Source organism: Streptomyces sp. NPDC002734 (genome assembly GCF_040295685.1).
Classification (GTDB): Bacteria; Actinomycetota; Actinomycetes; order Streptomycetales; family Streptomycetaceae; genus Streptomyces.
The window spans coordinates 1-55,136 of record NZ_JBEOVU010000002.1; the positions used below are offsets into that span (position 1 = coordinate 1).

The following is a 55,136-nucleotide window of genomic DNA, read 5'->3' on the forward strand; positions in this document are numbered from 1 at the left end:
TCTCCCGGGCGCCCCGGGGGGCCCGGGCGCGCCCGGTCACCGCCGTGGGGGGGGGGGGGGGGGTGGTTTGGGGGGGGTGTGGGGGGGGGGGGGGGGGGGGGGCGCCCCCCCGCCCCGGGACCCGTGCGCACACGGAAGGCCTTGGACAGGGGGCGCCGGCAAGAGCTTTCGAACGCAAGGGGTGCTAAGGGACGATGACAGCCACCGACGATCTCGCAACACCACTCCCCTACCGGGAGGTCACGGACGCCAACGGTCGTGTCTACCGGCTGGGCGAGTCCGACATCGACATCATGGGCCGCAAGCGGATCTGGATGGTCGTCCTGCCCTGGGTGGGCATGATGGGCATCTCCTCCGCCGAGTACGCGTTCGCGTCGGCCGAGGACGCGCTGCACGCGGCGCACCACTGGGACAGCGGGGCCATCTACTGGATGATGACCGTGTGGGTCTTCTTCCAGGCCGCGGTGGCGTTTCCCGCGGGAAGGCTCCGGGAGAGCGGCCGCCTGCCGGCCCGTTCGGCGATGATGCTCGGCGCGGTCGGCACGCTGCTGGGCTACCTGTCGCTGGCGTTCTCGCCGCACGTCCTCCTCGCCTTCATCGGCTTCGGGATGTTCAGCGGCATGGGCGCGGGCATGGTGTACGCCACCTGCGTCAACATGGTGGGCAAGTGGTACCCCGAGCGCCGGGGCGGCAAGACCGGCTTCGTGAACGGCGGTTTCGCCTACGGCTCGGTGCCGTTCGTCTTCATCTTCACCGGCTTCATGGACGTCGGGAACTTCCGGTGGGTGCTGACGCTGGTCGGCTTCTTCCTCGCCGCCGTGGTGGGCTTCGCCGGCTCCTTCTTCAAGGACCCGCCGAAGAACTGGTGGCCGGCGGAGGTGGATCCGCTCAACCCGCCGGACGACCCGCGCGCCCGGCGCTCGCTGGCGAAGAACCCGCCGGCCGTCAAGCAGTACAGCCCCATGGAGGCCTGGAGGACCGGGCGGGTGGCGCTGATGTGGTTCTGTCTGGCCTGCACCTCCGGGGTGAACATCTTCGGCATCGCGTTCCAGGTCGACATCGGCCAGGAGGCGGGGTTCGCGGCCGGGATCGTGGCCACCGCCATGTCCCTCAAGGCGGTCGTCAACGGCACCGGCCGGGGCGTCATCGGCTGGCTGTCGGACCGGATGGGCCGCAAGCAGTGTCTGCTCGCCGTGTGTGTCGTCCTGGGTCTCGCTCAGTTCGGGATCATCTGGTCGGCGGGCATCGGGTCGCTGCCGCTGTTCCTCGTCTTCTCGGCCATCTCCGGCTTCGGCGGTGGTGCCATCTTCCCGATGTTCGCCGCGATGACGGCCGACTACTTCGGGGAGAACAACAACGCCACCAACTATGGCATGGTCTACAGCTCCAAGCTGGTGTCCGGTCTGGGCGCGGGCATGGGGATCATGGTCGTCGACGCGTGGGGGCTCGACGGCGCCTTCACCCTGGCGGGCTGCATCTCGTTCTTCGCCTGCTTCGTCGCGCTCTTCCTCTCCCCGCCGGGCCGCGAACGGCGCGGTCTGATCAGCATCCGCTGACCCCGCGGAAGAGCCCTGCCGGACCCCGGCGGGGCTCTTCCGCTGCCCGGCAGGGTTCGCGAGCCTGCCGGGCGCGACCAGGCGGCTCCACGCTCAGGCCTCCACGTCAAGGCTCCGCGCTCAAGTGCTCCGCGCTCAAGTGCTCCGCGCTCAGGCCTTCGCGCTCGAGTGCTCCACGCTCAGGGCTCCACGCTCAGGGCTCCGCGGTCACCGGCGAGGACGGTGCGGCCGCGGCGCCCGCCACGGCCGGCCCCGTGCTGCCGCGCGGCAGCAGCCGCGCGGGCTCGTCCTCGAGGCCCTCGGCCCAGCCCTCCTCGACCAGGGTGAGGAGGGTGCGGACGGCGTGCCTGCCGTAGGCGGGGATGTCCCGGTTGAGGGCGGTGATGCCCGGGCGGACGACCCTGGTGAGCTGGGAGTCGTCCCAGGCGACCAGGGACAGTTCCCCGGGGACGCTCAGCCCCAGTTCGTCGGCGACGGACAGCCCGGCGACGGCCATGATGTCGTTGTCGAAGACGATGGCGGTCGGGCGGTCGGGCCGGATGAGCAGGCCGCGGGCCGCCCGGGCGCCCGCCTCCCCGGAGTAGTCGGTGTGCACGATGGCCGGCTCCCCCATGCCCAGTTCGGCGCAGACCGCCCGGTGGGCGCGGTCGCGGCGTGCCGTGTGGTCGAGGTCGCGCAGTCCGGCCACCCGGGCGACCGAACGGTGGCCGAGGGTGTGCAGGTAGCGCAGGGTCTGGCCGAGCGCGGCGGCGTCGTCGGACCACACCGAGGGCAGCCCGCCCGCCGCCTCCGGGTGGCCGATCGCCACGGCGGGCAGGCCGAGTTCGCGGATCAGCGCGATCCTCGGGTCGTCGGTGCGCAGGTCGGTCAGGAGCACGCCGTCGATCCGGCCCTCGCCCCACCAGCGGCGGTGGACCTCCATCTCCTGCCCGGCGTCGGCGACGAACTGGAGCGTCAACGCCTTGCCCTGGGCGGCGAGTTCGTCCTGCATGCCGCTGATCAGGCCCATGAAGAACGGTTCCGCGCCGAGGAGCTGGGCGGGCCGGGAGGAGACCAGTCCGACGGCGTCGGCCCTGGCCCGGGTGAGGGCGCGGGCCGCGCTGTTGGGACGCCACCCGATCTCCCGGGCGATCCGCTTGATCTCGGCCCGGGTCCCCGGCGAGACGCCGGGCCGGTCGTTGAGCGCGTACGAGACCGCGACCTTGGAGACGCCCGCTCGTCGCGCGATGTCCTCCATGGTGGGGCGACGCCTGGACATGTGACCTCGCTTAACCGCTTCATGTGGGTGCCGTCATCGTAGCGGCAGCGCCGCACGTCCAGACCTGCCCGGTGCGGACCTCGGCGTAAACAACTTCCGTGTAACGAAGCCACGGGAGCGCTCCCGTCCCCCCTTGACACCGCCGCCCGCCGGGCCGAGACTTCCGCCACTTACCCGGTTCAGTTGCTCCGCCCGAGGACGGGCGGGGAGGGAGTTGACCGATGCGCACTCGAGCGCGGCTCATCGCTCTGGCGGCCGTGGGCGGCATGGTCGTCACGGCGTGTACGGGCGGGGGTTCCTCCACGACCCCGGACGGAAAGGGAGTTCAGGGGGGACTTCCGAGGAACGAGACCCTCTACACCAGCGGCACCCAGTGGGGTCCGCCGGCCAACTACAACCCCCTGCACAACTGGGACCACGCCACCGGCACCAAGGGGCTGGCGTACGAGACGCTGTTCCACTTCGACCCGAAGGCCGGCGAGCTCAAGCCGTGGCTGGCCGAGGGCGGGGAGTGGAAGGACGACAAGACCTACGAGGTGAAGCTGCGCTCGGGCATCACCTGGTCGGACGGCAAGCCGATGACCGCCAAGGACGTCGTCTTCTCCTACGAGATCGGCAAGCTGGAGGCCGCCTCGTTCCACACGCTGTGGGACTGGCTGTCCAAGGCGGAGGCCGTCGACGAGCAGACCGTGCGCTTCACCTTCAAGGAGGCGCGCTACCAGGAGTGGGACTTCACCCTCTACGGGCAGCCGATCGTGCCGGAGCACCTGTGGAGCAAGCTCTCCGAGGAGGACGTCCTCAACGGCGTCAACGACAAGCCGGTGGTCTCCGGCGCCTACAAGCTCAAGAGCCACTCCCAGGACCGCGTGGTGTGGGAGCGCCGTGACGACTGGTGGGGCGTGAAGGCGCTCGGTATGAAGCCGGCGCCCAAGTACATCGTCGACATCTCCAACCCGAGCAACGAGGTCGTCATCGGCCAGATCGGGCAGGGGCAGCTGGACCTGAGCAACAACTTCCTCCCCGGCGCGGCCCAGATGATCAAGGGCGGCAAGGCCGTCTCGTACTACGACAAGCCGCCCTACATGCTGTCCGCCAACACCGCCTGGCTGGTGCCCAACACCAAGCGCAAGCCGATGGACGACGCGGCGTTCCGCAAGGCGCTGGCGTACTCGATCGACATCGACAAGATCGTCACGGGCGTCTACGGCGAGCTGGTGCGGCCGGCCGACCCGACCGGTCTGCTGCCGCAGTGGGACGCCTACATCGACAAGGGCCTGACCGCGAAGAGCGGCTTCTCCTACGACACCGCCAAGGCCAAGGACCTGCTGAAGGGCGCGGGTTACAAGGACACCGACGGCGACGGGCTGGTGGAGAACAGAGACGGCAAGAAGCTGAAGCTGAAGCTGATCGTGCCGTCCGGCTGGACCGACTGGATGGAGGCGGCGAAGGTCATCGCGGAGAGCGCCAAGGCCGCCGGCATCGACGTGAGCACCGACTTCCCGGACCAGAACGCGCTGACCGACATGCGTGGCAAGGGCGAGTTCGACCTGGTGATCAACAACGAGCGCCAGCTGTCCAACACCCCCTGGACGTACTACGAGTACATGTTCCAGCTGCCGGTCCGCGAGCAGCAGAACACGGTCAACTTCGGCCGCTACGAGAACAAGGAGGCGTGGAAGCTCGTCAACGAGCTCGGCGGCGTGAAGACCGACGACGAGGCCGGCATGAAGGAGGCGGTCTCCAAGATCCAGGAGATCCAGCTCGAGGAGATGCCCGTCATCCCGCTCTGGTACAACGGCCTGTGGTCCCAGTCGACGACCGGCACCTGGACCAACTGGCCCTCGGAGAAGGGCGACAACCCGCACGCGCCCACTCTGTGGCGCAACTGGCTGGAGCTGGGCGGCTTCGAGGCGCTGACCGGCCTGAAGCCCGCGAAGAAGTAGTCCCGCGGAAGCAGTTCCCGCGGCGGCCGCCGGACGCCACCCTCCCGCCGGACGCACCGGCGGGGGCGGGGCGCCTCCCGGCGGCCGCCCGGCGCCGACCTCCCCGCCTCCCCCGGCTCTCCTGCCTCTCCTGATCCTGGAGTTCACCCTTGCGCCGCTACTTCGCCCGCAAGCTCCTCGTCTACGTCCTCACCTTCGTCTTCGCCGTCACGGTGAACTGGCTGATCCCCCGGTTCATGCCCGGTGATCCCGTCTCCGCGATGATCTCCCGGGCCCGGGTCTCGCAGCCGGAGGCCGTGGAGCACATGCGGGCCTACTACAACGAGCTGTTCGGCTTCGACCGGCCCGTCTGGGAGCAGTACCTGCACTTCTGGTCGTCGCTCCTCCAGGGCGACTTCGGCATCTCGATCTGGGTGTTCCCGCAGCCGGTGAGCGAGATCATCCTGGGTGCGCTGCCCTACACGCTCGCGCTGATGATCCCGGCCATCCTGCTCAGCTGGTTCGCCGGCAACTGGCTCGGCGCGCTGGCCGCCCGGCGCAAGCTGCTGGACAACACCGTGCTGCCGGCCGGTTATCTGCTGACGGCCATGCCGTACATGTGGATCGCCGTCCTGCTGGCCTGGGTGTTCGGCGCGCGGGCGGGCTGGTTCCCGGTCTCGGGCGGCTACAGCCTGGACATCGAGCCGTCGTGGAGCTGGCTCTTCTTCACCGACGCGCTGCACCACTGGGTGCTGCCCTTCCTGTCCATGTTCCTGGTGGCGCTGGGCGGCTGGGCCATCGGCATGCGCAACATGATCATCTACGAGCTGGAGGCGGACCACTCGTCCTACCTGGCCGCGCTGGGCGCCCCGCAGCGGCTGATCCGCCGGTATGCCTTCCGCAACGCCGTCCTGCCGCAGATCACCGGGCTGGCGCTGCAGTTGGGCGTCCTGGTGGCCGGCGCGCTGGTCACGGAGATCGTCTTCAACTATCCGGGCCTGGGCAGCCTGATCCTCGCGGCGATCCAGAACCGCGACTTCTTCCTGCTGCAGGGCACCTTCCTCTTCATCGTGATCGGTGTGCTCATCGCCAACTTCGTCATCGACCTCGTCTATGTGATCGTCGACCCCCGGACCCGGACCGGCATGGCGGGAGGCCAGTCATGAACGCGATGCCCCCACTCGGCGAACCGGCCTCCGAGCCGGTCGCGACCACGCAGCCCGCTCCCGACGGGGTTCCCGGCCTCGCCGCCGGGGCGGCCGAGCCGTCGGCTCCGCTCAGTCCCACCCGCGAGACCCTGCACTACGCGGTCCGTAATCCCAAGCTGCTGATCGGCCTGGCCGTCGTCCTGGTGCTGCTGCTGACCGGTCTGCTCGGCCCGCTGCTGCTGGAGGGCAAGGACCCCAATGCCTACTCGGGCGCGCAGGGGGTGGGGCCGAGCGGCGAGCACTGGTTCGGCACCACGACCTTCGGGCAGGACGTGTTCGCGCAGTTCGTGCACGGCCTGCGCGCCACCTTCCTGGTCGGCGTGATCGGCGGTGGCATCGCGGCCGTCGTGGCCATGCTGGTCGGCTTCTTCGCCGGCTACCGGGGCGGCGTGCTCGACGAGGTGCTCACGATGGTGACGAACATCGTGCTCGTGATCCCGTCGCTGGCGGTGCTGCTGATCGTCAACGCCTACCTCGGTGTGCGCAGCGTGCCGGTGCAGGGCCTGTTCATCGGCCTGACGTCGTGGCCGTGGGCGGCGCGGGCGATCCGCGCCCAGACGTTCAGTCTGCGCACCCGTGACTTCGTCGATCTGGCCCGGCTCAGCGGCAGCCGCACCTGGAAGATCATTTTCCGGGAGATCGCGCCGAACATGAGCTCCTACCTGTTCATGACGTTCATCCTGCTGTTCGGCGGTTCCATCCTCATCGCCTCCTCGCTCGACTTCATCGGCCTCGGCCCCACCGACAGCGTGTCGCTGGGCCTGATGCTCCAGAGCGCGCAGCAGTGGAGCGCGCTCCAGCTCGGCATGTGGTGGTGGTTCGTGCCGCCGGGGGTGGGCATCACCGCGGTCGTCGGCGCGCTGTACGTCGCCAACGTGGGTCTGGACGAGGTGTTCAACCCCAAGCTGAGGGAGTCGTAAGCACATGACCCTGACCGTCGACGACCTCCGGGTCCACTACCGCACGCTGCGGGGCGACGTTCGCGCCCTGGACGGCGTCAGCTTCTCCGTCGACGACGGCGAGATCCTCGGCCTGGTCGGTGAGTCGGGCTGCGGCAAGACCACGCTCGGCAAGTCGCTGATCCGTATGGACGGCCGGATGCGCCACGTGGGCGGCACCGTCACCCTCGACGGGGACGACGTCCCGGTCGGTGACGACCGCGCCATGAACGCGTTCCGTTTCCGCCGCATCTCGCTGGTCCCGCAGTACTCGATGAGCGCGATGAACCCCACGCGCCGCATCGGCCGGATGATCCGCGAACTCCTCGCCTCGCGCGGGGCGTCGGTGGACACCGAGGAGCTGCACCGGCGTCTGGCCCTGGTGGGTCTGAAGCCGGAGGTGCTGGACCGCTACCCCATCGAGCTGTCCGGCGGCATGAAGCAGCGCACGGTGATGGTCATCTCCACGCTGCTCGATCCCTCGCTGCTGATCGCTGACGAGGTGACCAGCGCCCTGGACGTCTCCAACCAGAAGGCGGTCGCCCACGCACTGGTGGGCCTGCGTGACCAGGGCCTGGTCACCAGCATGGTGTTCATCACCCACGACCTCGCGCTGACCTCGCACATCGCCGACACGATCATGGTGATGTACGCGGGTCTGCTCGCCGAGAAGGCGCCGTCGAAGGTCCTCACCAGCGCGCCGCGTCACCCGTACACCCGCCGGCTGCTGGCCGCGCTGCCGGAGGCGGGCGTGCGCCGCTCCGGGGGCCGCCTGTCGGGCATCGAGGGCAGTCCGCCCTCGCTGCTGTCCCCGCCCACCGGGTGCCGGTTCCGTGCCCGGTGCCCGCTGGCCGACGACCGGTGCGCCGAGCAGCCGCCGGTCGTCGAGGTCGCCCCCCGTCACCACGTAGCGTGCTGGAAGGTCTGATGCTGACACTCGACCGCGTCACCAAGACGTTCCGGACCGGGACCTTCTCCGGCAGTTCGGTCACCGCCGTCGACCGGGTCTCCTTCACCGTCGGGCGGGGGGAGGTCGTCACCCTGCTCGGGGAGAGCGGCAGCGGCAAGTCGACCCTGGGGCGCATGATCCTGGGCCTGACCCCGGTGACCGAGGGCTCCCTGACGCTGGGCGGCGAGCCGGTGCGCTCGGGCCGGGAGTACTACCGCCGGGTGCAGGGGATCTTCCAGGACCCGTTCAGCTGCTTCAATCCCGTCTTCAAGGCGGACCGGGTGTTCGCGCTGGTGAAGGAGGCCTACTACCCGAAGCTGTCCGCCGCCGACTGGCGCGGCCGGGTGGAGCGGGCCGTGCGCGACGTGCGGCTCGATCCGGGGCAGGTGCTGAACAAGTACCCGCACCAGCTCAGCGGCGGCCAGCTGCAGCGCCTGCTGATCGCCCGGGCGCTGCTGCTCGACGGACTGGAGTTCCTGGTCGCCGACGAGATCACCAGCATGCTGGACGCCTCGACCCGCGTCGACGTCCTCAACCTGCTGGGCGACCTGCGCGAGCGGGGCCTGGGCGTCCTGTACATCACGCACGACCTCGCCCTGGGCACCTACCTGGCGGAGCAGACGGTGGTGCTGCGGAGCGGGCGGATCACCGAGCGGGGGGCGACCGAGAAGGTCTTCGGCAACCCGATGCACCCCTACACCCGGCACCTGCTGGCCGCCGTCCCGCGGCTGGGGGTGGAATGGGTGGACGCCGAGCCGGTGGAGAGCTGCGTCTTCCACGACGCGGGCGCCGAGGGTGAGTTGTACGAGGCCGAGCCGGACCACTTCGTGGCCTGCGCGCAGCTTCCGGGGTGCCCCGGGCACTGAGCACTCCCCCGTACCGTACGGCCTGCGGCGGGCGTCCTCCACGGACGTCCCGCCGCGGCCGTACGGCTTCACCGGCAGCGGTCAGGCGAGCCCTGCCAGGCGCAGCAGCAGGTTCTTCACCTCGGTGGCCTCGACGCGTTCGCCCAGCGCCTGCGGGGCGGAGCAGAGCAGCAGCGGGCCGTCCTCGTCCCGCTCGGGCAGCCGGCCGTGGCTGCCGCGCACGGGTGAGGGGTCGAGCGGGACGACGGCCATCCGGTACCGCAGGCCGAGCTTCTTGCGGGCCAGGGCGCCGGCCGCCTTGACCTTCACGTACGGGTCGAGGGGGTCCATGAAGAGCTCGGCGGGGTCGTAGCCGGGCTTGCGGTGGATCTCCACCAGCTGGGCGAAGTCGGGGGCGCGGGCGTCGTCGAGCCAGTAGTAGTAGGTGAACCAGCTGTCCGCCTCGGCGACCAGGACCAGTTCGCCGGCGCGGGGATGGTCGAGGCCGTTCGCCTTCTTCCCCGCGTCGTCGAGGATGTCCGCGACGCCCGGCACCTCGGCCAGCAGGGCGCGGACCGTCTCCCGGTCCTCCTGCCGGCGCACGTAGACGTGGGCGATCTGGTGGTCGGCGACGGCGAAGGCGCGGGAGGTCGTCGGGTCGAGGTACTCCATGCCGTCCTGGGTGTGCACCTCCAGCAGTCCGGCGCGGCGCAGCACGCGGTTGACGTCGACGGGGCGGGACACCGGGGTGATGCCGTACTCGGAGAGCGCGACGACGGTGCGGCCCTCGGCGCGGGCCTCGTCCAGGAGCGGGGCGACGGCGGCGTCGATTTCGGTGGCGGCCCGCAGCGAGCGCGGGTCGTCGGGGCCGTAGCGCTGCAGGTCGTAGTCGAGGTGGGGCAGGTAGCACAGGGCGAGGTCGGGTCGCCGGGTGCGCAGGACGTGGCGGGTGGCGTCGATGATCCAGCGGCTGGAGACCAGGTCGGCGCCGGGTCCCCAGAAGTTGAAGAGGGGGAACGTGCCCAGTGCGCCGGTGAGTTCGTCGTGCAGGTCCGGCGGCCGGGTGTAGCAGTCGGGTTCCTTGCGGCCGTCGGCGTGATAGACGGGGCGCGGGGTGACGGTGACGTCGGTGTCGGCGCCCATCGCGTACCACCAGCAGATGTTGGCCACCGTGTAGCCGGGGGCGACCCGGCGGGCGGCGTCCCACAGCTTGTCGCCGCCGACCAGCCCGTTGTGCTGCCGCCACAGCAGGACGTCGCCGAGCTCGCGGAAGTACCAGCCGTTGCCGACGACTCCGTGCTCGGAGGGAAGTGTGCCGGTCAGGAAGGTCGACTGCGCGGCGCAGGTGACGGCGGGCAGCACGGTGCCCAGCGGTGCCCGGGAGCCGTCGCGCGCCAGGGCCTTCAGGTGGGGCATGTGGTCCAGGAGGCGTGGGGTGAGTCCGACGACGTCGAGGACCAGCAGGGGGTTCACCGAGGGGTTCACGGCAGCTCCTTGAGGCCGAGGTCGGTCAGCAGGTCGCGTGCGAGGGCGAGTTCGGCGGCGATGCCGTCGGCGAGTCCGCCGGCGTCACGGGGGCGCAGCGCGGGCGGCAGGGCCTGCCAGGTGTAGGTCTCGACCTCGAGGTGGCGGGTGCGGGGGACGGGTCCGCCGACCAGGTGGGCGAGGGCGTCCCGCAGCACGGGCAGGGTGGAGGTCAGCGGCGGGGCGGGGGCGGCGTGCAGCGGGACGTGGAAGTGGGAGCGCCACGGCGCCTGCCGCGGCAGTGTTCCGCTCGCGAGGGCCTCGGGCAGGTCGTCGACGGCGTGCAGGGCGCCGTCGGGGGTGCGGGCGCGGGTCTGGTGGAGGAAGCGGGGTTCGGCGAAGGCGGCCAGCGCCTCGCGTCCGGCCGGGTCGCCGGGGTCCTCGGCGTGCAGGGCGGCGGAGAGCTGCGACTTCACGACGGGGACGCCGGCCGCCGCCAGGGCGTCGAGGGCGGGGCCGGGGTCCTCGAAGGAGGTGGCCAGGTGGCAGGTGTCCACGCAGACGCCGATGCGCGGGTGGCCGGTCTCGGTGAGCGGGGCGACGGCGTCGGCGGTCGTCTCGACCACGCAGCCGGGCTCCGGTTCCAGTCCGACGCGGACGGAGCGGCCGGTCTCCTCGTGGAGCCGGTCGAGCCCGCGCCCCAGGGTGCGCAGGGCGGTCAGCGCCGCTGCGGCGCGTTCGCCGTCGTACGCGGTGCGCCAGGCCAGGGGCAGGGTGGAGACGGTGCCCTCGGCGGCGTCCTCGGGGAGCAGCCGGGTGAGGACGCGGGCCAGGGCGGTGGTGTGCTCCAGGCGTTCGGGGTCGGCCCAGTCGGGCCGGTAGACGCGGTACTTGACCTCCTCGGCGCCGAAGCCCTGGTAGGGGAAGCCGTTGAGGGTGACCACCTCCAGGCCGCGGCGGTCGAGTTCACCGCGCAGCCGGCGCAGGGCTGCGGGGTCGGTGTCCAGGGCGCGGGCCGCGTCGTGGGCCAGCCACAGGCCGATGCCGAGCCGGTCGCGTCCCAGCCGCCGGCGGACGGCCTCGCAGTGGTCGCGGAGCTGGGCGAGGACGCCGTCGAGGGTCTCGGCGGGGTGGACGTTGGTGCAGTAGGCGAGGTGGACGACGGAGCCGTCCGGGTGCCGGAAGCGCATCGTCATTCGCCCCCGCGCAGGATGGAGTTGCCCTCGTGGGTGGCCGCGGCGGCGTCGGCGGGGGTCAGGTCGAGGCGGCCGCTCAGTCCGTAGAAGGCGACCGGGTTGCGCCACAGCACCAGGTCGACGTCGTCCTCGCCGAAGCCCGCCGCGAGCATCGCGTCGCCGACCTTGCGGGTCTTCAGCGGGTCGCTCCTGCCCCAGTCGGCGGCGGAGTTGACCAGGACGCGCTCGGGGCCGTAGGTCCGCAGCACGGCGACCATGCGGTCCTCGTCCATCTTGGTGTCGGGGTAGACGGAGAACCCCAGCCAGGCGCCGCTGTCCTTGGCCTCGGCGACGGTGGTCTCGTTGAGGTGGTCGACCAGCACCCGGTCGACGGGCAGCTTCGACTCGCGCACCACGTCGAGGGTGCGCCGCAGTCCGGTGAGCTTGTCGCGGTGCGGGGTGTGGACCAGGGCGGGCAGGCCGTGGTCAGCGGCCAGTTGCAGCTGGGCGGCCAGCGCGTGGTCCTCGGCCGGGGTCATGGAGTCGTAGCCGATCTCGCCCACCGCGACCACGCCGTCCTTGGCCAGGTAGCGGGGCAGTTCGCCGAGGACGGGAGTGCAGCGCGGGTCGTTGGCCTCCTTGGGGTTGAGCGCGAGGGTGCAGTGGTGGGCGATGCCGTACTGGGCGGCCCGGTAGGGCTCCCAGCCGAGCAGGGAGTCGAAGTAGTCGACGAAGCTGGCCGGCGAGGTGCGGGGCTGGCCGAGCCAGAAGGCGGGCTCGACGACGGCCCGCACTCCGGCGGCGCGCATCGCCTCGTAGTCGTCGGTGGTGCGGGAGGTCATGTGGATGTGGGGGTCGAAGATACGCATCAGTGCGTCTCCTGTGGGGCGGAGGCGGGGACGGGAACGGAAGTGGGCTCGGGAGTGGCTTCGGTGAGGGCCAGGACGCGGTACAGGTCGGCGGGCACGGTGCGTCCTGCGGCGCCGCGTTCGGCGGCGAAGTCGTTCAGCATGCGGGCGAGTTCGGCGTCGCCGTGGGCGCGTTCGGCGAGCCGGCCGACGGTGTCGAGGGGGACGCCGGTGAAGAGGCACTTGAGGACGGCGTGCCGCCACTGGTGGGCGGGCAGGTGGCGGGCGCCGTAGGGGCCGAGGGCGGCGGCGACCAGCCGGGTGTCGTTGGTGCGCAGGGCGTCCTCGACGAGGTCCAGAGCCTCGTCGCCGGGGACCAGTGCGGGCAGGGCGTGGAGCACGGCCCGGCGTTCGGCGGCGGTGCCCTGTCGGTAGAGGCGGGCCAGCGTGCCGGGGCCGGCCCCGGCGGCGTGCAGCAGCAGGATCCGGGCATCGTCGGCTGCGTCGGGGCCGACGCGGCGGCCTGCCTCGGCGAAACGGAGCTCCAGGACGGAGACCCCGGCCGCGGGGGTGCGGGACTCCTCGGCCACGGCGGTGCCGGACTCCCCGGCCACGGTGCCGGAGGGCTCCCGGGCCACGGCGGTGCCGGACTCGTCGGCCACGGTGGTGAGGGCGTCCTCCAGCCAGTCCCGGGCGGGGGCCGGGAGCCGGGCGGCGAGACGGGCGCGGCGCTCGGCCGTCGGAACAGGCGCCGGGGGTGCGGCGTGGAGCGTGCCCTGGGGGGCGGGGTCGGGGGCAGGGTCGGCGGTCATGCGGTGCTCCCTTCGGTGGCCGTGGCCGTGGCGGAGGGCGACGTGGCGGGGGCGTCGGTCGTGGCGGGGAGCGAGGTCTCGACGAGAGGTCTGGTCGCAGCGGAGGGCCGGGACTCGGCAAGGGGTCGGGTCGTGGCGGGCGGCGAGGTCTCGGTGGGCGCTGCCGCCGTGGGGGCCGAGGGCGGAGGCGCCGCGGAGGCCGCGGTCGCCGTGGTGATACGTGCCCCCGCCGTGGCCCGTGCCGTCGTCGCCACCCCGGCCGTGTGCGCGGCCCGGTGGAGGAAGGAGAGCGAGTGCTCGGCGTACCGGGGTCCCGCGTGGGAGTGGCGGGGCAGTTCCACGACGGTCAGCCCGCGGTAGTCCGCCGCGGCGAGCGCGGCCAGCACGGACGGGAAGTCGATCTCGCCCTCGCCGAACGGGAGGTGCTCGTGGACGCCGCGGCGCATGTCCTCGATCTGCACGTGCCGCAGCCAGGGCGCGGCCTCACGGACGCAGTCGGCGGGCGGCAGGGGTTCCAGGCACTGGCAGTGGCCGATGTCCAGGGTCAGACCCAGCGGTCGCGGGTCGCCGAGGAGGCGGCGCAGCCGGTGGAAGCCGGCCAGGTCGGCGAGCAGGTGCCCGGGCTCCGGTTCGATCGCCAGGGCGACCCGGGACGCCTCGGCGGCGGCCAGCACGGGGTTCAGCGCCTCCGCGAGCCGCATCCAGGCGGCGTCCTCGTCGGTGCCGGGCGGGATGACCCCGCTGAAGCAGTGCACGGCGTGGGCGCCGAGGTCGGCGGCCACCCGGACGGCCCGCAGCAGCAGGGCGACGCGGCGACCGCGGTCCTCCGGCTCGGGGTCGAGCAGGGAGGGACCGTGCTTGCGGCGCGGGTCCAGGACGTAGCGTGCGCCGGTCTCGACGGTGACCGCCAGGCCGAGTTCGGCCAGCCGCGCGGCGAGCTTGGCGGTACGGGCGGCGAGGTCGGGGGCGAGCGGGTCGAGGTGCATGTGGTCGAGGGTGAGTCCGACGCCGTCGTAGCCGAGGTCGGCGAGCAGGGCGAGGGCGTCGTCGAGCCGGAGGTCGGCGAGGCCGTTGGTGCCGTAGCCGAGGCGTAAGGGAAGGGGGTCGCTCGTGCTCGTTCTCATGTGAGGCTCACTTTCCGGCCGAGGCGGCGGGCGACGGGCGCGAGGGCCGCGGTGAGGAGGGCGGTCGCGGGGGCGCCGGCCCGGGCCGCGAGAGCGGCCTGGAGGGGGACGAGGGCGCGGATCCCGCCGCCGACGGCGCGCTGGGTCAGCTGGGGGGACGGGTTGAGCACGGCGTGCAGCAGGGGGCGGGCGGAGGTGACCGCGAACGCCGCGGCGGCGAGCGAGGTCGGACGGCCTCGACCACGCCGTGACGGACCGCCCTCGTCGCCCGCACGCGTGCGAGCGGCGCTCCGCACGAGCCCCGCGGTGACCGCGGCGGTCACCGCCAGGGCCGCCACGGACGGCCGCACCGCGCCGCCGCGGGTCTCGTGGCGGGAGACCACCGTGACGGCGCAGGTGTGCGCGCCGACGGCCAGGGCGGACGGCAGCGCGCGGACGGGCGCCCCGGTGGAGGCCGCGCCCATCAGCAGGTCCAGGGCGCGGGCGGCGCCCATGGCGGGCGGTCCCAGCGGCGTGTGCTTGAGGTGCAGGTCGTAGGCCCACACGGTGGCCGCCAGGGGGACCGCGACGGCCGCGGTGCGCCGGCCGGCCAGGGCCGCGCAGCCGAGGCCCGCCGCGGTGAGTCCTGCGGCGGCGGCCAGCGCGGCCCCCGGCCGGATACGCCCGGACGGCAGCGGCCGCCCCGGCCTCTCCCTCGCGTCCTCCTCGCGGTCGGCCCAGTCGTTGAGGGCCATGCCCGCCGCGTACAGGCACAGCGAGGCGGCGACGGCGCCGAGGGTGCGGGTCCGGGGCCGTCCGCCGCCCGCGACGGCGCCGGCCAGCGCGTCGCCGGGCACCGTGAACAGCGCGGGGACGCGCAGCAGTTCGGCCCAGTCCCGGGCCGCGCTCATCGGCCGGCCGCCAGCCGTCGCGCCAACTCCAGGAGGCGGCCGTACTGTTCGCCGAGCGCGACCGGCCCCTCCCCCACCGGGTCCTTGAAGTAGAACCCCAGCTCGCCGACGGGCCCCGTGAGGCCCAGTTCCCCGGCCCGGGCCATGATGCGGGCGAGGTCCAGCACCAGCGGCGCCGCCAGCGCGGAGTCGCAGCCCTGCCAGGTGGTCTGGAGCACCATCCGGGTGCCGAGGAAGCCGTCGAAGGCGATGTGGTCCCAGGCCGTCTTCCAGTCGCCCAGCGCGGGGACGTCGTCGATGTGCGTGCCGCCCTGCGGCAGGGTGCCGAGCGCGTCGGCGAGGACCCGCGCCTTGCCGGCGTTCTTGGCGGCGGCGGCCGCCGGGTCGGCCAGCGCCGCGCCGTCTCCGCCGCCCAGCAGGTTGGTGCCCGACCAGGCCCGCACGTCCAGGGCGCGCTGGGCGAACATCGGCGCCAGCACGGCCCGCAGCAGGGTCTGCCCGGTCTTGCCGTCCCGTCCCGCGTAGGGCAGTCGGCTCTCCTCGACGAGCGGGGCGAGCCCGGGGTGCTGGATGCCCGCGGAGGGGGTGAAGTTCACGTACGGGCAGCCGGCCCGCACCGCGGCCGCCGCGTACAGCGCGCTGGGCGGAAGTCCGGGGCCGTCGGTGCGCGGCTCGGTGGAGGCGACGTTGACCACCACGACCCGCCGCAGTCCGCGCCGCCGCGCGAACTCCCGTATGTCGTCGGCCAGTCGCTCGGTGACGCCGTCGGCGTCGTCGGTCGCTCCCGCCCTGATCCCGCGGTCGGCGTCGTCGAGTTCGGCCCGGACGGCGTCCGGCAGACCGTGGGGCAGGACGCCCGCCCCGGCGAGTGCCTCGGCGCGCTTGGCGAGCGGGCCTTCGGCGGTGTCGTGACCGCCGAAGACGAGGGCGGTGAGCGGGGGAAGCCCGCTGCGGGCGAAGGGTGGTGTCTCGGTGAGCATGCCGGTCGGCGGGCGCAGTCCGGCGGTCAGGGCCGCGCAGCCGGCGACGGCGGTGGTGGCGACGGAGCCCCGGGCCCCGATCAGCCAGACGCCCACCCGGGGCGGTAAGTCGGACGGTAAGTCGGACGGGGACATGACGCGGCCTCCTCGATTCGCACGGAATACGCAACGGGGAAACTAGCAGCCGCGGGCGGGTCTTGATCAGTGGCAGGACGCACGGACTGTGCCCCGCGGAACTCCGCGAAGCACCGGAATCCTGCGAAGGCCGCGGGCCCTCCACCTGGCCGGGCACCGTGTAACCGGTTAAAGTGGTTACATGGTCTCCGCCGCGCCCCCAGGGCTGACATTGCGCTCCCACACGGGTGTCGCCTACCGGTTCGACCCCGGCGCGCTCTGCCTGGAACTGCTGACCACCGGCGGCCCCGGCCCCTACCGCCGCTACGAGGTCCTGCACGAGCCCGCCGACCTGGCCGCCTGGGCGGAACGGTCGCGGCTTACCCCGACGCCCGCGCTGGACGTGTCCGCGGCGGAGGTGGCCGACGCCCGAGCGGTGCGTGACGCGCTGTTCCGGGTGGTCCTCGCCCGCACGCGCGGCGAGCACCCCCCGTCCGGCGACCTGAAGACCCTGAACGCGGCGGCCGCCCGTCCGGCCATGGCGCCCGCCGTCGCCCCCGACGGGACGCGGCAGTGGGCCGGCACGCCCACCGGCACGCAACTGACGGCCACCGTCGCCCGGGACGCCGTCGAGCTGCTGACCGGGCCCTTCGCGCACCGCGTCCGCACCTGCGCGGCCGAGGACTGCCACCTGGTCTACGTCGACACCTCGCGGCCCGGCCGCCGCCGCTGGTGCTCCATGGAGCACTGCGGCAACCGCCACAAGGTCAGGGCGCTGCGCGCCCGCCACTCCGAGGAAGGATGACCGTCATGCCCACAGGTCTCACCCGGGACGCCGGCTGGCAGATCGGCGTGTCCCGCACCCTGCCCCACCCGGTGGACGCCGTGTGGGAGTTCGTGAGCGGCCCCGACGGCGTCGCCCTCTGGCTCGGCTCCGGTGCGGTCCTCACCCCGGAGAGGGGCGCCCCCTACCGGACGGCCGACGGGGTCACGGGCGAGGTGCGCGGCTACCGCCCCGCGGACCGTATCCGCGTCACCCACGGCACGACCACGGTCCAGATCGCCCTCAGCCCCGCGGCCGACGGGGCGCGCACGACGCTGCGTCTCCACCAGGAGCACCTGGCGAGCGCCGAGGAGCGCGAACGGCGACGGGCGCACTGGCAGCACGTCATGGAGCAGGTCGCCGCCGCCCTCGAGCGGCGGTGACCACGGCACGCGGCACCCGGCCGGAGACCGGCGCCCCGGGCAACCGTGGGCGCGCCCCTCGCAGGCGGCGCCCGCTACCGGGGCGCCCGTGCCCGCCGCGGCGCGGTCAGCCCTTGGGGCGGGCGTGGTACGAGTGCCGGGTGTGTTCCGTGTGCTCGCGCATGAGCCGCGTCGCCTCCGCCTCGTCGCGCTCGGCGATCGCGGCGATCAGCGCGCGGTGCTCGGTCCAGGACCGGGCGCCGCGCTGCCGGGCGATCGGCGTGTAGTACCACCGCACCCGCCGGTCCACCTGAGCGGCCAGTTCGGCCAGGACGGCGTTGCCGGCCAGCTCCATCACCGCGGCGTGGAAGCGCGCGTTGGCCTCCACCGCCCCGTCGACGTCGTCCGCGGCTACCAGCGCCTCGCCCTCCGCGCACAGCGCCTCGAGCCGCTCGATGCCCGGCTTGCCCGCGTTGGCCGCGGCGAGCCGGGCGGCCTCGGCCTCCAGCAGCGTGCGCACGGTGAGGAGTTGGTCGGCCTCCTCCTCGGTCGGCTCGTGCACGAAGGCGCCCTGGGCGGGGCGCAGGTCCACCCAGCCCTCGGTGTTGAGCCGCTGCAGCGCCTCGCGGACGGGCTGGCGGGACACTCCGAGGTGACCGGCGAGTTCGCTCTCCACCAGGTGCTGTCCGGGCCGCAGCGCGCGGGTGGTGATGAGCTCCAGCAACGCCTCGTAGACGCGGTCCCGGAGCGGGCCGGGGCGTTCCAGCTTGGGCACGGCGCCCTGCGGCAGACCGGTGGACAGCATCGCATCCCCTCCTGAACACCCTGGTCCCGGAGACCCTGGGCACACCCCGTTGTCTATCGTCTACAGTCTACGGCGCTCGGGGAGTTGCGGGGCGGGTGACGTCGGACACGACACGCCGGTGCGCCCCGCCCCCTGTCGCGGGAACGGGGCGCACCGTGGGCGACGGCGGTCGCGGCGTCAGCCCGTGAAGAGCTGGGTGGCCTTGCGGACCAGCTCGAAGAGGCCGTAGGCGAGCGGCGCCCCGACCCACAGCCACGAGAAGGCGATCAGCCCGCGGCGCCCGGCGCCCTCAGGCGGGTTCTGCGACATGGACGCCCTCCTTCACGTGGTACTTGGCGTGCACCGGCCGCACCAGCTCGTTGGCCACGAACCCGACGACCAGCAGGCCGAGCATGATGAACAGCGAGGTCCCGTACAGCTCGGGGCCCTGCTTGCCCGCCTCCTCCTGCCGGTCGGCGATCCAGTTGACGATCAGCGGGCCGACGACGCCCGCGGTGGACCAGGCGGTCAGCAGCCGTCCGTGGATGGCGCCCACCTGGTAGGTGCCGAACAGGTCCTTCAGGTAGGCGGGGATCGTCGCGAAGCCGCCGCCGTAGAAGGACAGGATGACCAGCGCGCAGAGCACGAACAGCGGCTTGGAGGTGTCTCCGAACAGCGCGATCAGCAGGTACATCAGCGCGCCGACGCCCAGGTAGACGCGGTAGATGTTCTTGCGCCCGATCAGGTCGGAGGTCGAGGACCAGCCGATCCGGCCCGCCATGTTGGCCGCCGAGAGCAGCGCCACGAACCCGGCGGCGGCCGAGACCGACACCGGTGTCGAGGAGTCGGCGAAGAAGTCGGTGATCATCGGCGCGGCCTTCTCCAGGATGCCGATGCCCGCGGTGACGTTCATGACGAGCACCAGCCACAGCAGCCAGAACTGCGGCGTGCGCACGGCGTCGCGCGCGGACACCTGGACCCCGCCGACGCCGGCCGTGGCGTCGGCGGCGGCGTCGCCCTCCGCGGGCCTGGGCACGCGGATCAGCAGCACGCCGAGCGACATGAAGACCGCGTAGACCAGGCCGTGGACCAGGAAGGCGGTGGCGATGCCGGAGGAGTCGGAGCCGAACGACTCCAGCATCCGGGTGGACCAGGGCGAGGCGATCAGCGCGCCGCCGCCGAAGCCCATGATGGCGATGCCGGTGGCCATGCCCGGCCGGTCGGGGAACCACTTGATCAGCGTGGAGACCGGCGAGATGTAACCGATGCCGAGGCCGATGCCGCCGACGAAGCCGTAGCCGAACACGATCAGCCAGTACTGCCCGGTGTACGCGCCGAGTGCGGAGAGCAGGAAGCCCGAGGAGAAGCACACCAGGGCGACCGTCATCGCCCAGCGCGGGCCGTTGCGTTCGACGAGGGTGCCGCCGAAGGCCGCGGACAGGCCCAGCATCACGATGCCCAGCTGGAAGGGGAGCGCGCTCAGCGTGCCGCTGATGTCGAGCGAGGATTCCAGGGGCGCCTTGAAGACGCTCCAGGCGTAGGCCTGGCCTATGGACAGATGGACGGACAGGGCGGCCGGGGGCACGAGCCAGCGGCTCCATCCCGGCGGTGCTACCGGTGGACTCATGATCCGGAACCTTAGGTACCGCTTACCTGCTTGGGAAGACTCCGTACGCCTCCCGCTTCTCTTCCCGCACCGCTCGGCCTCATGCCTTGTCAGGAGGCTTGCCGCCTCAACTCCCATACTGTAGACAATATTCAGTCGACCTTCTCGCCGAACAGGCCGGAGGAAAGGCCCAGTTCCTCGGTACGCCCTCGACCGGACGGAGCTTGCTGTGAGAGTCGCGGTACTCGGCGCGGGCGCGATCGGCGCCTATGTGGGCGCCGCTCTGCACCGGGCGGGCGTGGAGGTGCACCTGATCGCCCGCGGCGCCCATCTGGAGGCCTTGCGACGGGACGGCGTGCGCGTCCTGAGCCCCCGTGGCGACTTCACCGCCCGTCCCCCCGCCACCGACGACCCCGCCGAGGTCGGCCCGGTGGACCACGTGTTCCTCGGCCTCAAGGCGAACGCCTACGCGTCCTGCGGGCCGCTGTTGAAGCCGCTGCTGAAGCCGGGGACGGCGGTGGTCGCCGCGCAGAACGGCATCCCCTGGTGGTACTTCCACCGCCACGGCGGCCCGCACGACGGGCGACGCCTGCGCAGCGTGGACCCCGGAGGAGCGGTCAGCGAGGTGATCGCCCCGGAGCGTGCCGTGGGCTGCGTGGTGTACGCGGCCACCGAACTCGCGGCCCCGGGAGTGGTGCGGCACATCGAGGGGACCCGGTTCTCGATCGGCGAGCCCGACCGCTCCGTCTCCGCGCGCTGCACCGCCTTCAGCGAGGCGATGGTCGCCGGCGGCCTCAAATGCCCCGTCGAGCCGGACCTGCGCCAGGACATCTGGGTCAAACTGCTGGGCAACGCCACGTTCAACCCGATCAGCGCCCTGACCCGGGCCACGATGCGCGAGATGTGCGTGCACCACGGCACCCGCCGGGTCGTCACGGCCATGATGCGCGAGACGCTGGCGGTGGCCCGGGCCCTGGGCTGCACGGTGGGCGTCACCGTCGAGCGCCGGCTGGCGGGAGCGGAGCGGGTCGGCGACCACCGCACCTCCACCCTTCAGGACCTGGAGCGCGGGCGGCCCCTCGAACTCGACGTGCTGCTCACCGCGTTGCTCGAACTGGCGGAGATCACCGGCGTCGACACCCCCACCCTTCGCACGGTCCACGCCCTGTCGGACCTGCTCGCGCTGAGGAGCGCCGCATGAGCAACTCCCCCGTCTCCCCCGTGGCTCCCGGGCCCCGCGCCCGGCGGCGCGGCCGGACCCCGAAGACCTACACCCGGCTCACCCACCCCCTGGTCCGCGACGCGCGCGACGAGCCGTTCCGCCGCGCCACCTGGAGCGAGGCGCTGGACCGCGTCGCCCGGGCACTGCGCGAGCACCGCGGCGCGTTCGGGATGTTCTCGTGCGCCCGGGCGACCAACGAGATGAACTACGTGGCGCAGAAGTTCGCCCGCGTGGTGATGGGCACCAACAACGTCGACTCGTGCAACCGCACCTGTCACGCGCCCAGCGTGGCGGGGCTGTCGGCGGCGTTCGGCTCCGGCGGGGGCACCTCCTCGTACGAGGAGGTGGAGCACACCGACGTCATCGTCATGTGGGGCTCCAACGCCCGCTTCGCGCATCCCATCTTCTTCCAGCACGTCCTCAAGGGCATCCGGGCCGGCGCCCGGATGTACGCCGTCGACCCGCGCCGGACCTCCACCGCGCGGTGGGCGGAGAGCTGGCTGGGCCTGAACGTCGGCACCGACATCCCCCTGGCGCACGCCGTGGGGCGCGAGATCATCGCCGCCGGCCTGGTGAACGAGGCGTTCGTGGAGCGCGCCACCACCGGCTTCGAGGAGTACCGCGCGCTGGTCGAGCCGTGGACGCCGTCGCTGGCGGAGAAGGTGACCGGCGTGCCGGCCGAGGCGATCCGCGAGCTCGCGCACGCCTACGCGCGCGCCGAGCGGGCGCAGCTGTGCTGGACCCTGGGCATCACCGAGCACCACAACGGCACCGACAACGTCCGCGCGCTGATCAACCTGTCGCTGCTCACCGGGCACGTCGGACGGTTCGGCTCCGGCCTGCAGCCCTTGCGCGGCCAGAACAACGTGCAGGGCGGCGGCGACATGGGCGCCATCCCCAACCGGCTCCCCGGCTTCCAGGACATCCTGGACCCGGCGGTGCGGCGGAAGTTCGAGGGCGCCTGGAACACCACCATCCAGCCCCGCTACGGCCTGAACCTCACCGAGATGTTCGAGGCGATGGAGGAGGGCTCGCTGCGGGCCGTCTACTGCGTCGGTGAGAATCCCGCGCAGTCGGAGGCGGACAGCGAGCAGGCGGTGCGCCGCCTGAGGGAGCTGGACTTCCTGGTGGTGCAGGACATCTTCATGACGGCGACGGCCGAACTCGCCGACGTGGTGCTGCCGTCGACGGCCGGCTGGGCGGAGACCGACGGCACCTTCACCAACAGCGAGCGCCGCGTGCAGCGGGTGCGGGCGGCCGTCACCCCGCCCGGGGAGGCCCGCGAGGACATCGACATCCTCTGCGACCTGGCCGGGCGGCTGGGCCACGACTGGACGTACGCGGACGCCGAGTCGGTGTGGAACGAACTGCGCGCGGTCTCACCCGACCACCACGGCATGACCTACGACCGGCTGGACGAGCACCAGGGCATCCAGTGGCCCTGCCCGTCCACCGAGCGTCTCGAGCCGACCTACCTGCACGGCAGGCTGTGGGAGCGCGATCCGGGACGCCGGGGCAGGAGGGCGCCGTTCGGGCTGGTGCAGCACGATCCGCCGGTGGACGTCACCGACGAGGACCATCCGGTGCGGCTGACCACCGGGCGGCGCCTGGACTCCTACAACACCGGTGTGCAGAGCGGCGGTTTCGCCTCGCCGCTCCGGCGCGGCGAGTACGTCGAGCTCAGCCCGGAGGACGCCGGGCGGTACGGCGTCACCGTCGGCGAGGAGGTGCGGGTGGTCTCCCGGCGCGGCGCGGTCGTCGCCCCGGTGTGGATCGACACCGCGCTGCGGCCGGGGCTGGCGTTCATGACCTTCCACTTCCCCGACGAGGTGGACACCAACGCCCTGACCATCGAGGCCAACTGCCCGATCGCCGGCACGGCGGAGTTCAAGGCGTCGGCGATCCGGATCGAGAAGCTCCCCGCGCCCTCGCCCATGCCCGCGTCCTCGCTCATGCCCCCGCCCACGCCCGACCACGTGAGGTGACCTGGTGGACCTGCACTTCGGCGACAGCGAACCCACCGACGAGGAACGCGCCGCGGTCGACGCGCTGCTCGGACCGCCGGCGTCCTCCTGGGAGGGCGCGGAACGCGACGATATGCCCCCCGCCGACCTGCGGTGGGCGCGCGGCGGCCGGGCCGCACGCGACCGCCGCGACCTGCTGCTGCCGGGGTTGCACGCGATCAACGACCGGATCGGCTGGATCAGCGACGGCGCGCTGGACTACCTCTGCCGCCGCCTGACGGTCCCCCCGGCCGAGGCGTACGGGGTGGCCACCTTCTACGCCCTGTTCTCCGTGAAGCCCCGGCCGCGGACGGTGCTGCACGTGTGCACCGACATCGCCTGCGCCCCGGCCGGCGCGGACGGCGTGCTGGCCGCCGCCCGGGAGCGGCTCGGACCCGGCTCGGGCGTCCAGGTGCAGGCGAGTGGGTGCCTGGGGCTGTGCGAGCGGGCCCCGGCGGCCCTGGCGATCCGGGCGGGCGAACCGGTGCGCACCGCGGTGGCCGCGCCGGCCACCGCCGCCTCGGCCGTCCTGGCGGCCACCGCCCCGGAGTCGGCCGCCGAGGAGCCGCCCGCCGCCCTGGCCGTCCCGCAGGCCGGGCAGCCGGACCTGGTGCTGCTGCGCCGGGTCGGCGTGGTGGACCCGTACTCGCTCGACGACTACCGGGCGCACGGCGGCTGGAGCGCGCTGCGCCGCGCCTTCGCGCTCGGCCCGGCGGGGGTGATCCGCGAGGTCACCGACTCCGGGCTGGTGGGCCGGGGCGGCGCCGCCTTCCCCACCGGGGTGAAGTGGCGTGCCACCGCCTCCCAGCCGGACCGCCCGCACTACCTGGTCTGCAACGCCGACGAGTCGGAGCCCGGCACCTTCAAGGACCGGGTCCTGATGGAGGGCGACCCGTACGCCCTGGTGGAGGCGATGACGGTCGCCGGGTACGCGACCGGCGCGCACCGGGGCTACCTCTACCTGCGCGGCGAGTACCCGCGGGCGCTGCGCCGTCTGGAGCACGCGATCGCGCAGTCCCGGGCCCGGGGGTTCCTCGGCGAGGACGTCATGGGCATGGGGTACGCCTTCGACATCGAGATCCGGCGGGGCGCGGGCGCGTACGTCTGCGGCGAGGAGACCGCGCTGTTCAACTCGATCGAGGGCCGCCGGGGCGAGCCCCGCTCCAAGCCGCCCTTCCCGGTGGAGAGGGGGCTGTTCGGCAGACCCACCGCCGCGAACAACGTGGAGACCCTGGTCAACGTCCTGCCGGTGCTCACCATGGGGGCGCCCGCCTACGCCGCCACCGGAACCGCGAAGTCGACCGGGACCAAGCTGTTCTGCGTCTCCGGCAGCGTCGCGCGGCCCGGCATGTACGAGCTGCCCTTCGGCGCGACGCTGGGCGGGCTGCTGGAGCTGGCGGGGGTGCGGGACGGGCTGCGGGCGGTCCTGCTCGGCGGGGCGGCCGGCTCCTTCGTGCGCGCCGACGAACTGGACGTCCCGCTCACCTTCGAGGGCACCCGCGAGGCCGGGGCCACCCTCGGCTCCGGCGTGGTGCTGGCCTTCGACGGCACGGTGCCGCTGCCGCGGCTGCTGCTGCGGATCGCCGAGTTCTTCCGCGACGAGTCCTGCGGCCAGTGCGTGCCCTGCCGGGTGGGGACGGTCCGCCAGGAGGAGGCGCTGCACCGTATCGCCGGGCGCGCCGGCGCGGACGCCGCCGGGGACGTCGCCCTGCTGCGCGAGGTGGGCCGGGCCATGAAGGACGCCTCGATCTGCGGTCTGGGGCAGACCGCCTGGAACGCCGTGGAATCCGCCATCGACCGTCTGGGGGTCTACCAGTGACCGCGATACCGCTCGGCGTGCCGCGCCGCCTCCTGGAGTTCACCCTGGACGGCGAGGAGGTCCGGGTCCCGGAGGGCTCCACGATCCTCGACGCCTGCCGCGCCGCGGGCAAGGACGTGCCGACCCTCTGCCAGGGCGACACGCTGGAGCCGAGGAACGCCTGCCGGGTCTGCGTCGTCGAGGTCGAGGGCGGGCGGACGCTGGCGCCGGCCTGCTCGCGCCGGGCCGAGCCGGGCATGGTGGTGCGCACCGGCACCGAGCGGGTCCGGCACAGCCGGAAGGTGGTGCTGGAACTCCTCGCCTCCTCGGTGGACCTCTCCACCACCCCCGGGGCCGCCGGATGGATCGAGGAGTACGGGGCCGAGCCGGACCGCTTCGGACCGGACGCCGCCCGGCAGACCGACGGGCCGAGGGTCGACAACGACCTGTACGTCCGCGACCTGGGCAAGTGCGTGCTCTGCTACAAGTGCGTGGACGCCTGCGGGGAGCAGTGGCAGAACACCTTCGCCATCTCCGTCGCGGGGCGCGGGTTCGACGCGCGGATCGCCGTCGAGCACGACGGCCCGCTCACCGAGTCGGCCTGCGTGTACTGCGGCAACTGCGTCGAGGTGTGCCCGACCGGGGCACTCTCCTTCAAGAGCGAGTTCGACCTGCGCGCAGCGGGTACGTGGGACGAGTCCCGGCAGACGCGGACCACCACGGTCTGCGCCTACTGCGGAGTAGGGTGCAACCTCACCCTGCACGTTCAGGACAATGAGATCGTCAAGGTCACCTCGCCGCACGACAACCCGGTGACCCACGGCAATCTCTGCATCAAGGGCCGCTTCGGCTACCAGCACGTACAGAACCGGGACTGACAGGGCTATGGGACGAGTCACGGAACGACGCAGGGTGATCCGGATCCGCGACGGGGTGGTCTCCGCCCGTCCGGACACGCTCGTCGCCGAGGAACCTCTGGAGATCCGGCTCAACGGCAAGCCGCTGGCCATCACCATGCGCACGCCCGGCGACGACTTCGCGCTCGCCGCCGGGTTCCTCGTCAGCGAGGGGGTGCTGGGCTCGGCCGCGGAGCTGCGCAACATCGTGTACTGCGCGGGCGCGACGGCCGACGGGGCCAACACCTACAACGTCGTGGACGTGCGGACCGCGCCCGGGGTCGTGATGCCGGACATCACCCTGGAGCGGAACGTCTACACCACCTCCTCGTGCGGGCTGTGCGGCAAGGCGAGCCTGGACGCGGTGCGCACGACGGCGCGCTGGGCGATCGACGACGGGGACGGCCCGGGCATGTCGCTGGAGCCGGCGCTGCTGTCGGTGCTGCCGGAGCGGCTGCGGGAGGCGCAGCGGGTGTTCGACCGCACCGGCGGGCTGCACGCGGCGGCGCTGTTCTCCGAGACCGGGGAGCTGCTGGACGTCCGGGAGGACGTGGGGCGGCACAACGCGGTGGACAAGCTGGTCGGGCGGGCCCTGCAGAACGACGCGCTGCCGCTGTCGCGCACCGTGCTGATGGTGTCGGGGCGGGCGTCCTTCGAGCTCGCGCAGAAGGCGGTGATGGCGGGCATACCGGTGCTCGCCGCGGTGTCCGCGCCCTCCTCGCTCGCCGTGGACCTCGCGGCGGAGACGGGGCTCACGCTGGTGGGCTTCCTGCGGGGAGCGTCCATGAACGTCTACGCGGGAGAGGAACGGATCGCCCTCACGGCCGCCCCGGCCGTGCGGACCTGACGTCCCGTTCCCTCCGCCCCAGGAGCGGGCGGGGCCCCGGCAGGCGGGGAGCGCCCCCTGCGCCGCCGGGACCCCGCCCTTTTCCTGTGACCCTGCGTGTATCGGTCACATGGTCGAGCTGTGCCTCGTGCGGGCTGCTCGGCATGTCTCTCCACGCGTCGGCCGGGGTGCGCCGCTACGTTCCGGGCGTCCCGACCGACCGTTCAAGGAGAGGTGCCATGCGTAGAGGAAGAGTCGCCGTCGTCGTCGCCGGCCTGGTCGTTGCCGCGGGCCTGGTGGCCGGCTGCGCAGCCGCGGAGGACAGCGGCACCGCGGGGAAGGCCCGAGCGAACGTGAACGCCCGGCCCGAGCCGGTCACGAGCCCGGACGACGCCACCCCGCGGGACGCGAGGATCCTGGAGTCCGGCTTCGAGGACCACGCGACGTGGGGCCCGGGCTCGTACGTGGTGAAGTACGAGATCACCAACGGCGGCGAGGACGACGCCCACTACTTCGTCGGGTTCGAGTTTCTGGACGAGGACGGCGACGTCCTCGGCTCGACCGGAGTGACGGCGGACAAGCTGGGCCCGGGGAAGACCAGGCGGGGGGACACGGCCCCGCTCCCCTCCGAGCTCGAGAACGGCCCCCTGAAGTCGATCACCGCCGTCAGGATCTCCACGGTGGAACGCATGCCTGCCCTGTGAACCGCGGCACCCGCAGGGTTCCGTAGGCAGGCCGGGAACTGGTGCACTCACGCCATGGAGATCTTGTCGCACCGTGTCCTGCGAGCCCTGGAGCGCTTTCACGCGGCCCGCCCCTGGGACCACAACGCCCACTACCACCGGTGGATCCTGCGTCGGCTGCCCAGGCGGGCGGGCAGGGCTCTGGACGTCGGGTCGGGCAGCGGGGACCTGGCCCGGCTCCTGGCCTCACGGGCCGGCTCGGTGCACGGCATCGACCTCGATCCGGCCGTCGTCGGTCGCGCGCGGGAGCTCACCGCCCCCACCGCACCGGTGACCTTCACCGTCGGCGACGCGCTGAGGGAGGCGCCGCCCGGCGCCTACGACGTCATCACCTGTGTCGCCACCCTCCATCACCTGCCGTTCGGCGAGGCCCTCGCCTGCTTCCGCCGGCACCTGGCGCCCGGCGGGACCCTGGTCGTCGTCGGCGTGTGCCGTCAGACGTCCCTGAGCGACCGCCTGATCGACGCCGTGGCCGTGCCGGCGAACGTCGCCATGGCCTGGATCAAGAACAGGGGACGTAGGGGGCCGCGGCCGGTCTCCATGACCGCCCCCACCCGCCCCGCGACCATGACCTTCACCGAGATCGTCCGCGAGGCTCGTCAGGTGCTGCCCGGCGTCCGCCTTCGCCGGCGGCTGTTCTGGCGGTACACGCTGGTGTGGCGCGGCTGAGGCGGCGGCCCCGAGGGCGGGGCCGCGGGGCGGGAGGCTCGGAGCCGGGGGCGCTACCGGGGTGCCGTGCTGGCGTAGTGGGGGCGGGCGTCGGTGGGGGCGGGGTCTCGTTCGCGGCGGCGGGCGACGACCGCGGCGACCATCAGCTGCATCTGGTGGAAGAGCATCAGCGGGAGCACCGCGAGGGACGCCTCCGCCCCGAACAGCACGCTCGCCATCGGCAGTCCCGCCGCGAGCGACTTCGTCGAGCCGGCGAACTGGATCGCCACCCGGTCCCCCCGGTCGAACCGGAGCGCCTTGGAGCCGTACCAGGTGACCGCCAGCACCACGGCGAGCAGCACCGCCTCGACCCCGATCAGCTCGAGGAGCCGGACCACGCTCACCTGGCCCCAGACCCCCCGCACCATGCCCTGGCTGAAGGCGGAGTAGACGACCAGCAGGATCGCCCCCCGGTCGACGAGGGACAGCAGCCGCCGGTGCCGCAGCACCACTGCGCCGATCCAGCGCCGCAGCAGCTGCCCGGCGAGGAACGGCACGAGCAGCTGCAGCACGATCCGCAGCACCGCGTCCGTGGAGAACCCGCCCCCTCCCCCGATCTCGCCCCCGAGCAGCAGCGCCACCAGCAGGGGCGTGAGGACGATGCCGACGAGGGAGGAGAAGGAGCCCGCGCAGATCGCCGCGGGCACGTTGCCGCGGGCGACGGAGGTGAACGCGATGGAGGACTGGATGGTCGACGGCACCAGGGTGAGGAAGAGCAGCCCCCGGTAGAGGGCGTCGTCGAGGAGGACCGGGACCAGCACCTGGCAGGCCAGCCCGAGCAGCGGGAAGAGCACGAACGTGCAGCCCAGGATGGTCAGGTGGAGCCGCCAGTGACGCAGGCCGTCCAGCGCCTCACGGGTGGACAGCCGTGCGCCGTAGAGGAAGAAGAGGAACGCCACCGAGGCCGTCGCCAGCCAGGAGACACCGTCGGCGGCGACCCCCCGGGCCGGGAGCAGCGCCGCCACCCCCACCGTCGCCAGCAGCAGCACGATGTAGGGGTCGACCGGCATCCAGCTCGGCCACTGCGGGCGTTTCACGGTGTTTCAGTGCTCCGGATTCCAGGGGGCAGGGGCAAGGCACGAGGTCATGACGTGCCCTCTCCATCGTCCACCCTCCCGCCGTGATCGGGAATCCGGCATACCGCTCTCACTGTGATCGCGTTCCGTGATGACCGGCATCCGGTCCGCCGTTAGGGTTCCTCCCATGTACGACCCCTCCCATCTGCGGACCTTCCTCGCGGTGGCGCAGACGCTGAGTTTCACCGGGGCCGCGCACCGGCTCGGGGTGCGCCAGTCGACGGTCAGTCAGCACGTGCGCCGCCTGGAGGACGCCACCGGCCGGCCGCTGTTCGCCCGGGACACCCATTCGGTGGAGCTGACCGAGGACGGCGAGGCGATGCTGGGGTTCGCGCGCCGGATCCTGGAGGTGCACGAGCAGGCGACGTCGTTCTTCTCCGGCGAGCGCCCACGCGGCCGGCTCCGGTTCGGGGCGTCGGAGGACTTCGTGCTGACCCGGCTTCCGGAGATCCTGGAGGGGTTCCGTTACGACCACCCCGAGGTGGACCTGGAGCTGACCGTCGAGCTCTCCGGCACGCTCCACGAGCGGCTGGCGGCGGGGAAGCTGGATCTGGTGCTGGCCAAGCGGCGGCCGCACGACCCGCGCGGGCAGCTGGTGCGCCAGGACCGGCTGGTGTGGATCGGCGCGGAGCGGCTGCGGCTGGACCCGGAACGCCCGGTGCCGCTGATCGTCTACCCGCCGCCGGGCATCACCCGCGCACTGGCCCTGGAGGCGCTGGAGAGGCAGGGGCGCGCCTGGCGGATCGCCTGCACCAGCGGAAGCCTCAACGGTCTGATCGCCGCGGCCCGCGCGGGCCTGGGGGTGATGCCGCACTCCCGGGGCCTGATCCCGCCGGGGCTGGTGCGGGTTCCGGACCGTGCGGGGCTGCCCGAGCTGGGCCGGGTGGACTTCGTCCTGCTGCACGGGCACCGGCCGGGCCCGGCCCGCGGCGCCGCCCAGGCACTGGCCGCGGCGGTCCTGGCCGGCGGCGAGCGCCTGCACCGGGGCCACCCCTGAACCGCCGGCCACCCCGACCGTCGGACACCCGGGAGCCGCCGCCCGCCCCGTGCCGTCCCCTTCACGCACGTCGCGGACACGACACGCGCGACCCGGTGACCGGGCCGCGAGGGTTCGGTAAAGACCCGCGCACAGAAGTTACGCCTGCGTAGGTCCAGGTGGTCGCCATACCCCCGTTCACCCCATTCGCTCCGCCCCCGCCGAGGGCTTCCGGGGGTCCCCCGCACCCGGCCCCCCTCCCGGCCGACCGCCGGGTGAGGTAGTTTCACGCGCCGGGGGGATCGGTTCACGGCGCGTGACCAGAGCGCGTGACCAGGGCACGGAAGCGGGGATCGGCCTTGCGTGAGTACTACAACCCGCCGCTGGCGGGGACACCGCCCGTCGGCGGCCTGGCCGACACCGTCTTCCGGCGTGCCCAGACGGAGCCGGACCGCGTGGTGCTCACCCGCAAGGACCGCTCCGGCGACTGGCAGGACGTCACCGCCGCCGAGTTCCGCGACCAGGTGCTGGCCCTCGCCAAGGGCCTGATAGCCGAGGGCGTCCGGTTCGGCGACCGGGTGGCCGTGATGGCCCGCACCCGCTACGAGTGGACGCTCTTCGACTTCGCGCTGTGGACGGTCGGCGCCCAGGTGGTGCCGGTCTACCCGACCTCCTCGGCCGAGCAGGTCGCCTGGATGTTCCACGACGCCGAGGTCACCGCGGCCGTCGTGGAGCACGAGGACCACGCGATGACGGTGGCCACCGTCATCGACCGCGCGCCGACCCTGCGCCGCCTGTGGCAGATGGACGCGGGCGCGGTGGCGGAACTCTCCGCGGCCGGCGCCCACCTGGACGACGACGTCGCCCACCGGCACCGCAACGCGGTCACCCCGGAGACCGTGGCCACGGTCATCTACACCTCGGGCACCACCGGCCGCCCCAAGGGCTGCGTCCTCAGCCACGGCAACTTCATGGCCGAGGCGGACACCATGGTGGGCCGCTGGGAGCCGGTCTTCCACTCCCGTCCGGGCGACGAGGCGTCCACCCTGCTCTTCCTGCCGCTGGCCCACGTGTTCGGCCGGATGGTGGAGGTGGCGAGCATCCGCCACGGGGTGCGGCTGGGGCACCAGCCCGAGCTGAACGCCGCGGTGCTGATGGCGGACTTCGCCTCCTTCCGGCCCTCCTTCGTGCTGGCCGTGCCGTACATCTTCGAGAAGATCTTCCAGGCGGCCCGCCGCAAGGCGGAGCGTTTCGGGAAGGGCGCCGCCTTCGACAAGGCCGCCGACGTGGCCGTGCGGTACGCGGAGGCGATGGAGGAGAGGGACTGGGGCCTGGGACCGGGCCCGTCGACCGCCCTGCGGATGCAGCACCAGTTCTTCGACAAGCTGGTCTACGGCAAGGTGCGGCAGGCGCTGGGCGGCCGGGTGCGGCACGCCATGACGGGCGGCTCCGGCATGGACCGCCGGCTGACCCTGTTCTTCGCCGGGGCGGGGGTGCGCGTCTTCGAGGGGTACGGCCTGACCGAGACCACCGCCGCGGCCACCGCCAACCCGCCCGACCGCGTCCGCTCCGGCACGGTGGGCCCGCCGATCCCCGGCGTCACCGTGCACATCGCGGACGACGGCGAGATCTGGCTGGCCGGCGACATCCTCTTCCACGGCTACCTCAACGACCCCCGGGCCACCGAGGACGTGCTGCGCGGCGGCTGGCTGGCCACCGGCGACCTCGGCCGGCTGGACGAGGACGGCTACCTGCGGATCACGGGCCGCAAGAAGGAGATCCTGGTGACCTCCGGCGGCAAGAGCGTCTCCCCGGTGATGCTGGAGGAGCGGGTCCGCGACCACCCGCTGGTCGCGCAGTGCCTGGTGGTGGGCGACGACCGCCCCTACATCGCCGCGCTGGTGACCCTCGACCAGGAGGCCGTCGAACACTGGCTCCAGATGCGTGACAAGCCTCCCCTGGCCGCCTCCGAACTGGTGCGCGACCCCGCTCTGGAGATGGAGGTGCGGCGCGCCGTGCAGGCCGCGAACAGCCTGGTCTCGCAGGCCGAGTCGATCCGCACCTTCCGCATCCTCGCCCAGCCCTTCACCGAGGAGCAGGGCCTGCTGACGCCCTCCCTGAAGCTCAAGCGCAAGGCCATCGAGAAGGCGTACCAGGCCGAGGTGGAGGCACTGTACCGGAGTTGACGGACCGGCGGCCGCGGGCCCCTCACGGGACCCGTCCGCCGCCCCCGGAATGCGGTACGCCGGCCGATCGTTGAGGATGGGATGCATTGTCCGTCCAACGAAGGATCGAGAGCGCGTGAGCAGCAAGGTCCCCCCGGTCGTCCTGAACAACGGTGTGGAGATGCCTCAGCTGGGCTTCGGGGTCTGGCAGATCCCGGACGACGAGGCGGAGCGCGCGGTGGCCACCGCCCTCGAGGCCGGCTACCGCAGCATCGACACGGCGGCCGCCTACGGCAACGAGCGGGGCACGGGCAGGGCCGTGGCCGCCTCCGGCCTTCCCCGTGAGGAGGTCTTCGTCACCACCAAGCTCTGGAACAGCGACCAGGGCCACGACTCCACCCTGCGCGCCTTCGACGCCTCGCTGAAGAAGCTCGGCCTGGACTACGTGGACCTGTACCTGATCCACTGGCCGCTGCCCAAGCGGGGCACCTTCGTGGAGACGTACAAGGCGTTCGAGAAGCTGCACGCCGAGGGCCTGATCCGGGCGATCGGGGTCTCCAACTTCCTCCCCGAGCACCTGCGGGAGCTCATGGAGGCCACCTCGGTGGTCCCGGCGGTCAACCAGATCGAACTCCACCCCCGCCTCCAGCAGGCCGAGGCGCGCGCGGTCCACGCCGAACTCGGCATCGCCACGGAGGCCTGGTCGCCGCTGGGCGCCGGCAAGGGCCTCCTCGAGGTCCCGGCCATCGCCGCGATCGCCCGCAAGCACGGCCGCACGCCCGCCCAGGTGGTGCTGCGCTGGCACCTTCAGACGGGCAACATCGTGATCCCGAAGTCGGCCACGCCGTCCCGGATCAAGGAGAACTTCGAGGTCTTCGACTTCTCCCTGGACGAGGAGGACCTCGCCGCGGTCCGGGCCCTGGACGAGGGCCGGCGCACCGGCGCGGACCCCGCCACCTTCGACATGGTCTGACGGCGCGCGCCGTCCCGGGGGCCGCACCCCGGCCCCCGGGACGGCCGCCCGACTGCTCCCCCGCTGACCCGAGCGGCCCGCAAGGGGCCCGGAGAAAGAGGGTTCCGCAGCAGTGCGTACCAGCAGCCCGACCCGTACCGCGTTCCTCGGCGTGGCCCTCCTGTCCGCCGCGCTGCTCCCGGCCGGCGTCGCCGGCGCGGCCTACGACTCCGGGGGCCCGGCGCCCGTCGCCCGGCCCGGGGCGCTGCCCGGCCGCGGCCCGGTGCGGGTCGTCGACCTCCCGGTGACCGCGTGGACGGTGCGGGACAAGCTGAGATCCTGTCACCGCCTCTCGCGCGGCGCGTACCGCACCGACGAGGGCCGCAGACCCGAGGTGCCGGTCTGCGCCCAGGGCGACGTGGTCCACTGGACCGCCGACCTCGACGTCGACTGCGACGGGCTGCGCACCAAGCTCTGCAACGAGCGGACCGACCCCTGGTTCCGGCCCGACACCGCCTTCCACCAGGCCGACGGCATACCGCTGCGCGCCGACCGGCTGCCGTACGTGGTCGTGCCGGGGCCCGGCAAGGCGTGGGACCACGCCGCGGCGGGGGTGGACGCCGGGGATCCGGTGGTGCTGCTGCACGGGGACCGGATCGCGTACGCGGTGGTCGGGGACATCGGCCCCACCGACCTCATCGGCGAGGCCTCCTACGCCGCGGCGAAGGCGCTGGGCCTGGACCCCCACCCGGTGGGCGGCGGCGCCCAGTCCGGGGTGACCTACCTGGTCTTCAAGGACGCCGAGGTCCGGCCGCTGGAGAGCCCCCGGGCGGCCGCCCAGGAGGGCCGCCGCCTGCTCGGAACCTTCGTGAACCCCTAGGGTCTGTCCGGGGAGGTCAGTGCGCGTCGTGGCGGGCGGCCAGTTCCTCGATCCGGTCGGCCAGTTCGACGTCCAGCGCGGTGATCCGGCCGCCCACGCTGTGGGTGTTCACCGACACGTCCACCGTGTCGTAGCCGAGGGTCAGGTCGGAGTGGTGGTCCAGCTCGTCCTGGACCCGGGCGACCTCCGCGACCAGCGCGGCGGCCGCCTTGTGCGAGGCGAGACGGTAGGAGCGCACCAGGTGGTCGTCCACCGCCCGCCAGGCCGGCAGTACGGACAGCCGTTCCTCGATCTCGGGCTCCGTCAGCGGTTGCACGGCCATGACCCGTTCTCCTCCCACAGGTGACCACGGATGATCCTCCCGCCCAGCCTGCCACAGGCCCCCCGCCCCGGGGCGGACCCGCGGGCCGTGGCCCCCCACATGCCGCGAGTCGTGGCCAGAGAATGACCGCAACGGTGGGACATCACGGAGCGGCGTGGCAGACTGCCCCCCGCAGCGAAGGCGTGAAGGTCTGGGGAGGACGGCGTGAGCGAGCGACGCACCGCGCCCACCGTCGGTCAGGTGGTGCTCGGCAAGCGGCTCCAGGAGCTCCGTGAGACGGCCGGACTCAAGCGCGAGGAGGCCGCCAGGGTCCTGCACGTCGCGCCCGCGACGGTGCGCCGCATGGAGACGGCCGAGGTCGCGCTGAAGATCCCGTACGTGCAGATGCTGCTCTCCGCCTACGGGGTCCCCGAGCAGGAGGCGGCGGAGTTCGTGGCGCTCGCCGAGGACGCCAACCGGCCGGGCTGGTGGCAGCGGTTCCACGACGTGCTGCCCGACTGGTTCTCGCTGTACGTGAGCCTGGAGGGCGCGGCGAAGATGCTGCGGTCCTACGAGCCCCACTTCGTGCCGGGGCTGCTGCAGACCGAGGACTACGCCCGCGCGGTGCTGCGGGCGGGGGCGACCGGCGCGGACGCCGAGGCCACCGTCGAGCGGCACGTGGCGCTGCGGATGACCCGGCAGCGGCTGCTGGAGCGGGAGACCCCGCCGAAGCTGTGGGTGATCATGGAGGAGACGGTGCTGCGCCGCCCGGTCAGCTCCGACGCCCGGGTGATGCGCGAACAGATCGACCGGCTGCTGGAGGCCACGGGGCAGGCGCACGTCACGCTCCAGGTCGCCGAGTTCGCGTCCGGTCCGCACCCGGGGGCCTACGCGCCGTTCTCCCTGTTCCGCTTCGCGGAGCCGGAGCTGCCCGACATGGTCTTCACCGAGTACCTCACCGGCGCGCTCTATCTCGACTCCCGCAACGAGGTCGCCGCCCACCTGGAGGCCCTCGACCACATGACGGCCCGCGCCGCCTCCACCGAACGCACCCGCGCCCTGCTGCGCGAGTACCGGGAGCGGTACAGGTGAACGGACGGCGCCCGGGACGGCGCGGCGGAGGAGGTCCGCCGCCGCGCCGGCGGGGTGTCAGGCGAGCTTCGCCGACAGGGTGATGGTGGTGCCGGTGAGCGCCTGGCTGACCGGGCAGTTCTTCTTGGCGTCCTCGGCGGCGGCGACGAACGCGTCGTCGTCGATGCCCGGCACCGTGCCCTCCACCGTCAGGTGGATGCCGGTGATGCCCTCGCCGGGCTGGAAGGTGACGTCCGCGGAGGTGGTGAGCCGCTCCGGCGGGGTGCCGGCGCCGGCCAGGGCGTGCGAGAGCGCCATCGAGAAGCACGACGAGTGGGCCGCGGCGATCAGCTCCTCCGGGCTGGTCTTTCCGTTGGCCTTCTCGGCCCGCGACGGCCAGGAGACCGGCTGCTCGCCGATGCCGGACGAGTCGAAGGTGACGACGCCGCTGCCCTCGAGGAGGTTGCCCTCCCAGACGGTGTGGGCGGATCGCGTGGTGGCCACGTTTGATTCCTTCCTACGGAAACACTTCTGACGCCGGTGCGGCTTCCGGGACGGCGTCCCGGATCACCTCCATCGGCTACCCCCATGCCATCACACATTCCTCGCGGCGCGCCCGAAGGTCTCGTCCCGCGAACCCTCCAGCCACCGCCGCAGCACCCGGTGGACGGCCTCGGCGCCCACCAGCTCGCCCTCCGGGGCGGGCAGCGTCATCGGCGCCATCAGGAAGGCCCGGCTCTGCTCGCCGCCCAGTCCGCCGTGCGAGCCGATCTGTTCCTCGAAGGCGTGCACCTCGCCGGTGGCCGGGTCGTACATGGAGTTGATCATGATGTCGGCCGTGTGGGGGAAGCCGTCCGTGCGCCGCACGGCGGCCACCGCCCCGGGGCCGTAGCACGCGAGCGGTCCGGGCTCGTCGTCGCTGAGCCCCGCCAGCGGGACCTCGACGCCGTGTGCCATCACCAGGGCGCCGTGCCGCTCGCTGCGGACCAGCAGGAAGCCGATCCCGGGGTGGTCGGCCAGCGTGGACAGCAGCGCGGGGTGACGGGCGTCGATCTCCTCGCGGCTCATCCGGTGCCCGACGTCGGGGAAGGACACCAGGCCCAGGTTGCCCGAGGCCAGCACGACGGGTTCGGCGCCCGGGGTCGGCAGCAGGTGCTCCCCGGCGCCCTCCTCGACCGGCCGGTGCAGCGCGGCCAGCACCGCGGCCCGGGCCTCCGCGCCGCTGCGGGTGCGGCGCGCGCGGCGCGGCACGGGCAGTCCGCAGCCGGCCCGCACCATGTCGCCCAGCGAGAGGCCGTAGCGGGAGCGGAAGGTCTCGCCGGGGCTCTGCCCGTGGTCGGAGAGGACGACGAACCGGTACGGCCGGGGAGAGTGCTCGGCGACCTTCTCGAGGAGCGACAGGGTCCGGTCCAGCCGGCGCAGCACCTGCGCGGCGTCGCGGCTGCGCGGCCCGGAGTGGTGGGCCACCTCGTCGTAGGCGACCAGGTCGGCGTAGACGGCGCTGCGGCCGGTGAGCATGTCGCCGGCGACCGCGTACGCCACCACGTCCCGCTGGACGACCGTCACGAAGGCGCGCAGCAGCGGGTACAGCCCGCCGCGGTTCACCCGCGGCCGCCGGCGTTCGGCCCGGGCGCGCAGCGACTGCCCGATCTCCCGGAACACCTCGGCGACGAAGGACAGGGCGGTGCGGACCGCGTTGGCGGGGTCGGCGAAATAGGCGAAGTAGCCGGAACGGGAACGGAACCCCTTGCCGCGGCGGCGTGCCGCGATGGACAGCACCAGGGCCTGCTCTCCCGCGCCGCCGCTGAACAGGTTGCCCCGGCTGGCGCCGTCGACGGCGAGCAGGCCGGGGTGGCCGGAGTGCTTGACGGCACGCTGCTCCAGCACCACGGCGCTGGAGGGACGGTTGCAGACCATCACCTCGCGGCGCTGCTTGTCGTACCAGCGGAAGGCGGGCACGTCGTCGTTGGAACCGTGCAGGATGCCGAGCTGGCTGGCGCCGGTCTGGCTGGACCAGTCGGTGCGCCAGGGCGCGATCCGGTGCGTGGGCGCGTGCGCCGCGGGGTCCTTGCCGAGCCGGCGGGCCACGGTGGGCATCAGTCCCCGCTCGACGGCGTCCATCAGCACGTCGTGGCCGACGCCGTCGAGCTGGACGAAGACGATGCCGGGGGTGACCGGGCCCTCGATCGCGGCGCGCGCCTCGCGTCGGTTGCGGCGGTCGGACAGCCGGTAGAGGCGGCGGCGGTAGGCGTCGTCGTCGCGGACGGCGAGGGCGCCGCCGGTGGCCGAGGCCACCGCGGACATCACCGCGGCGACCACCACCGCGGTCTGCGGTCCGGCCTCCCCGCGCTGGACGGGGTTGACCCACAGCGCGACCAGGAGCAGACCGCCGTTGAGGAAGAACACCAGCAGCCCGAGCACCAGCGCGGGCACCAGGAGCAGCAGCCGGACCAGCAGCGGCCACACCAGCGCGGACAGCAGGCCGAAGACGCCCGCCCCGAGGGCCGCGGTGACGCCGAGCCGGGTCGCGCTGGCGCCGTCGGGCGCCTCCAGGCGGAAGTCGGGCAGCAGCCCGGCCAGGGCGAGCATGGTGAGCGTGGAGACCACCCACACGGCGACGCTCCGCCCCAGTTGTCCCGCGCCCCGCCGCCAGCGGTCCTTCACTCGCACCTCGCGTTCTCGGCCTGTGATCCACCTGTCCGGCGGGTGGACCGTTCAACCCTGCCATACCGGGCAGACGGCAGGTACGGGCAGCCCGACCGGCCTGCCCCCGCCCACCGTGCCGTTACCCGTAGGCTCGTCGGCAAGTCGCGGAAAGGAGGGCATCGAGGTGCCCGCGGAGATCACCTGGTGGGGACACGCCACCTGCACGCTGCGGGACTCCGGTGTGCGCGTCCTGACCGACCCCCTGTTCACACGCCGTCTGGCGCACCTGCGCCGCAGGCGCGGCGCCCCGCCGCCCCCGGACGCCTGGCGTGCGCAGGTGGCGCTCGTCTCGCACCTGCACGCCGACCATCTGCACCTTCCGTCGCTGGCCCGGCTGGACCCGGGCACCGTCCTGCTGGTCCCGCACGGGACGGGGCGGGCGGTGCCGGCATTGGCCCGGCTGGCCAGGTCGCGTGAGCTGGACGTGCGGGAGATGGCGCCGGGCGAGCGGGTGCGGATCGCCGACCTGACCGTGCGGGCGGTGACGGCGCTGCACGACGGGCGGCGGCTGCCGGTCGGCCCGCAGCGCTCCCCGGCGCTGGGCTTCGTGGTCGAGGGCGAGCAGCGCACCTACTTCGCCGGGGACACCGGGGTGTTCGAGACCATGGCCGAGGAGGTGGGTCCGGTCGACCTGGCGCTGCTGCCGGTGGGCGGCTGGGGGCCGTTCCTCGGCGAGGGCCACCTCAACGCGGCCCGGGCGGCCGAGGTGCTGCGGACGCTGGGTCCCAGCTGCGCGGTGCCGGTGCACTACGGGACGTTCTGGCCGGTGGGCCTGGACGCCGTGCGGCCGTACGAGTTCCACGCGCCGGGTGACGAGTTCGCCCGGCTCGCCGCGCGCAGCGCGCCGGAGGTCGACGTGCGTCTGCTGGGCCACGGCGAGTCGGCGCGGTTCGGGGACGCCGGATGACGCCGGACGGCGCGGTCGGCTATCCGATGCTGTTCCTGCTGGTACTGGCGGGTTCGCTGGTGCCGGTGATCCCGACCGGGGCGCTGGTCAGCTCGGGCGCGGTGGTGGCGTTCCACCACGGCGCGCCGGGGGTGTCGCTCGGGGTGGAGCTGCTGGTGGCCTCGACGGCCGCGTTCCTCGGGGACATGGCCCTGTACTCGCTGGGCCGGCGCGGCATGGACTCCCGGGGCGGCACCCGCTGGCTGGAGCGGATCCGCGACCGGGCGCCGCAGGAGCGGATGGAGCATGCCCAGGACAGGCTGCGCCGTCACGCGGTGCCGGTGCTGGTGCTGTCCCGGCTGATCCCCGGAGGGCGGCTGCCGGTGATGCTGGCCTGCCTGGTGTCCCACTGGCCGCTGGCCCGCTTCGTGCGCGGCAACGCCCCGGCCTGTGTGGCGTGGGCGGCGACGTACCAGATCATCGGGGTGCTCGGCGGGTCGCTCTTCGACGAGCCGTGGAAGGGCGTGGTCGCGGCGGTGCTCCTGACCGTGGCGATCAGCGCGGCCCCGGCCGCCTGGAGCCACTACAAGGACCGCTAGGGAAGGGGGGCCGTCGCCGGCCCCCCTTCGCGCGTACGTGGCTGCCGGCGGTCAGTCGCCGAGGACCCGTGATCCGCCGATCGGCAGGTCCCACAGGTCCTCGCGGTCGCGGCCGGCCGCGGCCCAGGCCGCGCGGACCCGGTGCAGGGGTTCCATGACCGGCTCGGAGGAGAGCAGGAAGGTGCCCCAGTGCATCGGGGCCATCCGCCGGGCCCCCAGGTCGAGGGTGGCGCGGACCGCCTCCTCCGGGTCGCAGTGCACGTCGCGCAGCCACCAGCGGGGTTCGTAGGCGCCGATGGGCATCAGCGCCAGGTCGATGCCGGGGTAGCGCTCGCCGATCCGCCGGAACCAGTGCCCGTAGCCGGTGTCGCCGGCGAAGTACACGCGCCGCCGCTCCCCCACCTCGCCGGCGCCCGGGCCGGTGCCGGCGCCCGGGCCTGTGCCGTCGCCGGGGTCCGCGGTGAGCATCCAGCCGCCCCACAGGGTGCGGCAGGTGTCGGTGAGGGTGCGCTTGGACCAGTGGTGCGACGGCACGAAGTCCAGCCGTACGCCGCCCAGCCGGGCCGACTCCCACCAGTCGAGCTCCACCACCCGCTTGAAGCCCTTGCGGGTGAACCACCGGCCCAGCCCTCCGGGCACGAACATCGGGGTGTCGGACGGCAGCCGGCGCAGGGTCGGCAGGTCGAGGTGGTCGTAGTGGTTGTGGCTGATCACCACGGCGTCCACCGGGGGCAGCGCGTCCCAGGGCACGCCGACCGGCGTGACGCGGGCGGGCGTGCCGAGGATCCGGCGGGACCACACGGGGTCGGCGAGCACGGTCAGGCCGCCGATGCGGATCACCCAGCTGGCGTGTCCCGCCCAGCTGACGGCCACCTGACGCGCGTCGACCCGGGGCAGCGGCTCGGGGCGGCAGGGGATGCGGGGGATGTCCGCCAGCCCTTCGCGCTTGGGCCGCACCGCGCCCTCGCGGGCGAACCGCGCGAAGGAGCGCAGCCCGGGCAGCGGGGCGGTCAGCCGGTCCTCGAACGACTTGGGCCAGCGGCGGCCCTGCCCGGGCGCCGTGATGCCGTCGGACGAGGGCGTGCGGGTCCGGGGCGGCGGCGCGGCGGTGCGCAGCCGCCCCGGGCTCCCCTCCTGTCCTCCCCCCGGTCCGGGATCCTCCCCGGGCCGGCGACCGGCACCGCCCCGGTGGTCCGGGTCGGTCCCGTGGTGCGGGCCGGCCCCGTCGCGCGGGTCCGTCCCGTGGTCGGTGCCGGGCAACTGCCGCGACCTGAAGCGCGATTGGGTCATCGCACGCTCTCCCCTCGCTCGGCCGGTGTGCCGAGGCCGTCGAAGGCCGTTCGCCATCGGGTCAGCGATCCCCTCACCCGGTGCAGTTCCAGCGGGTCGGGGGCGGTCAGGCAGGCGGCGCGTTCGGTGGCGTCGCCGCCGAGCAGGTCCCCGGTGGACAGCCGGACCCGCGGGGCGGCCAGGTCGTCGCCGAAGCGGTGACCTCCGCTCGCGGGGACGCCGTAGTGCGCGTCGAGTCGTTCCTCCAGTTCCTGCGCGTCGCTCACGCCGTGCGTGGCGAGGGAGTCGGCCAGCGGCGACAGGTCCGCGTAGACGCACCTCCCGGCCTGCGGGGGAAGGGTCAGCCCGCCGACGGAGACGACCAGTTCGTGGACCGCGGCGGCCAGCCGGGCGTGCAGGCGGACCGAGGCGGTGCGGCGGGCGACGACCTCGTCGGGCTCGCTCAGCGCGTACGCGGCGGCGACGGCCAGCGGCCTGGGGATCTGCGCGCCCAGCGCGGTGAGCACGTCGAGCACCCGGGCCCGCAGCGCGCCGCCGTCGCCCGGTCCGGTCGGGAAGCGGGCGATCGCGGCCGGCCAGCCGGCCGGCAGGAGCCCGCCGCGCAGGTCGGAGACGACCGCGACCCGGCCCGGCAGCATCTCGGCGGGGCTGAGCAGCACGGTGCGGTGCGGGTCGTGAACCGTGTCGCGCCAGGTCTCGTCGCTGATCACGAAGAGCCCCTCGGACTCGGCGGCCTCGACGGTCTCGTGGAGGAAGTCGGGGGTGGCGACCACGCCGGTCGGTTCGTCGGCGGGCGAGAGCACCAGCTGGCGCGGATCCCCGCCCTCCGCGCGTACCCGCCGCACGGTCTCCAGGAGGGCGTAGGCGTCGGGCACGCCGCCCGACTCGGGCGGCGTGGGGACGTGGAAGACGGGACGGCCCAGCAGGCGCGCGTAGGGCGCCCACCAGGCGGCGCACGGGCGCGGCACCAGGACGTCGCCGCCGAGTGTGGCGGTCAGCGCGAGCAGCAGCGCCGGCGCGCCGGGGGCGGCCGCGATGCGGTCGGGCCCCGCCGGCAGGCCGCGCCGGGTCCAGTAGCCGGCCGCCGCCTCGAGCAGGGTCGAACCGCCTCCGGGCGGTTCGTCCTCGGCCCGCTGGGCGGCGGCGGTGAGCACCGCGGTGAGTTCCGGGAGCACCGGCAGGCCGTCGTCCGGCATGCGCGGCCCGAACCGCACCGGGCCGTGTCCGACGGCCGGCTGTGCCCCGTCCCGTTCCGTCCGCGCCATCCGCACCTCCGCGCGGTCACCGGCATCCGCCGTCGCGGTCCTTCCGCACCGGATGCCGTGTCCGATGGCCCCGAGTACCCCGTGACGGGCGGGACATGACCCGCCGCGCGGCGATCAGCGCATGCGGCCGCCGCGGGAGGGTGCGAAACGCTGCCGGACGCGGTGCCCGGCGGCGACCGCGGCTCCGGCGATCAGCAGGCCGCCGGCCACCTGGAGCGGCACCGAGTCGGTGAAGGCGCCGCCCGCGCCCGCCTCCACGCCCCGGTGCACCGGCGGGGCGGTGCGGTGGTGATCCTCCTTGCCGCCGTCGCCCTCCTTGCCGCCCTGCCCGCCGGGGCCTCCGGGGCGGTGCCCGGGTTCCTCGCCCCGGCCGCCGCCGGCGCCGCCCGGACCGCCGGGTCCCCCGGAGCCGCCACCAGGGCCGCCGCCGGAACCGCCGCCCGGCTCGTGGAGGAGTTCGGGCTCGACCGGCTCAATCTCGATCCCGGTGGTGGAACCGAGCGCCGGGTCGCCCGGCACGTCGGCCGCCGCGCCGCCCCCGGCCTCGTCGCCGGGCAGGGTCTCCGCCTCCGCCGTCGCGAGGTCGTCCGCCGCGCCGCCCACCGCCTCGTCCGTCCCGGGCTCCTCGAGGCCGGTGTCCTGAAGGGCGGCGTCCTCCGGCGCCGCGCAGGCGGCCGGGTCCGCGCCCTCCGCGCAGGGGGCCGCGGCCGCCGCCCCGCGCAGACCGCGGGAGCCGTCCTGCCCGGGGCAGGCGTCGGCGGCGCCCGGCTGCGGGGCGCGCTGCTGCGAGGTGGCGATGCCCGCCACGGTCTCGGCGGGCGCGCCGGCCGTGCCCGCCTCGCAGGATGCCGGTTCCGCGAAGGCGGTGGGCGCGGCGACCGTCACGGCCGCGCCGGCGAGGGCGGCGGCGGACAGGACACGGAGAGTGCGGCGCATGGGGCGGGGCTCCTTCAGCCGGACGACTACGGGTGCTTCCATCCCAGCCCGGTCCCCGGTCCACCGCGCGCGGCGCGGTGCCATCCGCGTGACCCCCGCCGCCGAACGGGGGAGGCCGGGGCCCCTTTCGTGGCCCGCCTCCCCCTCCGTGACGCCTGGCCGGGACGACGTCTCAGGACGTCCGTCCCGGCTGACCGCCCGTACCGGGCGTGCCGCCCGGCAGGGCGGGCCGTACCGCCGGCGGCGCGGGGAGCGCCAGAGGAACCGGCAGGGGTGTCGTGGCAGGCAGTGCGACATCCCCCTCTTCCGAGGCCGTCTCTCCCTCAGGTCGGGGGAAGACAAAGTCCTCGTACCAGTCCATCGCCAGCATCATGCAGAGCATCAGGACCGGAATGATCACTACGAGCACCACCATGGGTCCGTCCTCCCAGGGGTGAACGGGGGCGGCGGAGCGCCCCGGGTCACCTTCAGCCTGCCGGACATTTCGGACTCCCGCGCGCCGACGGGATTCCGCCGCTCCGGCCCGGACCGTCGGTGTGTCGCCTCCGCCTCTTCGGGTACGCGGGGGCCACCCGAAGATGTGGAGGGAGCCATGCAGCGTGGCAGCGACCGGTTGAGCGTTCACCGGGACGACGAGATGAAGCACGAGCTGCGGGGTCTGCTGCAGTCCGGACACCCCACCCGTACGGAGGAATGGCACGACCCCGAGCCGGTCGCCGACGACGACCCGGCGGTGGCGGGCGGCACGGCGGAGGTGCGGGAGGCCCCACTGGCCACCGTCCGGCTGGAGCTCGCCCGGATCCTGGGCCGCACCGCCTTCCCGGCCGGCCCCCAGCAGCTGGCGCGCACCCTGCGCCGCAACCACGCCCCGGACGCCCTGGTGGAGCCCCTGGAGCACCTGCCGCACAAGGCCCGCTACTCCAACGTCCAGCAACTCGCCGAGGCGATCACCCGTCCGGAGTAACGAGAGAGAGGATGAGGAACGGACCATGCGCATCGCGTTTCTGACCGCCCCCGAAGGCGTCGAGCAGGTCGAGCTGACGAAGCCCTGGCAGGCCGTGACCGGCGCCGGACACGAGGCGGTCCTCGTGTCCACGCAGTCCGGCGAGGTCCAGGGCTTCAACCACCTGGACAAGGCGGACACCTTCTCCGTCGACCGGACCGTGGACGAGGTCTCGGCCGACGAGTTCGACGGTCTGGTGCTTCCCGGCGGCGTCGCCAACCCCGACGCCCTGCGGATGGACGAGAAGGCCGTCGAGCTGGTGAAGGACTTCTTCGACCGCGGCGTCCCGGTCGCGGCGATCTGTCACGCCCCGTGGACGCTGGTGGAGGCCGGCGTGGTCTCCGGCCGGGAGCTCGCCTCCTGGCCGAGCCTGCGGACCGACATCGCCAACGCCGGCGGCACCTGGGTGGACGAGGAGGTCAAGGTCGACACCAACGGCCCGAACGTCCTGGTCACCAGCCGCAAGCCGGACGACCTCGACGCCTTCGACGAGGCCCTGCTGCGGGAGTTCGCCAAGGCCGCGGAGAACCGGGGCTGAGGCCCCGCCCGCGGCGAGGCCGCGCGACGGCGGCACGGTGAACACGGTGAAGGGGCCGGCCCTGGTGGGCCGGCCCCTTCACCGCGTCCGGACCGGCAGGTCCCCGGCGGCGGGCAGGTGGTCCCCGTGGCGGGGGCCCGAGCTCAGTCGCGGGCGGCCTGCTCGGGGTCGCGTTCCCGGGCGCCCTCCCGGGTGCGTCCCGCGGAGACCGGGCGGCGCGGGTGGCGGCGCAGGTACTCGCCCTCGAGCTGCGCCATCCGCTCGTTGTGGGTGCGCAGTGCGTCGCTGGACCCGTGCAGCAGCGTGTCGTGACGTGTGCGGTGGATGGTCTCGAGTTCCTTCATCAGCTGCTGGTCGTCCAGCCGGTCAGGTTCGACTCCTGCCATGGCGGCACCCCGTTCCTCGTGTTCCTTCATGGGGCCACGGGTACCCGCCTGTGACACGGATCCGACGCACGAAGGAAGACAACCACCCGACCGACATCGGACCGACATCGGACGCGGAACCATGGATCTCGCTTTTCTTCAGCCCTTGTACGAGCGCCGGGGCCCGTGGGCCTCGGTCTACGTGGACACCTCGCGCCACACCCAGGACACGCCGCACGAGAGGCACCTGACCGCCCAGGCGGTCGCCCGTGAGCTGGCCTCGCAGGGTGCGGACGAGGCGACCTGCGAGGCGGTGCGGGCGGCGGTCGACGGACTCCAGCACTCCGGCGAACCGCACGGCCGGGCGATCTTCGCCCACGACGGCGAGGTGGTTCTGGACCCGTCGCTGGCCCGGCCGCCGCAGCGGGAGACCACCGCGGTGTGGGCGCCGCTGCCGCACGTCTCGCCGCTGCTGAACCTGCTGGGCGAGGACCCCACCTGCCTGGTTGTGTACGTGAGCCGTCGCGGCGCCGATCTGGAGCTGCGCAGCGCGCTCGGCTCCTCGCACGCCGGGGAGGTGGTCGGCAGCCAGTGGCCGCTGCACCGCACCTCCTCGTCCGACTGGTCGGAGCGGCACTTCCAGCTGGCGGTGGAGAACACCTGGGAGCGCAACGCGGCGGAGGTCGCGCGGGAGGCGGCGGCCTGCCTGGAGGAGATGCGGGCGGACCTGCTGATCCTGGTCGGCGAGGACCGCGACCGGCGCACGGTGCGCGACGCGCTGCCGCAGGCGGTGCGGGAGTGCACGGTGGAGGCCTCGCACGGGGCGGGCAGCCGCCTGCTCGACGGCGAGGTGGAGGACCTGCGCGCCACCCACGAGCGGCAGCGGGCGGAGGCGGACCTCGGGCGGTTCCTGGCGGCGCGGGGCCGTGACCCGCAGGGCGGCGCGGGGGCGGTCGAGGGGGTGCCCGCGCTGGTGGAGGCGGCGAGGGAGCACCGGATCGACGAGCTGCTGGTCCATCCCGACGGGCCGGACGGGCACCGCCAGATCTGGATCGGCGAGGAGCCGGACCAGCTCGCGGTGCGGCGCTCGGACCTGCGGATCCTCGGCGAACAGCACGCGTGGGCGGCGAGGGCGGACGACGCGCTGCTGCGTTCCGCGGTCGCCGCGGGGACGCCGGCCGTCTCCGTGGAGCCCGCCCTCGAGGACGACTCCCCCGTGCTTCCCATCGGCGGTCTGGGAGCCCTCCTGCGCTGGAGCTGACCTGCCCGCGGTGACGGAGTGCCCCGTGCGGGGCCCGGACGGCGTACCCTCCGGGCCCCGCACGGGGCGGGATCGTCAGCGCTTCATGAGGGCGAAGACGCCCCAGCCCAGGTACTCGCGTCCGTGGCGCGTGTACCGGGCGGGCTCCGAGCTGAGCTGTTCCCGCACCTCGGGAGCGAGTTCGTCGTCCGGGTGCGCGTCCAGCCAGCGGCGCATGGAGAGCCACTGGGCCGCGACGTAGCGGTCCCAGCTGTCCTGGTCGGCGAGCGTCATCTCCACGACGTCGTACCCGAGCTCCTGGAACCGCTCGATCAGCTCCGGCAGGAGCAGGAAGTCGGCGACGGAGCCGGCCTGGCAGGCCCGGGCTGTCTCCTCGTCCGGAGGCGTGCGCAGCCAGAACGGTTCGCCGATCAGCATCAGCCCTCCGGGGCGGAGGCTGCGGTCGAGCAGCGCGATCGTGCCCGCGACACCGTCACCGATCCAGGTGGCGCCGACGCAGGCGGCCAGATCGACGGGCTCGTCCGCGACATGACCGGCGGCGTCGCCGTGGACGAACGCGACCCGGTCGGCGACGCCCAGTTCGGCGGCGCGGGCCCGGGCCTGCGCGGTGAAGACGGTGCTGATGTCCACGCCGGTGCCGGTGACGCCCAGGTCTCGCGCCCAGGTGCACAGCATCTCGCCCGAGCCGCTGGCCAGGTCGAGCACCCGTGTCCCGGGGGCGAGGCGGAGCGAGGCGCCGAGAGCGGCGAGCTTGCCGGCGGTCAGCGGGTTGTGGATGCGGTGTCCGCTCTCGCGGACGGTGAAGATGCGGGGAAGGTCCATTACCAGAGTCCTTTCCGTCATGCCTTGAAGTGGGGGGAACGCTTGAGGGCGCGCACCTGGCGCGTGATCTGCTTCATCGGCCGCTCCAGCTCGGCGCGCAGCCTCGCGTCGGTGCGGGCGGCGGCGTGGGCGTTCTCACGCTGCAGCCGGTGGTAGCTGTCCAGACGACGCCGGGTGAGGCGGCCGTCCTCGACGGCGGCGAGGACCGCGCACCCCGGCTCGGTGGCGTGGGCGCAGTCCGCGAACCGGCAGTCGTCGGCCAGCTCGGCGATGTCGGCGAAGGTCTGCTCCAGCCCGTCGCCCGCGTCGTGCAGGCCGACGCCGCGCAGGCCCGGGGTGTCGATGAGGACGCCGCCGTGGGGCAACGGCAGCAGCTCGCGCCACGCGGTGGTGTGCCGGCCCTTGCCGTCGCTGTCGCGCACCGCGCCGGTGGCCAGGAGGTCCTCGCCGAGGAGGCGGTTGCCGAGGGTGGACTTGCCCGCGCCCGAGGGGCCGAGCAGGACGACCGTGCCCGACAGGACGGCGGTGAGGGCGTCCAGGCCCTCGCCGGTGGCGGCACTGGTGACCAGGACCTCCGCGCCCGGGGCGGCCGTGGCCACCTCGGCGGCTGCCCGGGCCGGGTCCTCGCACCGGTCGGCCTTGGTGAGCACGACGACGGGGGTGGCGCCGCTCTCCCAGGCCAGCGCGAGCATCCGCTCGATCCGCCCGAGCCGGAGCGGGTCGGCGAGGGAGACCGCCACCGCGACGGTGTCGACGTTCGCGGCCAGTACCTGGGCCTGTGACGTGCGCGAGGTGGTGGCGCGGACCACGGCGGTCCGGCGCTCCAGGACCTCCACCACCGTGGCGGAGGTGGCCGCACCGGCGGGCCGGACGGCCACCCAGTCGCCGGTGCAGGGGGTCAGCGCGTCGCCGGCGCCCCGGGAGGGCACCAGCACGCGGACGGGACCGGTCTCACCGACGACGTCGCACCGGCCGCGTTCGGCGCGCACGACGCGGCCCGGGACCAGTCCGTCGGCCCGCGAGGGGGCGAAGGAGCGCTCACGTTCACCGTCCCAGCCGTGGTCGGCCGGCGTCAGGACGCATTCGGAAGGAGAGTGCGCGGAAGGAGGGTGCGCGGAGGAAGAGTGCGCGCAGGAGGGGGAAATGGGGTGATGGGACAACGTGGAGACCCTTGAACAGGGGCCCCGCCGGACGACAGGCGTGCCGGATCGCTCCTACGAGGGAGGAAGGCAGGCGAGGGTCAGGACGAGGCCCGGGAAGTGTGGATGGTCCGGGCGCCGCACACGGCAGGCGTCTCCACGACAGTCATCAACACACCTCCTCGGATCTCCACGGGCGAACCGGTCGTCGCACCGGCGGCAACGGTACCATCCGCCGCCGCCGGCGTCACCGCGCGCCCCTGGTCAGCGGGGGCGTTCCACTCGGCGCTCGTCCCAGACGGGGGCCGGGGTCTCCCGGACATTGCCGTCGCTGCCGAAGACGAGGAACCGGTCGAAGGACCGCGCGAACCACCGGTCGTGGGTCACCGCGAGGACCGTGCCGTCGAACGCCTCCAGCCCTTCCTGGAGCGCCTCCGCCGACTCCAGGTCGAGGTTGTCGGTCGGCTCGTCGAGCAGCAGCGCGGTGACGCCCTGCAGTTCCAGCAGCAGGATCTGGAACCGGGCCTGCTGCCCGCCGGAGAGCCGGTCGAAGTTCTGCTCGGCCTGCTTGGTGAGCTCGTAGCGCCGCAGCCGCGACATCGCCGCCCCGCGGTCCTGCGCGTGCTCGGTCCACAGGATGTCGAGCAGGGGGCGCCCCAGCAGCTCGGGATGGGCGTGCGTCTGGGCGAAGTGGCCGGGCACCACCCGCGCCCCCAGCTTCCAGGCGCCGGTGTGCGCGACGTCCTCGCCGGCGAGCAGCCGCAGGAAGTGCGACTTGCCGGAGCCGTTGGAGCCGAGGACGGCGACCCGTTCGCCGTAGAAGACCTCCAGGTCGAACGGCTTCATCAGCCCGGTCAGCTCCAGCGCCTCGCAGGTCAGCGCCCGCACGCCGGTCCGGCCGCCCTTGAGCCGCATGGTGATCTCCTGCTCGCGCGGCGGCTCCGGCGGCGGGCCGGCCTCCTCGAACTTGCGCAGCCGGGTCTGCGCGGCGGCGTAGCGGGAGGCCATCTCGTGGCTGACCGCCGCCGCCTGCCGCAGGTTGATCACCAGCTTCTTCAGCTGTGCGTGCTTCTCGTCCCAGCGCCGCCGCAGCTCCTCGAAGCGGGCGAACCGCTCGCGGCGCGCCTCGTGGTAGGTGGCGAAGCCGCCGCCGTGCACCCAGGCGTCCGCCCCGGCGGGGCCGGGCTCCACGCTGACGATCTTCTGCGCGGCACGGGAGAGCAGCTCCCGGTCGTGGGAGACGAACAGCACCGTCTTGCGGGTCTCGCCCAGGCGCTCCTCGAGCCACCGCTTGCCCGGCACGTCGAGGTAGTTGTCCGGCTCGTCGAGCAGCAGCACCTCGTCGGTGCCGCGCAGCAGCGCCTCCAGGACCAGGCGCTTCTGCTCGCCTCCGGAGAGGGTCCGCACCTGCCGCCACTGCGCCTTGTCGTAGGGCACGCCGAGCGCGGCGGTGGTGCAGATGTCCCAGAGCGTCTCCGCCTCGTAGCCGCCGGCCTCGCCCCAGTCGGCCAGGGCCTGCGCGTAGCGCATCTGCGCGGCCTCGTCGTCCTGCGTCATCATCGCGAGCTCCGCCGCGTCCACCGCGTCGGCGGCGGCCTTGATCCGCGGCGTGGAGACGGAGACCAGCAGGTCGCGGACGGTGGTCTCGTCGCGTACCGAGCCGACGAACTGGCGCATCACGCCGAGTCCGCCCTGCACGGTCACGGTGCCGCCGTGCGGCTTGAGCTCGCCGGAGATCAGCCTCAGCAGCGTGGTCTTGCCCGCGCCGTTGGGGCCGACCAGCGCGACGACCGCGCCCTCGCCCACCCGGAAGGAGACGTCGCCGAGCAGGGCTCGGCCGTCGGGCAGGTAGTACTCGAGGTGCGCGGCTTCCAGGTATCCCATGGGGACGCATTGTCCGGGTCCCCCCGCGACCAGGGCAAACCGTTATCCCGCGTCACTCCTCGCGACGGCGGCGTTCCGCCGAGCGGCGTCATTCCACGGGGCGGCCCGTGGGGCCGCTGCCGGAGTCCGGGCCGGGGGTGGAGACCACCGCCCCGGCCCAGGACAATGCCTTCCAGCCGTCCTCGGGGGAGCCCTCCAGGACGACCACGCCGGTGTTCTCCAGCGGGTGGGACGCGGCGAACTCCACGTCGACGTTGGCGGCGCGGGCGGCGGTCCAGGTGCGGATGGCCGCGCCGTGGCTGACGAGGGCCACGGTTCCGGCCCCGAGGGCGGCCGCCTCCTCGACGACGGCGTCGTAGCGGCCGAGCATCTCCACGCCGTTCTCGCCGCCCGGCATCCGCCGCCCGACCTGGCCGGCCGCCCAGGAGAAGGCGATCTCCATGTACCGCAGCCCGCGCTCGCCGTGCCCCGGCTCGCCCTCCAGTTCCCCGGCGGTGACCTCACGGAGGCCGTCGCGCACCCGCACCTGAAGGCCGAGCTCGCGGGCGAGCGGGCGGACGGTCTGCTGGGTGCGCAGCAGGGTGGAGGCGAACAGGGCGCCGATGTCCTCGCCGTGCAGGGCGTCCGGGAGGGCCCGGGCCTGCCGCTCCCCCAGCTCCGTCAGGGCGGGGCCGGGCACGCGGGTGTCCAGCACGTTGTGCGCGTTGGACGGGATCTGCCCGTGGCGGATGAGCAGCAGACGCATCCGGTCCCCCTCCTTCCGCTCGGCGACGAGGGGCGCGTGTGCTGCCGGGTTCCCTTTCGTGGCGGTTCGTGCACCTGCGCGCGTCCGGTCACCCGCGGTTCGGGGCGCGTGCGGTGTGTCTGCGTCGGGAAGCCTCCCTGGGCGGGTACTCGTCGGGGATGACGCGTTACTTCGGCGATGGTGGGGGCGCGGGCGGCGCCCGGGGATCGTGCGGAACGGCCAGGGGGGTGCTGCAACGCATGCTGGACGCGGATCGCGGTGTGTTCGAGGCGGTGGCGAGGCAGCACTGGCCGGGAGCCGGGGCGCTGCTGCCGAAGCTGAGCCGGGCGGCCAACCACGGTGTGCTCTGGTTCGCGGTGGCGGGCGCGATCGCCGCCTCCCGCACGCCGCGGGCGCGGCGGGCGGCGCTGCGCGGCGTCGGGTCGCTGGCGCTGGCGTCGGCCACCATCAACACGGTCGGCAAATGGTCGGTGCGCCGTGCGCGGCCGGTGCTGGACGTGGTGCCGCTGGTGCGGAGGCTGGACAAGCAGCCGCACACCACCTCGTTCCCCTCCGGCCACTCGGCCTCGGCCGCGGCCTTCGCGACGGGGGTGGCGATGGAGTCCCTGGGCTGGGGCGCCGCGGTGGCCCCGTTGGCGGGGGCGGTGGCCCTGTCCCGGGTGTACACCGGCGTGCACTACCCCGGCGACGTGCTGGCCGGGGCCGCCCTGGGCGTGGGCGCCGCGTGTGCGGCGCGGGCGCTGGTGCCCACCCGTGACCAGGGCAAACTGCCGGCCCGGCCGCGCGCGGCCGCACCCTCGCTCACCCACGGAGCGGGACTGATCATGGTGGTGAACAGCGCCTCCGGCAGCTCCGAGCGGGCGCAGGCCATCCGCGCCGCGCTCCCGCTGGCCAAGATCGTCGAGTGCGAGCCGCAGGCGCTGGAGGACGAGCTGGAACGCGCGGCCTCGCTGGCCCGGGTGCTGGGCGTCTGCGGCGGGGACGGCACCGTCAACGCGGCCGCCCGGATCGCGCTGCGCCACGACCTGCCGCTGGCCGTGCTGCCGGGCGGGACGCTCAACCACTTCGCCTACGACCTCGGTGTGGAGGACGTACGGGGGCTGGCCCGTGCGCTGGAGCGCGGCGACGCCGTCCAGGTGGACGTGGGCATGTTCTCCACGGAGCAGCGGCGGGGCATCTTCCTCAACACCTGCAGTCTGGGTATCTACCCCGAGCTGGTGCGGGAGCGGGAGCACTGGGCGCCGCGGATCGGCGGCTGGCCGGCCGGTGTGCTGGCGGCGGTGCGGGTGCTGCGGGCCGACCGGCACCCGCTGGAGGCCCGTATCCAGGGGCGGACGCACCCGCTGTGGCTGCTGTTCGCGGGCAACGGCACCTACCACCGGATGGGCGTGATGTCGGGCCGGCGGCTGGACCTCGCCGACGGGCAGCTCGACGTCCGGGTGGTGCACGGAGGCCGGCGCCCGGCGCTGCGGCTGCTGTCCGCGGCGCTGGCCGGCCCGCTGACCCGCTCCCCCGCGCACGCCGCCGTCCAGGTGCCGCACCTGCACATCGAGCGGGTCTCGCCCGGCACCCTGCTGGCCTACGACGGCGAAGTCACGCGCGTGGAGGGCGAGGTGACGTTGCGGAAGCTGCCGCGCGTGCTGACGGTGTACCGCCCGATGCCCTGACCCGCGCGAGGACCGCCGGCCATCCATCCTCCGCCCGCATCATGAGACGGGTATCTCATGATGCGGGCGGAGGGCTTAGCGTGGCACCCGTCGGCAGTACGTCACCGAAGGGGGCACGGCATGGGCAGGGCACAGGAGACCGCGGTGTACACGCACGGGCACGGCGAGGCGGTGCTCCGCTCGCACCGCTGGCGGACGGCCGCCAACTCGGCCGCGTACCTGCTGGGTTCGCTCGGTCCGGGCCTGCGGGTGCTGGACGTCGGCTGCGGTCCCGGCACCATCACCGCCGACCTGGCGGAGCTGGTCCCCGGCGGCCGGGTCGTCGGCCTGGAGCACGCGGAGGGGGTGCTGGAGGACGCGCGCGCCGAGGCGGCACGGCGAGGGGTGGCGAACCTGGAGTTCGCGGTGGGCGACGTCCACGCGCTGCCGTACCGGGACGGCGAGTTCGACGTGGTGCACGCCCACCAGGTGCTCCAGCACGTCGGGGATCCGGTGACGGCCCTGCGGGAGATGCGGCGGGTGACCCGGCCCGGCGGGGTGGTGGCGGCGCGCGACTCGGACTACGGGGCGATGAGCTGGGCGCCCGTCTCACCCGGCCTGGACCGCTGGCAGGAGCTCATCCGGCGTACGGCGCGCGCCAACGGGGGCGAGCCGGACGCGGGGCGTTTCCTGGCCGGCTGGGCCGCGGAGGCGGGGGGCTTCGAGGAGGTCGCCGCGACCTCGTCCGAGTGGGTGTACACGAGCGCCGAGGAGCGCGCCTGGTGGGGGACGATGTGGGCGGAGCGCACGCTGGCGCCCGCCTACGCGGACCGGGTGCGGGAGCTGGGCCTGGCCGGCGCGGACGACCTCGCGGAGATCGGCGCGGCGTGGCGCGAGTGGGGCGGCCTGCCGGAGGGACGCTTCACGGTGCCGCACGGCGAGATCCTGTGCCGCGTGGCGGGCTGATCCCCACGCGCCAAGGGCTGATCCCCCCGCGCCAGGGGCCGATCCGCCCCGGTCACTGTCCTCCGCCGAGGGAGCAGAAGGAGTACGGGGCCCATGGGCCGGTCAGATGGACCTTCACCCCGCCCTCGGGCAGGGTCTCGCGGGCCTTGTCGACCATTTCGACGAACCCGCCGGACTGCCGGCGCGGCACCAGGTAGGCGGCGTCGAGGAGGTTGCGCCCCCAGGCGCGCTCCTCGGCATCGGTGACCTTGAGGATGCGGGTCGGGCGCAGCCGGGTGTCCTCGGCGGCGGCGCGCAGCTCCTCGTGCAGGCGGGCGGCGAAGTGTCCGGCCCGCTCGGCCTCGCGCTCCGCCCCGGCGTAGACGCGGACGCTCCACTCGACCCGGCCCGCGAGCCGGTCGAGCACGGCGCGGATCTCCGCGGCGTGGGTCTCCAGCAGGACGCGCACGGCGCTGTCGTCCGGCAGCACGGTGGCGAACCGCAGGGGCAGCGGGGTGGTGACGGTGGTGAGGGCGTCGATCACCTGCTCGTGCGCCCTGGCCGTGGCGGTCAGCCACTGCGGGTCCTCCAGACGGCCCCGCAGTGGTTCCTCGGCGAAATCCGCGGCGGGCACCGTGCTCACCACGGCGACCAGGCCCTCGTGGTGCACGGCGGTGGGCGGGGAGCCGGCCACGCCCGCCAGCTGGGCCTGCAGCGCCGCCTCGAACGGGCGGCAGACCGCGTAGACGTACCGCAGTCCGCTCATGGTCTCTCCTTCTCGCCGTGGGGCCGGGGCAGGCGGTCCGGGTTCCGCCGGGGCAGGCGGTCCGGGTTCCGCGGGTGCAGGTCCGGTACTCCCACCCTGCACGAGCCCGGGCCGCCGCTCCAGTTCCCCCGCCCGGGACACGTGTCCCGGACGGCGGCGGAGCGGCGGCCCGTGGGTCGCTCAGGCCGGCTCGATCTCGTGCCGGCCCTCCTCCTCGGCGAGGAGCTCGTCCTCGTCCGGCTCCGCGCGCAGGTCACCGTCGTCGTGGGACGAGCGGGTGAACATCTTGCGGACGAGCGAGTCGTCCCACCAGGCCGTCGCGGCGCCGGCGGTGCGGACGCCCTCCATCAGCAGCCGCCGCCCCTGGTCGGCCAGGTAGGCACGGGGCTCGTCCCGGCCGACCAGCACGATGGCGACGGCCACGACGAGCGGAAGCGTCCGGGTGCGTCCCACCACGTAACCCGCGGTGGCCGCCAGCCCGATCTCCCAGCGGTGTGCGTTCACCCGAACCCACCTCCCCCCTGCTGCACTCCGGCAGCGGCCTCGAGCCGCTCGAGCAGCTCGTCCTCACGCTGGTCGAACTCCTCGTCGCTGATCTCGCCTGATTCCAACTGCTCCTCCAGACGTGCCAGTTCGGCGCGGATAGTGGCAGGGTCGTAGTAGATGCGCTCGGCTTCGCGCATCACCTGGCGGATCACCCAGGCGCTGCCGCGCACCGGTGCGAACGGCAGCAGCAGCACCTGGGAGAGGAGTCCCACGGCGTCACTCCACAGCCGTGCCGGCCGTCTGCCCCGCGCCGTCCTGCGCGTGGTCGGCCGGACCGGGCTCCACGAAGCTGTAGGGCGGCAGCGGCCCGTTGACCCGCAGCTGCACGTGCGGGTTCGCCTCGCGGAACTCCTCGACCGCGGCGATGAACCGGTCGGCGGTCGCGGTGTCCACCAGGAAGGACAGGTTGGTGATCCAGCCGGAGGAGTCGGCGCCGGTGGCGACCGAGGCGGCCTGGGGCTCCAGCGCCTGCTGGAGCGCGGCCGCGTCGATCTCCTCACGGGCCTTGACGGCGCCGAC

55 protein-coding genes (1 of these 55 running past the window's edge) are annotated in these 55,136 nt (G+C 73.7%); 27 read left to right on the plus strand and 28 right to left on the minus strand.

Translation table 11 applies throughout. The features are described from left to right. Nucleotides 1-194: 194 nt before the first annotated feature. Nucleotides 195-1,556 (plus strand): OFA family MFS transporter, encoded by a 1,362-nt coding sequence (locus ABT026_RS01680; protein ID WP_351111035.1) that lies wholly within the window; start codon nt 195-197, stop codon nt 1,554-1,556. Between the two features lie 193 nt (nt 1,557-1,749). Here ABT026_RS01680 and ABT026_RS01685 read toward each other — a convergent pair whose 3' ends face one another. After that, nucleotides 1,750-2,814 (minus strand): LacI family DNA-binding transcriptional regulator, encoded by a 1,065-nt coding sequence (locus tag ABT026_RS01685; protein WP_351111037.1) that lies wholly within the window; start codon nt 2,812-2,814, stop codon nt 1,750-1,752. 221 nt (nt 2,815-3,035) lie between these two features. On the opposite strand from ABT026_RS01685, the gene ABT026_RS01690 reads away from it, so the two are divergent. The 5 genes from ABT026_RS01690 (at nt 3,036) to ABT026_RS01710 (ending at nt 8,697) form a co-directional block, all read left to right on the plus strand. Further along, nucleotides 3,036-4,757 (plus strand): ABC transporter substrate-binding protein, encoded by a 1,722-nt coding sequence (locus tag ABT026_RS01690; RefSeq protein WP_351111039.1) that lies wholly within the window; start codon nt 3,036-3,038, stop codon nt 4,755-4,757. Between the two features lie 149 nt (nt 4,758-4,906). Further along, nucleotides 4,907-5,902: an ABC transporter permease gene (locus ABT026_RS01695; protein WP_351111041.1), complete on the plus strand. Its 996-nt coding sequence runs from the start codon at nt 4,907-4,909 to the stop codon at nt 5,900-5,902. Then, a complete protein-coding gene (locus ABT026_RS01700) occupies nt 5,899-6,864 on the plus strand; it encodes an ABC transporter permease (RefSeq protein WP_351111043.1) in 966 nt (321 codons plus the stop codon). The genes ABT026_RS01695 and ABT026_RS01700 overlap by 4 nt, the downstream gene beginning before the upstream one ends. Before the next feature lie 4 nt (nt 6,865-6,868). Beyond that, nucleotides 6,869-7,810, plus strand: a complete 942-nt coding sequence (locus ABT026_RS01705; RefSeq protein ID WP_351111045.1) for an ABC transporter ATP-binding protein — start codon at nt 6,869-6,871, stop codon at nt 7,808-7,810. After that, a complete protein-coding gene (locus tag ABT026_RS01710; RefSeq protein WP_351111047.1) occupies nt 7,810-8,697 on the plus strand; it encodes an ATP-binding cassette domain-containing protein in 888 nt (295 codons plus the stop codon). The genes ABT026_RS01705 and ABT026_RS01710 overlap by 1 nt, the downstream gene beginning before the upstream one ends. A gap of 81 nt (nt 8,698-8,778) precedes the next feature. On the opposite strand, the gene ABT026_RS01715 is transcribed toward ABT026_RS01710, so the two are convergent. The 7 genes from ABT026_RS01715 to ABT026_RS01745 are packed head-to-tail and all read right to left on the minus strand — an operon-like array spanning nt 8,779 to nt 16,104. Further along, nucleotides 8,779-10,161 carry an alkaline phosphatase family protein gene (locus ABT026_RS01715; RefSeq protein WP_351111049.1) on the minus strand — a complete coding sequence of 461 codons (1,383 nt, stop codon included), beginning with the start codon at nt 10,159-10,161 and terminating at the stop codon, nt 8,779-8,781. Then, entirely contained in the window at nt 10,158-11,330 is a 1,173-nt protein-coding gene (gene eboE / locus ABT026_RS01720) for a metabolite traffic protein EboE (RefSeq protein WP_351111616.1), read from the minus strand. Before eboE ends, ABT026_RS01715 begins: the two co-directional genes overlap by 4 nt. A 2-nt stretch (nt 11,331-11,332) precedes the next feature. Continuing rightward, the gene (locus ABT026_RS01725) at nt 11,333-12,184 is read right to left on the minus strand and encodes a TatD family hydrolase (RefSeq protein WP_351111051.1); all 852 of its coding nucleotides are present in this window, start codon (nt 12,182-12,184) and stop codon (nt 11,333-11,335) included. After that, on the minus strand, nt 12,184-12,975 hold the full coding sequence (locus tag ABT026_RS01730) for an EboA domain-containing protein (protein ID WP_351111053.1): 792 nt from the start codon (nt 12,973-12,975) through the stop codon (nt 12,184-12,186). The genes ABT026_RS01725 and ABT026_RS01730 overlap by 1 nt, the downstream gene beginning before the upstream one ends. Further along, nucleotides 12,972-14,099, minus strand: coding sequence for a sugar phosphate isomerase/epimerase family protein (locus ABT026_RS01735; RefSeq protein ID WP_351111055.1), 1,128 nt, complete (start codon nt 14,097-14,099; stop codon nt 12,972-12,974). The genes ABT026_RS01730 and ABT026_RS01735 overlap by 4 nt, the downstream gene beginning before the upstream one ends. Continuing rightward, complete coding sequence (locus ABT026_RS01740) at nt 14,096-14,989, minus strand: SCO3242 family prenyltransferase (protein WP_351111057.1); 894 nt, start codon at nt 14,987-14,989, stop codon at nt 14,096-14,098. The genes ABT026_RS01735 and ABT026_RS01740 overlap by 4 nt, the downstream gene beginning before the upstream one ends. Next, entirely contained in the window at nt 14,986-16,104 is a 1,119-nt protein-coding gene (locus tag ABT026_RS01745; RefSeq protein ID WP_351111059.1) for an inositol-3-phosphate synthase, read from the minus strand. The genes ABT026_RS01740 and ABT026_RS01745 overlap by 4 nt, the downstream gene beginning before the upstream one ends. 181 nt (nt 16,105-16,285) lie before the next feature. Here ABT026_RS01745 and ABT026_RS01750 point away from each other — a divergent pair, with 181 nt between their 5' ends. Both ABT026_RS01750 and ABT026_RS01755 read left to right on the plus strand, forming a co-directional pair. Then, nucleotides 16,286-16,888: a CGNR zinc finger domain-containing protein gene (locus tag ABT026_RS01750; protein ID WP_351111061.1), complete on the plus strand. Its 603-nt coding sequence runs from the start codon at nt 16,286-16,288 to the stop codon at nt 16,886-16,888. Nucleotides 16,889-16,893: 5 nt separating this feature from the next. Then, nucleotides 16,894-17,289, plus strand: a complete 396-nt coding sequence (locus tag ABT026_RS01755; RefSeq protein ID WP_351111063.1) for an SRPBCC family protein — start codon at nt 16,894-16,896, stop codon at nt 17,287-17,289. Between the two features lie 106 nt (nt 17,290-17,395). Here the strand turns inward: ABT026_RS01755 and ABT026_RS01760 are convergent, their stop codons facing one another. The 3 genes from ABT026_RS01760 to ABT026_RS01770 all read right to left on the minus strand — a co-directional run bounded on the left by ABT026_RS01760 (nt 17,396) and on the right by ABT026_RS01770 (nt 19,679). After that, nucleotides 17,396-18,073, minus strand: a complete 678-nt coding sequence (locus ABT026_RS01760; RefSeq protein WP_351111065.1) for a GntR family transcriptional regulator — start codon at nt 18,071-18,073, stop codon at nt 17,396-17,398. Nucleotides 18,074-18,250: 177 nt separating this feature from the next. Beyond that, nucleotides 18,251-18,382, minus strand: coding sequence for an MFS transporter small subunit (locus ABT026_RS01765; RefSeq protein WP_351111067.1), 132 nt, complete (start codon nt 18,380-18,382; stop codon nt 18,251-18,253). Further along, complete coding sequence (locus ABT026_RS01770; RefSeq protein ID WP_351111069.1) at nt 18,363-19,679, minus strand: OFA family MFS transporter; 1,317 nt, start codon at nt 19,677-19,679, stop codon at nt 18,363-18,365. Before ABT026_RS01770 ends, ABT026_RS01765 begins: the two co-directional genes overlap by 20 nt. A 208-nt stretch (nt 19,680-19,887) precedes the next feature. On the opposite strand from ABT026_RS01770, the gene ABT026_RS01775 reads away from it, so the two are divergent. The 7 genes from ABT026_RS01775 (at nt 19,888) to ABT026_RS01805 (ending at nt 27,815) form a co-directional block, all read left to right on the plus strand. Beyond that, complete coding sequence (locus ABT026_RS01775; RefSeq protein WP_351111071.1) at nt 19,888-20,859, plus strand: 2-dehydropantoate 2-reductase; 972 nt, start codon at nt 19,888-19,890, stop codon at nt 20,857-20,859. After that, nucleotides 20,856-22,865, plus strand: coding sequence for a molybdopterin oxidoreductase family protein (locus ABT026_RS01780; protein ID WP_351111073.1), 2,010 nt, complete (start codon nt 20,856-20,858; stop codon nt 22,863-22,865). The genes ABT026_RS01775 and ABT026_RS01780 overlap by 4 nt, the downstream gene beginning before the upstream one ends. A 4-nt stretch (nt 22,866-22,869) precedes the next feature. Beyond that, nucleotides 22,870-24,702 carry an NAD(P)H-dependent oxidoreductase subunit E gene (locus tag ABT026_RS01785; RefSeq protein WP_351111075.1) on the plus strand — a complete coding sequence of 611 codons (1,833 nt, stop codon included), beginning with the start codon at nt 22,870-22,872 and terminating at the stop codon, nt 24,700-24,702. Continuing rightward, on the plus strand, nt 24,699-25,559 hold the full coding sequence (locus ABT026_RS01790; RefSeq protein ID WP_351111077.1) for a 2Fe-2S iron-sulfur cluster-binding protein: 861 nt from the start codon (nt 24,699-24,701) through the stop codon (nt 25,557-25,559). The genes ABT026_RS01785 and ABT026_RS01790 overlap by 4 nt, the downstream gene beginning before the upstream one ends. Before the next feature lie 7 nt (nt 25,560-25,566). Next, nucleotides 25,567-26,424, plus strand: coding sequence for a formate dehydrogenase accessory sulfurtransferase FdhD (gene fdhD, locus ABT026_RS01795; protein WP_351111079.1), 858 nt, complete (start codon nt 25,567-25,569; stop codon nt 26,422-26,424). Between the two features lie 218 nt (nt 26,425-26,642). Then, nucleotides 26,643-27,107, plus strand: coding sequence for an FxLYD domain-containing protein (locus ABT026_RS01800; protein WP_351111081.1), 465 nt, complete (start codon nt 26,643-26,645; stop codon nt 27,105-27,107). A 54-nt stretch (nt 27,108-27,161) separates the two neighbouring features. Next, complete coding sequence (locus ABT026_RS01805; protein WP_351111083.1) at nt 27,162-27,815, plus strand: class I SAM-dependent methyltransferase; 654 nt, start codon at nt 27,162-27,164, stop codon at nt 27,813-27,815. A 53-nt stretch (nt 27,816-27,868) separates the two neighbouring features. Here ABT026_RS01805 and ABT026_RS01810 read toward each other — a convergent pair whose 3' ends face one another. Further along, entirely contained in the window at nt 27,869-28,891 is a 1,023-nt protein-coding gene (locus ABT026_RS01810) for a bile acid:sodium symporter family protein (protein WP_351111085.1), read from the minus strand. Nucleotides 28,892-29,057: 166 nt separating this feature from the next. On the opposite strand from ABT026_RS01810, the gene ABT026_RS01815 reads away from it, so the two are divergent. From ABT026_RS01815 to ABT026_RS01830, 4 genes are all read left to right on the plus strand, one after another. Next, nucleotides 29,058-29,927 (plus strand): LysR substrate-binding domain-containing protein, encoded by an 870-nt coding sequence (locus ABT026_RS01815; RefSeq protein WP_351111087.1) that lies wholly within the window; start codon nt 29,058-29,060, stop codon nt 29,925-29,927. Between the two features lie 338 nt (nt 29,928-30,265). After that, on the plus strand, nt 30,266-32,092 hold the full coding sequence (locus ABT026_RS01820; RefSeq protein ID WP_351111089.1) for an AMP-dependent synthetase/ligase: 1,827 nt from the start codon (nt 30,266-30,268) through the stop codon (nt 32,090-32,092). Between the two features lie 115 nt (nt 32,093-32,207). After that, complete coding sequence (locus ABT026_RS01825; protein WP_351111091.1) at nt 32,208-33,044, plus strand: aldo/keto reductase; 837 nt, start codon at nt 32,208-32,210, stop codon at nt 33,042-33,044. A 112-nt stretch (nt 33,045-33,156) separates the two neighbouring features. Beyond that, nucleotides 33,157-33,903 (plus strand): glycoside hydrolase family 75 protein, encoded by a 747-nt coding sequence (locus ABT026_RS01830; RefSeq protein WP_351111093.1) that lies wholly within the window; start codon nt 33,157-33,159, stop codon nt 33,901-33,903. 16 nt (nt 33,904-33,919) lie between these two features. Here the strand turns inward: ABT026_RS01830 and ABT026_RS01835 are convergent, their stop codons facing one another. Further along, nucleotides 33,920-34,225: a 4a-hydroxytetrahydrobiopterin dehydratase gene (locus tag ABT026_RS01835; protein ID WP_351111095.1), complete on the minus strand. Its 306-nt coding sequence runs from the start codon at nt 34,223-34,225 to the stop codon at nt 33,920-33,922. Nucleotides 34,226-34,429: 204 nt separating this feature from the next. Here ABT026_RS01835 and ABT026_RS01840 point away from each other — a divergent pair, with 204 nt between their 5' ends. Next, nucleotides 34,430-35,296, plus strand: a complete 867-nt coding sequence (locus tag ABT026_RS01840) for a Sco1979 family transcriptional regulator (RefSeq protein WP_351111097.1) — start codon at nt 34,430-34,432, stop codon at nt 35,294-35,296. A 57-nt stretch (nt 35,297-35,353) separates the two neighbouring features. On the opposite strand, the gene ABT026_RS01845 is transcribed toward ABT026_RS01840, so the two are convergent. Both ABT026_RS01845 and ABT026_RS01850 read right to left on the minus strand, forming a co-directional pair. Beyond that, entirely contained in the window at nt 35,354-35,779 is a 426-nt protein-coding gene (locus ABT026_RS01845; protein ID WP_351111099.1) for an OsmC family protein, read from the minus strand. Between the two features lie 90 nt (nt 35,780-35,869). Beyond that, a complete protein-coding gene (locus ABT026_RS01850) occupies nt 35,870-37,945 on the minus strand; it encodes a phage holin family protein (protein WP_351111101.1) in 2,076 nt (691 codons plus the stop codon). A 160-nt stretch (nt 37,946-38,105) separates the two neighbouring features. Here ABT026_RS01850 and ABT026_RS01855 point away from each other — a divergent pair, with 160 nt between their 5' ends. Beyond that, on the plus strand, nt 38,106-38,888 hold the full coding sequence (locus tag ABT026_RS01855) for an MBL fold metallo-hydrolase (RefSeq protein ID WP_351111102.1): 783 nt from the start codon (nt 38,106-38,108) through the stop codon (nt 38,886-38,888). Further along, entirely contained in the window at nt 38,885-39,466 is a 582-nt protein-coding gene (locus ABT026_RS01860; protein ID WP_351111104.1) for a DedA family protein, read from the plus strand. Before ABT026_RS01855 ends, ABT026_RS01860 begins: the two co-directional genes overlap by 4 nt. Nucleotides 39,467-39,517: 51 nt before the next feature. Here ABT026_RS01860 and ABT026_RS01865 read toward each other — a convergent pair whose 3' ends face one another. The 4 genes from ABT026_RS01865 to ABT026_RS01880 all read right to left on the minus strand — a co-directional run bounded on the left by ABT026_RS01865 (nt 39,518) and on the right by ABT026_RS01880 (nt 43,372). Next, nucleotides 39,518-40,756, minus strand: coding sequence for an MBL fold metallo-hydrolase (locus ABT026_RS01865; RefSeq protein ID WP_351111106.1), 1,239 nt, complete (start codon nt 40,754-40,756; stop codon nt 39,518-39,520). Continuing rightward, nucleotides 40,753-42,021 (minus strand): aminotransferase class I/II-fold pyridoxal phosphate-dependent enzyme, encoded by a 1,269-nt coding sequence (locus tag ABT026_RS01870; protein WP_351111108.1) that lies wholly within the window; start codon nt 42,019-42,021, stop codon nt 40,753-40,755. The genes ABT026_RS01865 and ABT026_RS01870 overlap by 4 nt, the downstream gene beginning before the upstream one ends. Before the next feature lie 114 nt (nt 42,022-42,135). Continuing rightward, on the minus strand, nt 42,136-42,957 hold the full coding sequence (locus ABT026_RS01875; protein ID WP_351111110.1) for a hypothetical protein: 822 nt from the start codon (nt 42,955-42,957) through the stop codon (nt 42,136-42,138). Between the two features lie 172 nt (nt 42,958-43,129). After that, entirely contained in the window at nt 43,130-43,372 is a 243-nt protein-coding gene (locus tag ABT026_RS01880) for a hypothetical protein (protein WP_351111112.1), read from the minus strand. Nucleotides 43,373-43,549: 177 nt separating this feature from the next. On the opposite strand from ABT026_RS01880, the gene ABT026_RS01885 reads away from it, so the two are divergent. Further along, nucleotides 43,550-43,921, plus strand: coding sequence for a DUF2795 domain-containing protein (locus tag ABT026_RS01885; RefSeq protein WP_351111114.1), 372 nt, complete (start codon nt 43,550-43,552; stop codon nt 43,919-43,921). Between the two features lie 25 nt (nt 43,922-43,946). Next, nucleotides 43,947-44,498, plus strand: a complete 552-nt coding sequence (locus ABT026_RS01890; protein WP_351111116.1) for a type 1 glutamine amidotransferase domain-containing protein — start codon at nt 43,947-43,949, stop codon at nt 44,496-44,498. A gap of 143 nt (nt 44,499-44,641) precedes the next feature. Here the strand turns inward: ABT026_RS01890 and ABT026_RS01895 are convergent, their stop codons facing one another. Then, a complete protein-coding gene (locus ABT026_RS01895) occupies nt 44,642-44,914 on the minus strand; it encodes a DUF6158 family protein (RefSeq protein WP_108952774.1) in 273 nt (90 codons plus the stop codon). Between the two features lie 91 nt (nt 44,915-45,005). Here ABT026_RS01895 and ABT026_RS01900 point away from each other — a divergent pair, with 91 nt between their 5' ends. Next, nucleotides 45,006-46,124 (plus strand): baeRF2 domain-containing protein, encoded by a 1,119-nt coding sequence (locus tag ABT026_RS01900; protein WP_351111118.1) that lies wholly within the window; start codon nt 45,006-45,008, stop codon nt 46,122-46,124. A 75-nt stretch (nt 46,125-46,199) separates the two neighbouring features. On the opposite strand, the gene ABT026_RS01905 is transcribed toward ABT026_RS01900, so the two are convergent. The 4 genes from ABT026_RS01905 to ABT026_RS01920 all read right to left on the minus strand — a co-directional run bounded on the left by ABT026_RS01905 (nt 46,200) and on the right by ABT026_RS01920 (nt 50,714). Then, on the minus strand, nt 46,200-46,946 hold the full coding sequence (locus ABT026_RS01905) for an SAM-dependent methyltransferase (RefSeq protein ID WP_351111120.1): 747 nt from the start codon (nt 46,944-46,946) through the stop codon (nt 46,200-46,202). Nucleotides 46,947-46,963: 17 nt separating this feature from the next. Further along, complete coding sequence (gene rsgA / locus ABT026_RS01910; RefSeq protein WP_502967878.1) at nt 46,964-48,106, minus strand: ribosome small subunit-dependent GTPase A; 1,143 nt, start codon at nt 48,104-48,106, stop codon at nt 46,964-46,966. Between the two features lie 243 nt (nt 48,107-48,349). Continuing rightward, nucleotides 48,350-49,969 carry an ABC-F family ATP-binding cassette domain-containing protein gene (locus ABT026_RS01915; protein WP_351111122.1) on the minus strand — a complete coding sequence of 540 codons (1,620 nt, stop codon included), beginning with the start codon at nt 49,967-49,969 and terminating at the stop codon, nt 48,350-48,352. A gap of 88 nt (nt 49,970-50,057) precedes the next feature. After that, complete coding sequence (locus tag ABT026_RS01920; RefSeq protein WP_351111124.1) at nt 50,058-50,714, minus strand: histidine phosphatase family protein; 657 nt, start codon at nt 50,712-50,714, stop codon at nt 50,058-50,060. A gap of 239 nt (nt 50,715-50,953) precedes the next feature. Here ABT026_RS01920 and ABT026_RS01925 point away from each other — a divergent pair, with 239 nt between their 5' ends. Beyond that, the gene (locus tag ABT026_RS01925; RefSeq protein ID WP_351111126.1) at nt 50,954-52,381 is read left to right on the plus strand and encodes a bifunctional phosphatase PAP2/diacylglycerol kinase family protein; all 1,428 of its coding nucleotides are present in this window, start codon (nt 50,954-50,956) and stop codon (nt 52,379-52,381) included. A gap of 120 nt (nt 52,382-52,501) precedes the next feature. Beyond that, on the plus strand, nt 52,502-53,326 hold the full coding sequence (locus tag ABT026_RS01930; protein WP_351111128.1) for a class I SAM-dependent methyltransferase: 825 nt from the start codon (nt 52,502-52,504) through the stop codon (nt 53,324-53,326). A 52-nt stretch (nt 53,327-53,378) separates the two neighbouring features. Here ABT026_RS01930 and ABT026_RS01935 read toward each other — a convergent pair whose 3' ends face one another. The 4 genes from ABT026_RS01935 to ABT026_RS01950 form a co-directional block, all read right to left on the minus strand. Further along, entirely contained in the window at nt 53,379-54,071 is a 693-nt protein-coding gene (locus ABT026_RS01935; RefSeq protein ID WP_351111129.1) for a GvpL/GvpF family gas vesicle protein, read from the minus strand. A gap of 180 nt (nt 54,072-54,251) precedes the next feature. Next, the gene (locus ABT026_RS01940) at nt 54,252-54,575 is read right to left on the minus strand and encodes a hypothetical protein (protein ID WP_351111131.1); all 324 of its coding nucleotides are present in this window, start codon (nt 54,573-54,575) and stop codon (nt 54,252-54,254) included. Next, nucleotides 54,572-54,829 (minus strand): gas vesicle protein GvpG, encoded by a 258-nt coding sequence (locus ABT026_RS01945; protein WP_351111133.1) that lies wholly within the window; start codon nt 54,827-54,829, stop codon nt 54,572-54,574. The genes ABT026_RS01940 and ABT026_RS01945 overlap by 4 nt, the downstream gene beginning before the upstream one ends. 4 nt (nt 54,830-54,833) lie before the next feature. Next, nucleotides 54,834-55,136 carry the final stretch of a GvpL/GvpF family gas vesicle protein gene (locus ABT026_RS01950; protein WP_351111135.1) on the minus strand. The gene runs 474 nt beyond the window's last position, so the window shows 303 of its 777 coding nt (coding positions 475-777); its start codon lies off the right edge, out of view; the stop codon is at nt 54,834-54,836.

Excerpts from the sequence above, each read along its gene's own strand:
- ABT026_RS01680 (WP_351111035.1), top strand. The coding sequence starts at position 195 with ATGACAGCCACCGACGATCTCGCAACACCACTCCCCTACCGGGAGGTC.
- ABT026_RS01685 (WP_351111037.1), bottom strand. The coding sequence starts at position 2,814 with ATGTCCAGGCGTCGCCCCACCATGGAGGACATCGCGCGACGAGCGGGC.
- ABT026_RS01690 (WP_351111039.1), top strand. The coding sequence starts at position 3,036 with ATGCGCACTCGAGCGCGGCTCATCGCTCTGGCGGCCGTGGGCGGCATG.
- ABT026_RS01700 (WP_351111043.1), top strand. The coding sequence starts at position 5,899 with ATGAACGCGATGCCCCCACTCGGCGAACCGGCCTCCGAGCCGGTCGCG.
- ABT026_RS01705 (WP_351111045.1), top strand. The coding sequence starts at position 6,869 with ATGACCCTGACCGTCGACGACCTCCGGGTCCACTACCGCACGCTGCGG.
- ABT026_RS01710 (WP_351111047.1), top strand. The coding sequence starts at position 7,810 with ATGCTGACACTCGACCGCGTCACCAAGACGTTCCGGACCGGGACCTTC.
- eboE (WP_351111616.1), bottom strand. The coding sequence starts at position 11,330 with ATGCGCTTCCGGCACCCGGACGGCTCCGTCGTCCACCTCGCCTACTGC.
- ABT026_RS01725 (WP_351111051.1), bottom strand. The coding sequence starts at position 12,184 with ATGCGTATCTTCGACCCCCACATCCACATGACCTCCCGCACCACCGAC.
- ABT026_RS01730 (WP_351111053.1), bottom strand. The coding sequence starts at position 12,975 with ATGACCGCCGACCCTGCCCCCGACCCCGCCCCCCAGGGCACGCTCCAC.
- ABT026_RS01735 (WP_351111055.1), bottom strand. The coding sequence starts at position 14,099 with ATGAGAACGAGCACGAGCGACCCCCTTCCCTTACGCCTCGGCTACGGC.
- ABT026_RS01740 (WP_351111057.1), bottom strand. The coding sequence starts at position 14,989 with ATGAGCGCGGCCCGGGACTGGGCCGAACTGCTGCGCGTCCCCGCGCTG.
- ABT026_RS01745 (WP_351111059.1), bottom strand. The coding sequence starts at position 16,104 with ATGTCCCCGTCCGACTTACCGTCCGACTTACCGCCCCGGGTGGGCGTC.
- ABT026_RS01750 (WP_351111061.1), top strand. The coding sequence starts at position 16,286 with ATGGTCTCCGCCGCGCCCCCAGGGCTGACATTGCGCTCCCACACGGGT.
- ABT026_RS01755 (WP_351111063.1), top strand. The coding sequence starts at position 16,894 with ATGCCCACAGGTCTCACCCGGGACGCCGGCTGGCAGATCGGCGTGTCC.
- ABT026_RS01760 (WP_351111065.1), bottom strand. The coding sequence starts at position 18,073 with ATGCTGTCCACCGGTCTGCCGCAGGGCGCCGTGCCCAAGCTGGAACGC.
- ABT026_RS01765 (WP_351111067.1), bottom strand. The coding sequence starts at position 18,382 with ATGTCGCAGAACCCGCCTGAGGGCGCCGGGCGCCGCGGGCTGATCGCC.
- ABT026_RS01770 (WP_351111069.1), bottom strand. The coding sequence starts at position 19,679 with ATGAGTCCACCGGTAGCACCGCCGGGATGGAGCCGCTGGCTCGTGCCC.
- ABT026_RS01780 (WP_351111073.1), top strand. The coding sequence starts at position 20,856 with ATGAGCAACTCCCCCGTCTCCCCCGTGGCTCCCGGGCCCCGCGCCCGG.
- fdhD (WP_351111079.1), top strand. The coding sequence starts at position 25,567 with ATGGGACGAGTCACGGAACGACGCAGGGTGATCCGGATCCGCGACGGG.
- ABT026_RS01800 (WP_351111081.1), top strand. The coding sequence starts at position 26,643 with ATGCGTAGAGGAAGAGTCGCCGTCGTCGTCGCCGGCCTGGTCGTTGCC.
- ABT026_RS01805 (WP_351111083.1), top strand. The coding sequence starts at position 27,162 with ATGGAGATCTTGTCGCACCGTGTCCTGCGAGCCCTGGAGCGCTTTCAC.
- ABT026_RS01815 (WP_351111087.1), top strand. The coding sequence starts at position 29,058 with ATGTACGACCCCTCCCATCTGCGGACCTTCCTCGCGGTGGCGCAGACG.
- ABT026_RS01835 (WP_351111095.1), bottom strand. The coding sequence starts at position 34,225 with ATGGCCGTGCAACCGCTGACGGAGCCCGAGATCGAGGAACGGCTGTCC.
- ABT026_RS01860 (WP_351111104.1), top strand. The coding sequence starts at position 38,885 with ATGACGCCGGACGGCGCGGTCGGCTATCCGATGCTGTTCCTGCTGGTA.
- ABT026_RS01865 (WP_351111106.1), bottom strand. The coding sequence starts at position 40,756 with ATGACCCAATCGCGCTTCAGGTCGCGGCAGTTGCCCGGCACCGACCAC.
- ABT026_RS01870 (WP_351111108.1), bottom strand. The coding sequence starts at position 42,021 with ATGGCGCGGACGGAACGGGACGGGGCACAGCCGGCCGTCGGACACGGC.
- ABT026_RS01875 (WP_351111110.1), bottom strand. The coding sequence starts at position 42,957 with ATGCGCCGCACTCTCCGTGTCCTGTCCGCCGCCGCCCTCGCCGGCGCG.
- ABT026_RS01880 (WP_351111112.1), bottom strand. The coding sequence starts at position 43,372 with ATGGTGGTGCTCGTAGTGATCATTCCGGTCCTGATGCTCTGCATGATG.
- ABT026_RS01885 (WP_351111114.1), top strand. The coding sequence starts at position 43,550 with ATGCAGCGTGGCAGCGACCGGTTGAGCGTTCACCGGGACGACGAGATG.
- ABT026_RS01890 (WP_351111116.1), top strand. The coding sequence starts at position 43,947 with ATGCGCATCGCGTTTCTGACCGCCCCCGAAGGCGTCGAGCAGGTCGAG.
- ABT026_RS01895 (WP_108952774.1), bottom strand. The coding sequence starts at position 44,914 with ATGAAGGAACACGAGGAACGGGGTGCCGCCATGGCAGGAGTCGAACCT.
- ABT026_RS01900 (WP_351111118.1), top strand. The coding sequence starts at position 45,006 with ATGGATCTCGCTTTTCTTCAGCCCTTGTACGAGCGCCGGGGCCCGTGG.
- ABT026_RS01905 (WP_351111120.1), bottom strand. The coding sequence starts at position 46,946 with ATGGACCTTCCCCGCATCTTCACCGTCCGCGAGAGCGGACACCGCATC.
- ABT026_RS01915 (WP_351111122.1), bottom strand. The coding sequence starts at position 49,969 with ATGGGATACCTGGAAGCCGCGCACCTCGAGTACTACCTGCCCGACGGC.
- ABT026_RS01920 (WP_351111124.1), bottom strand. The coding sequence starts at position 50,714 with ATGCGTCTGCTGCTCATCCGCCACGGGCAGATCCCGTCCAACGCGCAC.
- ABT026_RS01925 (WP_351111126.1), top strand. The coding sequence starts at position 50,954 with ATGCTGGACGCGGATCGCGGTGTGTTCGAGGCGGTGGCGAGGCAGCAC.
- ABT026_RS01930 (WP_351111128.1), top strand. The coding sequence starts at position 52,502 with ATGGGCAGGGCACAGGAGACCGCGGTGTACACGCACGGGCACGGCGAG.
- ABT026_RS01935 (WP_351111129.1), bottom strand. The coding sequence starts at position 54,071 with ATGAGCGGACTGCGGTACGTCTACGCGGTCTGCCGCCCGTTCGAGGCG.